Here is a 56,257-nt window from a genome sequence, read left to right as displayed (position 1 = left end):
GTCCGCGTCGATCTGCGCAGTCCGGACATCGCGCAGGTCATCGCGGCGGCGGACGTCGACGTCGTCGTGCACATGAGCCTGATCGGCGGCCCCTCGCGGAGCCGGTCGGCCGTGAAAGAGCACAACGTCATCGGCACGATGCACCTGCTCGGCGCGTGCCAGCGCTCGACGTCCGTGCGCAGGGTGGTGGTGCGGTCCACGACCGCCGTCTACGGCTCGGCGCCGAACGACCCCGCCGTCTTCACCGAGGACGGCGAGCCCGCCGAGGCGCCGCATTCGGGGTACGCCAAGGACGCCGGCGACGTCGAGGGCTACGTCCGGGGCTTCGCCAGGCGGCGTCCCGACGTGGTCACCTCGACGCTCCGTTTCGCCAACTTCATGGGACCCGGGGTGGACTCGCCCCTCACCCGGTACTTCACGCGGCCGGTCCCTCCGAGGGTGCTCGGGTTCGACCCGCGGCTGCAGTTCGTCCACGAGGACGACGGGGTCGAGGCGCTGCGGCGGATGGCCCTGGAGGACCATCCCGGCACGTTCAACGTGGCCGGCGACGGCGTGCTCCTGCTGTCCCAGTGCCTGCGGCGGGCGGGCCGGCTCTCGCTGCCCGTCCCGTCGCCGCTCTTCCGCCTGCTGGGAGAGGTGGCGCGGACCGCCGGCGGCGTGGACTTCTCCCCGGAGCAGCTCAAGCTGATGTGCCACGGCAGGGTCGTGGACTGCGGGCGGCTGACCCGGGAGCTCGGGTGGCGGCCCAAGTTCGGGACGGCCGCCGCCTTCGAGGACTTCCTCCGCTCGCGCGGCGTCTCCGGCGGCCTCACCGCGGCCGTGGCCGACCGGCTGTCCGATCTCGCTTCGAGCCGATCCGCCCCGCCGCGGGACGACCTGTGAAGCGACCGAAGGCGTGGGTGACGTGACGCGTACCTCCGATGAGGGCTCGCCCGGCGTTCCCGGGGACGCCCGGGAGCGGTCGGGCGACGAACGGCTCGCCGAGCTGCTCGCGTTCCTGCGCCGCCGCGTCACCGGCGAGTACGAGGTGGACGAGTTCGGCTTCGACCCCGAGTTGAACGACAAGGTCGTGCTCGAACTGCTCCGGCCGGTCTACCGGCACTGGTTCCGGGTCGAGACCTCCGGTCTGGAGCACGTGCCCGCCGATTCGGGGGCGCTCGTCGTGGCGAACCACTCGGGCACGCTGCCGGTCGACGCGCTGATGATGCAGGTCGCGCTGCACGATGAGGCGCACCGTCCGGTCCGGCTGCTCGGCGCGGACCTCGTCTACCAGTTGCCCGTGCTCGGCCACCTGGCCCGCAAGACCGGGCACACGCTCGCCTGCCCCGAGGACGCCGACCGCCTCCTGCGCGGGGGCGAGCTGGTCGGCGTCTTCCCCGAGGGGTTCAAGGGCGTCGGCAAGCCGTTCTCGCAGCGCTACAGGTTGCAGCGGTTCGGCAGGGGCGGCTTCGCCGCCTCGGCGATCCGGGCCGGGGCGCCGATCATCCCCTGCGCGATCGTCGGCGCCGAGGAGATCTACCCCAAGATCGGCGACATGCCCGCGCTGGCCCGGCTGCTCGGCCTGCCCTACCTGCCGATCACCCCGCTCTTCCCGTGGCTCGGGCCGCTCGGGCTGGTGCCGCTGCCGTCCAAGTGGCTGATCGAGTTCGGCGAGCCGATCAGGACGGACGACTACGATCCGATCGACGCCGACGACCCCATGCTGGTCTTCAATCTCACCGACCAGGTGCGCGAGACGATCCAGGGCCTGCTCGACACGCTCCGGCGACGCCGCGGCCCCGCCTTCCCCTGACATGACAGGGGATCACGGGCTGCCCTAATCTGAGGGGTCGCGAAGCGTCCCCGGAGGCCGCTCCGCGAGGCTTCCTTCCTCCACACCGCCATTCGACGGGGGCGTACGGGTGACGGCATCAGTTGCTCTCCAGGCAGGCGATCCCCAGTTCATCGGTCCGTACCGGCTGATCCGCCGCCTCGGGGCCGGTGGGCAGGGCATCGTCTATCTCGGGACCGATCCGTCGGGCGCCGCGGTGGCGGTCAAGATCCTCCGGCCGGAGATCGCGCACGACGACGTCACCCGCGAGCGTTTCGCCCGGGAGGTGGGCGTCGCGCGCCGGGTGGCCTCGTTCTGCACCGCCCAGTTCCTCGCCGCCGACCTCTGGTCGAACCCGCCGTACATCGTCACCGAGTTCGTGGACGGGCCGTCCCTCCAGGACGAGGTGACCCGGCACGGGCCGCGCGGCGGGGCCGCCCTGCACCGGCTCGCCGTCGGGACCGCGACCGCTCTCACCGCGATCCACGAGGCGGGACTGGTCCACCGGGACTTCAAGCCCGGCAACGTGCTGCTCGGGCAGGACGGCCCGAGGGTGATCGACTTCGGGATCGCCCGTGCGCTCGACGCGACGGCGACGGTCGGCGGCCAGGTCATCGGCACCCCGGCGTACATGGCGCCGGAGCAGGTCGTGGGGGCGCCGATCGGTCCTCCGGCCGACGTCTTCGCCTGGGGCGCGGTCGTCGCGTTCGCGGCCACGGGGCGCTCGCCGTTCGCGGCCGACTCCGCTCACGCCGTCCTCTACCGGGTGATCAACGCGGAGCCGGAGATCGACGGTGTGCCGGAGCCCTTGCGCTCCCTGGTGCGCCACTGCCTGGCGAAGGACCCGGGGGCGCGGCCGCCCATGCGGGAGGTGCTGATGCGGCTCCTCGGGTCGGGCGACCCGGCCACCGCATCGACGCCTACACAGACGTCGACGCCGGTGCCGATGTCGCCCGGCGCCCCGGAGACCCCGGCGGGGCGCGGCGCCGACACGGAGCCTCCCGCGAGCCGGGCCGCCGCCGAGGCGACGAGCGCGGGATGGGCGGGGCGAGTGGCCCTCGGCGGCGTGAGCGCGGTGCTGGCCGTACTGGTCGGCGCGGCCTCCTTCTGGCTCTGGCAGGGGTGGGGCGGGGACGGCGAGGCGGCGAACGACGGCGACGGCCGCTCCGCCACGAGCAGTCCCGTCGCCGGACGCCCGACCGAGACCGCCGCCCCGGCGCCGCCACGCTTCTCCCGGGCCTTCCAAGGAGCGTGGAAGGGGGCGCTGGCGCAGAGCGACGGCCGCAGCCACCCCATGATCGTGACCATCCGGGCCGGGGCGCGCTCCGCGACCGTCCGCTACCCGGATTTGGGATGCAGCGGGCGTCTCACCCTGGCCGGCCGCGCCCCGGACGGGCGGTTCCTCCTGCGCGAGACGATCACCGAGGGCACCCGGTGTTCCCAGGTGGGCGCGTTCACGATGAAGGCGAGCCGCTCGGCTCTCACGCTGATGTACATCCCGCAGGGGGCCGACGCCTACAGCGCCACCGTCACGCTGGTCCGCGCCTCACCGGGCGCGTCCGGCTGACCTTCCGGTCGTTCCGGCCCCGCATTTTTTACCCGGGCTTATCGGTCTCGGGGTCTAACAATGGCTGCTACCGGTCGGTATGGTGTACCCCACCAAGAGGAGTACATCATGCACCAAAGCGGGATAAAACGGAAAGTACTGCTCGCCGGTATGGCACTGGGATACGCCGCCGGGGTGGTCCGGCGGCGGGCGGAAGCCGTACCGGCCGTGGTGGGCGACTCCCGGATCGGCTGCCTCGTCGGCAAGCCGATGACCGTGATCACAGATGATGGTGTGCACCTCGCCGCCGACGTCGACGAGCATCCCGATCCCGAGGTGGCCGTGGTGTTCGCGCACGGATGGATGATGAACCGGCACTGCTGGCACATCCAGCGCGAGGCCCTGGCCGGCCGCCGGGCCACGTTCGTCTTCTACGACCAGCGCGGGCACGGCGCCTCCTCCACCGGACCGATCGACGACTGCACGATCGACCGGCTCGGCGACGACCTGGCGGCGGTCATCGAGCAGGCCGTGCCCGACGGCGTGCCGGTGGTGCTGGTCGGCCACTCGATGGGCGGCATGAGCATCATGGCGTTCGCCGCCCGGCATCCGGAGCTGCTCGCCTCCCGGGTGCGCGGCGTCGCCATGCTCAGCACGTCGTCCGGCGGGCTGTCCCGGCACACGTTCGGCCTCCCGTGGCCGGTGGGCCGGATCGCCGGACTGATCACGCCGATCGTGTTCGAGGGCATGCTGGCCCGCGCGGCGTGGATCGACCGCAGCGTCGCCCTGAAGACCCGCACCCACCTGCCGGTGGCCCGCTTCATCGCCTTCGGCGGCGGCGCCCGGCCCGACCACGTGCGCTTCGTCAGCGACGTGGCGGCGGCCACCCCGACCGAGGTGATGGTCGGCTTCTTCCGCGGCCTCTGCGTCCACGACAAGCTGGCCGCGCTCACAGCGCTCAGCGCGGTCGAGACCCTCGTCATGGTCGGGGAGGACGACCGCGTCACCCCTCCCGAGCACAGCCGCAGGATCGCGGAGTCCCTGCCCGGCGCGCGGCTCACCGTCGTCCCCGGCGCCGGTCACATGATCGGCTTCGAGCGGCCGGACGCAGTCAACCAGGCGCTCGGCGACTTCCTCGACCGCGCCACCCGCCTCGCGTCGCGCTGACCGGCCGGAGGGCTCAGGACGAGCGGTAGTGCCTGCGCAGCGCGATGCCCGCCGCGATGCCGCCCGCGACCGCGCCCGCCGTCGCGGCGATCGGCAGGCCGATCAGCGTCGCCTTGCGTCCGGTGCGGAAGTCGCGGATCTGCCAGCCGTTCTCCTTGGCGTGCTCGCGCAGCTCGCTGTCCGGGTTGATCGCGCAGGGCCGGCCGACCAGCGACAACATGGGCAGGTCGTTGGCCGAGTCGCTGTACGCCGAGCAGTGGGACAGGTCGAGCCCCTCCCTGCGGGCCAGCGCCCGGATCGCCTCCGCCTTCGCCGGGCCGTGCAGGAGGTCGCCGACCAGCCGGCCGGTGTAGACGCCGTCCGCGGTCTCGGCCACCGTGCCCAGCGCGCCGGTGAGGCCCAGCCGCTGGGCGATCACCCGGGCCAGCTCGACCGGGGTCGCGGTGACCAGCCACACCCGCTGCCCCGCGTCCAGGTGGGCCTGCGCCAGCGCGCGCGTCCCGGACCAGATGCGGTCGGACATGACCTCGTCGTAGATCTCCTCGCCGAGGCGCACCACGTCGTCGACCTTCAGACCCGCGACGAAGGCCAGCGCCGTCTCCTTGGCCTTGGCGATGTGCTCGGGGTTCTCGTTGCCGCGCACCCGGAACCAGGCCTGGCCGAGGGCGAACCGCACCAGGTCGTTGGTGGTGAACAGGCCCCGCGAGGCCAGGCCGCGGGCGAAGTGGTAGATCGAGGCGCCGCGCATCATCGTGTTGTCCACGTCGAAGAACGCCGCGGCGGCCGGGTCCGGCTCGGCGCTCGGGGTCGGCACCGCCGCCGCGGCCGCCACCTCACCCGCGATCTCCGCCGCTTCCCGCCGTCGCATTAGCCGCCTCATAGGGCATCAGCTTAACCGGACGCCTGCGGATGACGGTGTACGCGGCGTTAGCACCGTGTGACCGTATTCCGTCGGGATTCCGGGCGGCGCGTCATTGGACGGGCGTGGCGAAGGTGTCGATGTAGGTGAGGTACCTGGTCGCCTTGTCGCGGTTCTCCCGGTCGAGCTTCGGGAGCAGCGGCTCCACCATGGTCCGCTGCTCGCGCGCGAACCGCTGTACCTCTTCTCCCTCTGGCCGGTCGGCGCGCCGTCTGACCCGGCTCAGCGCGGCCCGGGTCGTACGCGCCATGTCGTCCAGGGCCTGGGTGATCAGCCGGTCCCGGTCGGGGCCCGCGGCGCCGGCCAGCGTCGCCGCCTCGGCCGCGCGCTGCCGGGCGGCCGTCATCTCGCGCTTCGCCCGCTCCGCGTCGCTCACGGCCAGCCGCAGCACGGTCGCCTCCGCCGCCCGCTTCACCGGGTAGAGAATGTCCCCCGGCACCGAGTCGTACGCGCGGGCGCCGGTCGCGAACATCACGCCGAGGAGCACCGTGAACACCGCGAGAGGGCGGAGCCGTACGAGCGGGGAGGGGCGGCGGACCTCGGGACGCTCGGCGGGGGGCTCGGCGGCGGGTCTCCGCTCGGCGGCGTGCGCCTCCAGCAGGTCCGCACGCAGCCGCGCGCGGAAGTCGGGCCGGGGAGCCGCGCCGATCCGGGAGCCGGCCTCGGCGATCCGCGTGGTGACACGGCCGGCGGCACGCTCCGTCCCCCTGGCCCGTCGCCGGCGCCCCGGCCGCCACCAGCCCATGAACGCTCCCGAGATCCCCCGCTGCCGATCCACGTCTGTGCCCTGCCCAACGAGGTGGCCGGGCCCGGGTTACGGTACGTGAGCTAACCGAGATCTTTGGGCAGCGCGCGGGCCAGGGCCTTGATCGCGCGGAACTGGAGCGCCTTGATCGCGCCGCTCTGCTTGCCCATGATCATGGCCGTCTCCGCGAGCGACATGCCGTGCAGGAAGCGCAGCACGACGCACTCCTGCTGCTCGGGGTTGAGCCGGGTGATCGCCCGGAACACGTGCTCGTTGACCATGCTGGCGACGACGGCGTTCTCGGGGATGTGGTCGCCGTCCAGAGGCGTGTCGAGGATCTCGCCCGTGCACACTTCGAGCCGGCTGCGCCCCGACTTGAAGTGGTCGGTGACCAGGTTCCTGGCGATGGTGACCAGCCAGGCGCCGAAGTCGCGTCCCTGCCAGGTGAAGTCCGCGATGCCGCGCAGGGCCCGCAGGAACGTGTCGCTCGTCAGGTCCTCCGCGAGCGCGTGCGAACCCACGCGGAAGAAGACGTAGCGGTAGACGAGATCGACGTAACGGTCGTAGAGCATGCCGAACGCCTCGGTGTCGCCGGTCTTGGCGCGCAGGACCAGCGTGCGCATCTCGTCGTGTTCGAGCTGCGCCGCCGCGGGGACGGCGGGAGGCGCCTGCCGCACCACTCCAGTGGCTGGAGGGGAGAGCCCGGCGAACGGCCACGATGTCGGCATCCGGTGATCCCATGGGGGAAGGGGAGTCGGCGTGCTCGAACACTCTAGAAATCATCGCGAGATTACACAATCCGCCGTGCATGGTAATCACTTCGCGTAACGGGACGCGGCATCGGCTACCGGTCGGCGCGCGATGTCCGGCAGCATAAGGTCCACCATGGAAGTCGTTGTCGCTGTCATCGCGTTCGCCGGCGCCGTTCTGGCCGCCATCACCACCGGTGTCGTCGTCGGCCGCATCCGCGAGAAGCCGTCGGGATGGCTGGTCGCGTGGAGCATCACCACGGGGGCGATGTGCCTCTCGCTGGGACTGATCGCCCTGGGCCAGTTGATCGGGTTCGGGACGGTGACCTTCCGGCTGTTCCAGCTCACCGGGTCCCTGATCGGGCCGCTCTGGCTCGCCGTCGGCGTGTCCCAGCTCCTGGCCAGGAAGTCGTTCCCGCGCTTCGCCGGATGGCTCATCGGCGGCGCGCTGACCGGCCTCGGCGGCGTGATCATGCTGGTCGACCCGATCACCGCCACCTTCGGCAAGGAGTTCCCGGAGGCCGCCGTCTTCTGGGACATCTGGCCCGAATGGCTCCTGCGCGCCGTCCACGTCGTCGTCATCGCGATGCTGGTGATCTGGCTCGTGATCGCGGTGCTGCGCGGGCGCAGGGGCGACGACTACGACCTCGACAACATGAACGCCACGGTCGCGCTCGCCCCTGGCGGCATCGCCGTGTCCGCCGCGCTGGAGTTCGCGCTCCCCGGGATCGTCGTCGTCGCCGCCATGGCCGCGACCGCCGGAGGCGTCTGGTTCGCCCTCGCCCGGCCGCTCGCGCCGTACGAGGACGAGGATGACGAGGGCGACGAGGAGGCGGCCGGCGACCGGACGGGCGACGAGTGGGCGCGCGGCGGCGGGCGCGGGGGCGAGGTCCGGTCCGAGCCGCCGGCGGCCGCGCCTCCACGGCGTTCGGGCCTCGGCGATCTCGTCGCGGAGTACCGCGCGGGCGAGCAGGGCGAGGTCGACTACGCGGCGCGGATGCAGCCCTCGGACGGCTTCGCCCGGCAGCCCGGGGCCCCTCCGGGCCAGGACGGGTACGGCGGCGGGCGCGGGCGGGAGTACACGATGCCCCCGGCGGCGGCCCCGGCCGCGGACGCCGACTACGCGATGCCCACGGGCGGCCAGGAGTACAACATGCCGCAGGGCCCCTCGGAGTACGACCGGCGGCAGGCGGCCCGGCCCGAGTACGCGATGCCCGCGACGGGCACGGTGTTCGGCGCCGACGTGGCGGCGAACCTCGGCGTCGGGTTCGGCGGCCCCGCCGCGTCCGCCGCCCCCCGGGGCCAGGGCGGATCGGTCCGGCCGTCGCCGAACATCTACGGCCTGCTCACCGTGTTCACGCTGGTGGACGGCGCGGGAGAGGCGTTCGACAAGCTCGCCGAGGAGACGGTCGAGGCCGTGCTGCGCAACGAGCCGGACACGCTGATCTTCGTGTGCCACGGCGTGAAGTCCGCGCCGCTCCAGCGCATCGTGTACGAGCTCTACCGCGACGAGGTGGGGTACGCGGAGCACCAGCGCCAGCCGCACATGGAGCGGTTCGCCACGGAGCGCACGGCGCTGGTGCTGGCGGCCAACGTCATCGAGCTGACCGTGAACGCCGCCAAGGTGGTGCCCCTCCCCACCACCTTCAGGTGAGGGGCGGCGGGGAACCGGCTGAGGAGCGAGCGGGGAGCGAGGCGACTCCGAGCGACGGCGGCGGGAGTCGCCCGAGGAGCGCCCCGAGCGGTCGTGCCGGAGGCGCGGCGACCAGACGCCGCCGCGAGCGTCAGGCGGTCAGCGCGGCACGGAGGCGGGCCTCGTCCACGCGCCAGAAGTCGTGCTGGACGCCGTCGATCAGGGTGACGGGGATCATCTCCCAGTATTTGGCGTGATCTTCCTCGGAGGCGGTGATGTCCCGCTCCTCCCACGGCACGCCCAGATCGGCGGCCACGCGCTCGATGACGGCGCGGGCGTCGTCGCAGAGGTGACAGCCGGGTTTGCCGAGGAGGGTGATCCGATGCTCGCGGGGTGCCATGACGCCAGCCTATTCGGCGCTCTCCTCGGTCCTCCGCCACGCCGTGCCCGTACGGTCGCGTGACGAAGACGTGACAAAGCGGCCGCACGGTCAGGGGCGAGTTGGAGACTGGGCACGCGGTTTGGGACAGTGAACCGGCACCTACTTTGTGCATCGCTTCACAAAGGCACTAACCTGTAGGAACGCGAAATCGGTTACATCCACTCGTACGGTCGGGGACGATCTCCGGCTGTCCGTCCCCCTGGAGCACCGGCAAGTGACCCGCCGTATCCCTCAAGCGCGTGAGCGTGGCATTCCCGATGCGACGGTCGCGAGACTGCCGCTCTATCTGCGTGCCTTGAACGGGCTGGCCGAGCGTGGCACCGCCACGGTGAGCTCGGAGGACCTCGCGGTCGCGGCCGGGGTGAACTCGGCGAAGCTCCGCAAGGACCTCTCCCACCTCGGCTCGTACGGCACGCGGGGGGTGGGGTACGACGTCCAGTACCTGATCTACCAGATCTCCCGTGAGCTAGGTCTCACCCAGGATTGGGCCGTCGCCATCGTGGGGGTGGGTAACCTCGGGCGAGCGCTCGCGAACTACGGAGGGTTCGTCTCCCGCGGCTTCCGGGTCGCGGGCCTCTTCGACGCCGATCCGGCCGTGGTGGGCGAGCGGATCGCCGGGCTCGTGGTGGAACATGCCGACGGGCTCGAGTCAGTGATCAGGAAGCGCGGGGTGTCCATAGTGGTGATCGCGACGCCGGCGACGGCGGCGCAGCAGGTTTGCGACCGCGTCATCGCCGCGGGGGTCACCAGCATCCTGAACTTCGCCCCCGTGGTGCTGACGGTGCCGGACGGTGTCGATGTCCGTAAAGTCGATTTGTCCATTGAACTGCAGATTCTTGCGTTCCACGAGCAGCGTAAGGCGACTGGGGGGCCCATGATGGGCGATGAGTGGCCCGATGGGGTGGTCGTAGTGAGCGAGCGCGGGGCGGCGCTGGGCGAGGCGAGCCAATGAGCATCCTCGTCGTGGGTCTCAGCCACCGCACGGCTCCGGTGGCCCTCCTCGAGCGTGTCTCCGTGACCGGCGACGCGCTCGCCAAGCTGCTCCTCGACGTGCGCCGCGAGCCCACCGTCTCCGAGGCGATGGTCGTCTCCACCTGCAACCGCGTCGAGGTCTACGCGGACGTGGACCGCTTCCACGGCGCGGTGACGGCCGTGACCGACCTGCTCGCGACGCACTGCGGCATCCCCCAGGAGCGGCTCACCCCGCACCTCTACGTGCAGTACGAGGACCGCGCGGTGCACCACCTGTTCTCGGTGGCCTGCGGTCTCGACTCGATGGTCGTCGGCGAGGGGCAGATCCTCGGCCAGATCCGGGTCGCGCTCAAGCTCGCGCAGGACCAGGGCACCGTGGGGTCCGTACTCAACGAGCTCCTCCAGCAGGCCCTGCGGGTCGGCAAGCGCGCGCACGCCGACACCGCCATCGACCGCGCGGGCGCGTCGCTCGTCGGGGTCGGCCTGACCCTCGCCGAGCGCGAGGTCGGCCCGATCGCCGGGAAGCGCGCCCTGGTCGTCGGCGCGGGCTCGATGAGCGCGCTTTCGGCGGCGACCCTCGCCCGCTCCGGCGTGACCGAGATCGTCATCGCCAACCGCACCTACGAGCGCGCCGTACGGCTGGCCGAGTCGGTCGCCGGGCGCGCGGTGCGGCTCGACGAGATCGCCGCCGAGATCGCGGAGGCGGACATCGTCATCTCGTGCACCGGCGCCGGGACATGCCTGATCACGCCCGAGACGGTCGCCGGCGCGACCGGCCGCGGCCGTGACCTCTTCCTGCTCGACCTGGCCCTGCCGCACGACGTCGACCCCGCCGTACGGGCGCTGCCCGGCGTGACGCTGGTCGACCTCGAGTCCATGCAGCAGGCGGGCGTCGCCGACGACATCGGCGACGGCGGCCGGGCCGAGGCCATCGCGGCGGTCCAGGCGATCGTCACCGAGGAGGTGGCCGCCTACCTGGAGGCCGAGCGCGCGGCACGGGTGACGCCCACGGTGGTGGCGCTGCGCAGCAAGGCTGCCGAGGTGGTCGACTCCGAGATGGGCCGGCTGATCTCCCGCGTCCCCGAGCTGGAGGGACGCCTGCGCGACGAGGTGGCGCAGACTGTCAGAAGGGTCGTGGACAAGCTGCTCCACGAGCCCACCGTACGTGTGAAGCGACTGGCCTCCTCGCCCGGCGGCGACCAGTACGCGGAGGCGCTCCGCGAGCTGTTCAACCTGGACCCGCAGAAGCCCGAGGCCGTGTCGCGGATGGAGGTCGAGCCATGACCGCCCCCCTGAGGCTGGGCACCCGCAAGAGCGAGCTGGCCACCACCCAGTCGGGTCTGGTGGCGAGGCGCCTCACCGAGCTGACCGGGCGCGAGGTGGAGCTGGTCGGCGTCACCACGTTCGGCGACGTCAGCCGGGCCAACCTCACCCAGCTCGGCGGCACCGGCGTGTTCGTCAGCGAGCTGCGCAACAAGCTGATCGACGGCGAGATCGACTTCGCCGTCCACTCGCTCAAGGACCTCCCGACGGCCGACGACCCGCGGATCACGCTCGTCGCCACGGCGCTGCGCGACGACCCGCGCGACGCGCTGGTGAGCTCCGCCAAGCTGGCCGACCTGGCGCCCGGCGCCCGGGTGGGCACCGGATCGCCGCGCCGCGTCGCGCAGCTCCGCGCCCTGCGGCCGGATCTCCAATACGTCCCGATCAGGGGAAACGCGCCCACGCGGATCGGCAAGATCGCCGCCGGTGAGCTGGACGCCGTCGTGCTGGCCACCGCCGGCCTGCGCCGCTTGGGCCGCGACGGCGAGATCTCGCAGATCTTCGAGGTCGACGAGCTGCTTCCGGCGCCCGGCCAGGGTGCGCTCGCCGTCGAGTGCCCGGCCGACCGCGCCGACCTGATCGAGTTGCTGGGCGTCCTCGACGACCCGCGAACCCGCACGGCGGTTACCGCCGAACGCGCGGTGCTTTCCGCCCTCGAAGCCGGTTGTGCGGCGCCGGTAGGTGCGTTCGCCTCCGATGACGGGCACATTCTCAACCTGACCGCGACCGTCGTCGCCATCGACGGTGTCCGGTCAGTGCGCAAGTCCACCTCCGGACCCCGTCTGGCGGCCATGGACCTCGGCCGTGATCTCGCGGCCGCCATGATCGCCGAGGGGGCCGGCACGTTGATGGGGGAGCAGGCCCATTGAGCCCCACGAATACCGTTCCAGAGCCCCGATCGGGTTTCGTCGCCTTCGTCGGCGCCGGCCCCGGTGACGAGAACCTGCTCACATTGCGTGGCGCCGACCTGCTGTCCAGGGCCGACGTCGTCGTGCTCGACCAGCAGGCGTACGCCCCGCTGCTGCGGCACTGCCGTAAGGACGTCGAGGTGGTGGACGTCACCGCCGAGGCCGCCGAGAACTCGATCTCGCTGAAGACGCTGCAGGACGCCAAGGCGGGGCGCACCGTCGTACGGGTGTGCCCCGGCGACCCGTCGTTCTTCTCCTCGGTCACCGAGGAGGTCGCGGCCTGCGCCAAGGCCGACGTGGACTTCGAGATCGTGCCCGGGGTCCCGCCGGCGACGGCCGTGCTGACCTACGCCGGCATCCCGCCGGCGGTGGCCGTGCCCGAGTTCCGCATCGTCGACGCCGCCCAGGTGGACGACTGGTCGCGGCACGCCGGGTGCGAGGGCACTCTCGTGATCTACAACGGCGTCGCGGACGCCGTCCCGATCGCCAAGGCGCTGATCGCCGCGGGCAAGCCGGACACCACCCCGGTCGCGGTGACGAGCGAGGGCACCACCACGGAGCAGTTCACCGTCGTGTCGTCGCTCGGCCGCATCGGCCCCGACCTCAAGCACGCGGGCATGACCGAGCCCGCGCTGATCGTCGTCGGCGACGCCGTCGGCATGCGCGACCGCCTCTCGTGGTTCGAGACCAAGCCGCTGTTCGGCTGGCGGGTCCTGGTGCCGCGCACCAAGGAGCAGGCCGAGGGGCTGTCCGAGCAGCTCCGCTCGTACGGCGCGGTGCCCGAGGAGGTGCCGACGATCTCCGTCGAGCCGCCACGTACGCCGCAGCAGATGGACCGCGCCATCAAGGGCCTGGTCACCGGCCGCTACGAGTGGGTCGCGTTCACCAGCGCCAACGCCGTCAAGGCGGTGCGCGAGAAGTTCGAGGAGTACGGCCTGGACGCGCGGGCGTTCGCCGGGCTCAAGGTGGCCGCCGTCGGCGGGGCGACGTCCCGCGCCCTCGTCGAGTTCGGCGTGAAGCCCGACCTGGTCCCGACCGGCGAACAGTCGTCGGAGGGGCTGCTCGCGGAGTGGCCGCCGTACGACTCGATGCTCGACCCGATCAACCGCGTCCTGCTGCCGCGGGCCGACATCGCGACCGAGGCTCTGGTCGCTGGCCTGACCGAGCTGGGCTGGGAGTGCGACGACGTGACGGCGTACCGGACGGTGCGCGCCGCGCCGCCGCCCGCCCCGATCCGCGAGGCGATCAAGGGCGGTGGCTTCGACGCGGTGCTGTTCACCTCGTCGTCCACGGTGCGCAACCTCGTCGGCATCGCCGGCAAGCCGCACAACGTGACGGTGATCGCCGTGATCGGGCCGCAGACGGCCAAGACCGCCGAGGAGTTCGGGCTGCGGGTGGACGTGATGGCCGACAGGCCGTCCGCCTCCGCGCTCGCGTCCGCCCTGGCGGAGTACGGTGCCAAGCAGCGGCACGCGGCCATCTCGGCCGGCGAGATGCCGCGCCGGCCCTCCCAGAACCGCAGGGGGGCGCGCCGGCGCTTCAAGTGACGTCACCGGGCCCCGGCGCGCGGTACGGGCGAAGCGCGCCGGGGCGGTCCGGGGGCCTGTCCAGTCCGAGTGGAGAAGACGATCGTGAACGCTGAATTTCCGGTGGCGCGGCCGCGACGGCTGCGCCGTACCGCGTCGATGCGCCGCCTGGTCGCCGGGACGCGCCTGCACCCGGCCGACCTGATCCTGCCCGTGTTCGTCAAGGAGGGCATCGCCGACCCGCAGCCCGTGGCGTCCATGCCGGGGGTCGTCCAGCACACGCGCGACTCGCTGCGCAAGGCCGTCCACGAGGCGGCGGAGGCCGGGGTCGGCGGCGTCATACTGTTCGGCATCCCCCTCCACAAGGACGCGCGCGGTTCGGGGGCCGACGACCCCCGGGGCATCGTGCAGCTCGCCCTCGCCGACCTCGCCTCCGAGGTCGGCGACGCGCTGGTCCTCATGTCCGACACCTGCCTCGACGAGTACACCGACCACGGCCACTGCGGCCTGCTGACCGACGCGGGCGAGGTGGACAACGACGCCACGCTGGAGCGGTACGCGTCGGCGGCGGTCGCGCAGGCGCGGGCCGGGTCGCGCATGATCGCTCCGAGCGGCATGATGGACGGCCAGGTCGCCGCGATCCGCCGGGCCCTGGACGCCGACGGCTTCGCCGACGTCCCGATCCTCGCCTACTCGGCCAAGTACGCCTCGGCGTTCTACGGGCCGTTCCGCGACGCCGCCGAGTGCGCGCCGCAGTTCGGGGATCGCAGCGCGTACCAGCAGGACCCGGGCGGCCCCGTCGGCGAGGCGCTGCGCGAGGTGCGGCTCGACCTCGCCGAGGGCGCGGACGCGGTGATGGTCAAGCCCGCGCTGCCGTACCTGGACATCCTGCGGCAGGTGCGCGACCTGGTCGAGGTGCCGGTGGCGGCCTACCAGGTCAGCGGCGAGTACGCCATGATCGAGGCGGCGGCGGCGAACGGCTGGATCGACCGCGAGCGGATGATCATGGAGTCGCTGGTCGGCATCCGCAGGGCCGGCGCCGACATGATCCTGACCTACTGGGCCACCGAGGTAGCGCGCCGCCTGCGGGCGTAGCGCGGCTTCGCCGGGGGGTGGCGCGGCACGCGCTGATCCGTAAAGGGCATTATCAGGTACAGCAAAAGAGCATCCGTGGGGGAGGAGCACGATGGTGGGGGCACCGCTGGCCCGCCGGACGAAACGGCGTGCGCATCGAAAGCCACGGAAGATCACGTCTGTACTTGAGTACGCCCAGCTCGGCTGGGCGAGCTGTCTCGGCGCCCACCCGCTCAGCGAGGGTGGGCGCGCGTGTTCCTGCGACCGGGTCGGCTGTCCCGACCCCGGCGCGCACCCGCTTTCCCCGGCGTGGCAGATGGAGGCGACGGTGGACTCCGCCCTCCTCACCCGCCGATGGGAGCTCAACCCCGACGCGAACGTGATCTTGCCCACGGGCCGGGTGTTCGACGTCTTCGACGTACCGTCCACGGCGGGAACGGCGGCGCTGGCCGTCATGGACGCCACCGGACAGGACACGGGCCCGGTCGCCGCGAACGGCGACCGGGTCCTTTTCTATGTCGCCACGAGGGGCGCGCCCGAGGACGAGGACGAGTGGTGGTCCTGCCACCTCGACTGCGACCCGGCGACGATCGAGTCCTCGCCCGGCCTGCGCTGGCACTGCCGCGACAGCTACGTGCTCGCCCCTCCCTCGACCCTGGTGACCGGCGCGGTGGTGAGCTGGCTGCGGCCCCCGGACGGGCGTCCCCTCCCCGACCCGCTCCGCGTCCTGGACGTGCTCGCCGACGCCTGCGAGTGACGCCCGGTGAGTGAGACCCGGTGAGTGAGACCGCCCGAGTGAGGCCCGGCGCGTGACTCGCCCGGGGGAGAGCCGCGCGGGCGGGAGCCCCGCGGGTGAGGGGCCGCCTCGCCCCGCCCGTAGGCTGGGAGGCGTGAGCCGTACGGAGAAGTCAGCGGAACTGTTCGAGCGGGCGCGGCGGATCGTGCCCGGTGGCGTCAACTCCCCGGTGCGCGCGTTCGGCGCGGTCGGAGGAGTGCCGAGATTCATGGCCTCCGGCCAGGGGCCGTACATCACGGACGTGGACGGCAACCGCTACGTCGATCTCGTCTGCTCCTGGGGGCCGATGATCCTCGGCCACCGCCATCCGGCCGTGATGGAGGCCGTCGAGGGCGCGCTGGCCCGCGGCCTGTCGTTCGGGACGGCCACCGAGGGCGAGGTGCTGCTGGCAGAGGAGATCGTCTCCCGGGTCGCGCCGGTGGAGAAGGTCCGGCTGGTCAGCTCGGGCACCGAGGCCACCATGTCGGCCGTGCGGCTCGCGCGCGGCTTCACCGGCCGGGCGAAGGTGGTCAAGTTCGCCGGGTGCTACCACGGCCACGTGGACGCCCTGCTGGCCTCCGCCGGGTCGGGTCTGGTCACGTTCGGCCTCCCGGACACGCCCGGCGTGACCGGCGCGTCGGCCGCCGACACGATCGTCCTGCCGTACAACTCGGTCGAGGCGGTCGAGGAGGCGTTCCGCACGTTCGAGATCGCCTGCGTCATCACCGAGGCGTGCCCGGCCAACATGGGCGTGGTCCCGCCGGCGCCCGGCTTCAACCGGCGCCTGCGCGAGCTCTGCACCCAGTACGGCGCCTTGCTGATCATCGACGAGGTGCTCACCGGCTTCCGGGTCTCCGCCTCCGGCTGGTACGGCCTGGACCCGGTCGACGCGGATCTCATGACGTTCGGCAAGGTCATGGGCGGCGGGATGCCGGCCGCGGCCTTCGGCGGGCGGGCCGACGTGATGGCGCTGCTCGCGCCTGAGGGGCCGGTCTACCAGGCGGGGACACTCGCCGGAAACCCGCTGGCCTCCGCGGCCGGCCTGGCGACGCTGCGGGCCTGCGACGCGAGCGTGTACGAGCGGGTGGACGCGGCCGCCCGGACCGTGAGCGGGGCCGCCTCCGACGCGCTGGCGGCCGAGGGTGTCCCGCACCGGTTGCAGCGTGCGGGCAACCTGTTCTCGATCTTCTTCACCGACAGGCCGGTCACCGACTTCGAGTCGGCGAAGGCGCAGGGCGCCGAGGCGTACCGCGCGTTCTTCCACGGCATGCTCGACCAGGGGGTCTATCTGCCGCCGTCGGCGTTCGAGGCGTGGTTCCTGTCCGCCGCGCACGACGAGGAGGCGCTGACGCGGGTCGTCGAGGCGCTTCCGCTCGCCGCCAAGGCCGCCGCCGCCACGCTGTGAGGCCGTGACGCCGTGACGCTCTGTTCCGGCGCGCGCGACAGTTCAGCGATGGCGCGCTTTTCGCGTGTCCACCGTTTAGACTCACTTACATGTTGGATCTGAACCGGCTGAAGGCGCTGCACGCGGTGGCCGTCTACGGTTCCGTCGCCGCCGCGGCCGACGCGCTGATGGTGACCCCGTCGGCGATCTCGCAGCAGCTCGCCAAGCTCGAACGCGAGACCGGCGCGGTCCTCGTCGAGCGGAACGGGCGCGGCGTGAAGCTCACCGACGCGGCCGGGCTGCTCGCCGACCACGCGGAGCGGATCCTCGCCCTGGTCGAGACGGCGGAGGCCGACTTCGAGGCGCTGCGCGGCACCGTGGTCGGGCGGCTCGTCATGGCCGCGTTCCCGACCGCGGCCCGGGGGATCATGCCCGGGGCGCTGGCGATGATCAAGAAGCAGCACCCCGACCTCGACCTGGTCGTCTACGAGCGCGAGCCGGAGCGGCAGATCCGCGAGGTGACCCGGGGCGAGATCGACCTCGCCGTGGTGCAGGACTGGCTGAACCGCCCGATGGCCATCCCCGAGGGGTTGTCGCGGGCGGCGCTGCTCGACGACATCGCGGACGTGGTCGTGCCGGCCGGCCACCCGCTCGCGGACAAGCGGGAGATCGAGCTGGCCGACCTGCCGGGAGCGGACTGGATCAGCAGCTCGTCCGGCACGGTCTGCCACGACTTCCTGATGTTCCTGCTCAGATCGGCGGAGAAGGAGCCCGAGATCGTCTGCATGGCGGACGAGTACCCCACGCAGCTCGCGTTCGTCGCCGCGGGCCACGGGTGCGCCCTGATCCCCCGCCTGGGCCGCGGCCGGCTGCCCGACGGCGTGCGCGCGATCCCCGTCGTGCCCCGGCTCGAACGGCGCATCTACGCCCTGTGGCGCACCGACGCCGCCCGCCGCCCCGCGATCAGGGCCGCCGTGGACGCGCTGCAGCGCGCGGCGACCGCCGCCTGACCGGCGGGTAGGCTCACCTGCCATGACCAAGACCACCGTCGTCCACCTGCTCCGTCACGGCGAGGTTCACAACCCCGAGGGCGTCCTGTACGGCAGGCTCCCCGGCTACCACCTCTCGGAGAACGGCCGGCTCATGGCCGAGACCGTCGCCAAGGCGGTCGGCGGGCGGGACATCGTCGTCCTGCGCAGCTCCCCGATGGAACGGGCCCAGGAGACGGCGGCGCCCCTGGCGGCCGTCCTCGCCGCGGAGGTGGTCCTCGACGAGCGGCTGATCGAGGCCGCCAACGTCTTCGAGGGGCTGCGGGTGGCCGGAGGCAACGGCGTGTTCCGGGACGTGCGCGCCTACCGCCACTTCGTCAACCCGTTCCGCCCGTCCTGGGGCGAGCCGTACGGCGATGTGGTCCTGCGGATGAAGGCGGCCATCGACGACGCCCGGGAGGCGGCGCGCGGGCACGAGGCGCTGCTGGTCAGCCACCAGCTCCCCATCTGGATCATCCGCCTGGCGGCCGAGCGGCGGCGGTTGTGGCACGACCCGCGGCGCCGCCAGTGCTCCCTCGCCAGCCTCACCAGTTTCACGTTCGAGGGCGACCGGCTGGCGAGCATCGGCTACAGCGAGCCCGCCGGCGGGCTGCTGCGCGGCAACCCCGTACCCGGCGCGTGAACCCGGCGGCGGGAGCACCGGATCCGCTGGGTAGAGTTACAGCTCTACCGGTTGTAGTTATAGGAGATACTCCCGCGTGTCCGCCAAGAGTCTGTCTCTGATCGCTGCGAGCACCGCTCTTGCCGTGACAGCCCTCGCGGGGTGCGCGGGCAACCAGGAGGGGCAGCCGCAGTCCGGTGACACCCGCTTCGTCGCGGGTGACGGCAAGGTCACGGTCTTCGACGCCGCGGGCCGCCGTACGGCGCCGTCCATCGAGGGCACGACCCTCGACGGCGCGACCGAGAAGCTCGGCTCCGGCAAGGTCTACGTGCTGAACTTCTGGGCGTCCTGGTGCGCCCCCTGCCGGGCCGAGGGGCCCGTGCTCAAGGACATCGCGGCCAAGACCAAGGACAAGGGCGTCCAGTTCCTGGGCGTCAACTTCAAGGACCAGAAGGCCGCCGCCCAGGCGTACGACCGCTCGTTGCAGCCCGGATATCCCAGCATCTTCGACCAGGCGGGCCGGGTGCTGCTCTCCTTCCAGGGCACCGTCCCGCCCGCGGCGATCCCGTCCACCCTGATCATCGACGGCCAGGGCCGGATCGCCGCCCGCGCGCTCGGCGCGGTGAAGTACAACGACCTGCTCGCCGCGATCGACAAGGTCGCCGATGAGCGCGGCTGATCTGGCCACCACCGTCGCGTCCGGCTCGCTGCTGGTCGCGGTGCCGATCGCGGTCGCGGCCGGCGTGGTGTCCTTCCTCTCGCCGTGCGTGCTGCCGCTGGTGCCGGGCTACCTGTCGTACGTCACGGGTATGAGCAGCGACGCCAGGCGGGGCCGGATGGTGCTGGGCAGCGTCCTGTTCGTCCTCGGGTTCGCCGCGGTGTTCGTGCTCGGGGGAGCGCTCTTCGGCGGCCTCGGCGGCGTGCTGTTCGGCAACATCGACCTGATCACGCGGGTGCTCGGCGTCGTCACGATCGTCCTCGGGCTGGCCTTCATCGGGCTGGTGCCGGGGCTGCAGCGCGACCTCCGCATCCACAAGGTGCCCGCCGCGGGCCTCGCGGGCGCGCCGCTGCTCGGCGTCGTCTTCGGCCTCGGCTGGACCCCGTGCATCGGGCCCACGCTCGCCGTGGTCCTCGCGCTCTCGGTCGACCAGGGCAGCGCCGCCCGGGGCGCCGCGCTCGCCTTCGCGTACGCGCTGGGGCTGGGGCTGCCGTTCGTGCTCGCCGGGCTGGCCTACCGGCGGGCGCTGCACGCGTTCAAGGCGGTCCGCCGCCACTCCCGGCTGATCACCAGGATCGGGGGCGCGATGCTCGTGGCCGTCGGGATCCTCCTGGTGACCGGCCTCTGGGGAGAACTCATCGCCGGCCTGCAGGTGTGGGTGGGCGGATTCGAGCCGGTGATCTGAGATGACGACGAAGAGCGAGGAAACCGAGGTGACCGAGCGGGAGCCGCGTCCGGCGGGGCTCGGTGTGGTCGGCTGGCTGCGCTGGGGGTGGCGGACGCTCACGTCGATGCGCACCGCCCTGATCCTGCTGTTCCTGTTCGCGCTCGGCTCGGTGCCGGGGTCGATCTATCCGCAGCGGGGCGTCGATCCCGGCCGGGTCGCCCAGTACTTCGAGAACAGCCCGACCGAGGCCGAATGGCTGGACCGGTTCTGGATGTTCGACGTCTTCACGTCGCCCTGGTTCGCCGCCATCTACCTGCTGCTGTTCCTCTCGCTCGCCGGGTGCGTGTTCCCGAGGGTGGTCGTCCACTTCAAGGAGCTGCGCAGGAAGCCGCCGGCCGCGCCGCGCAACCTGAACCGGCTCCCGCAGAGCGCGTCGTTCGAAAGCGACCTGACCGTCGAGGAGGCGGCGGCGAGGCTGCGCCGCGACCGGTTCCGGGTGGTGACCGGCCCCGACTGGGTCGGCGCGGAGAAGGGCTACCTGCGCGAGACCGGCAACCTGCTGTTCCACATCTCGCTGCTCGCGCTGCTGTTCGCGGTCGGAGCGGGCGCCCTGTTCGGCTACCGGGGCAACGTCCTGGTCGTCGAGGGCGAGGGCTTCGCCAACACCGTCGCCGCCTACGACCGTTTCATCCCGGGACAGCAGGTGTCGGCCGAGTCGCTCCAGCCGTTCTCGTTCACGCTGAAGGACTTCCAGGCCACGTACGTCGCGGCGGGGGAGAAGCGGGGCCAGCCCCTCGACTACGCGGCCACGCTGTCGGTGCAGGACACGCCGTCGTCGCGGCCGCGTGACGTCGAGCTCAAGGTCAACGAGCCGCTCGACGTGGACGGCACGCTGACCTATCTGCTCGGCCACGGCTACGCGCCCACGTTCAAGGTCACCGACGGGAAGGGCCACACGGCGTACGAGGGGGCGGTCCCCTGCCTGGCCAACGACCAGGCGACCTACACCTCCGAGTGCGTCATCAAGGTGCCCGACGCCCAGCCCGACCAGCTCGGTTTCCTGGTCCGCTTCCTGCCGACCACCGTGCCGAACGGCGACACCTGGGTGTCGGTTTTCCCTGGCGCGGCCAACCCGACGGTCCAGGTCTTTCCCTTCTCCGGCGACCTCGGGCTGAAGTCCGGCCAGCCCCAGTCGGTGTACCAGCTCGACACCGACAACCTGAAGCCGCTGGGCAAGATGTCCACCCAGCCCAAGCCGCTCAACGTCGGCGACACGCTGGAGCTCGCCGACGGCGCGGGGACGATCCAGTTCACCGGGGTCAAGGAGTGGATCAGCCTGCAGACCGCGTACGACCCGGGCCGGATGCCCGCCCTGATCGCCGCCGCGGCGGCCGTGCTCGGCCTGGTGTTGTCGCTGACCGTGCAGCGCCGCCGGGTGTGGGTGCGGGTGAGGGGCCGACAGGTCACGGTGGGAGGATTGACCCGCACCGAAGGCGGCGGCGCGAGCTTCACGGAGGAGTTCGCCGAGATCGTCACGAAGCTCCGCGGTGCCGCCCCCTCCGAGCCCTCCGAGCGCTCCCAGCCCGAGGACCGGTCCGAGGACGACTCCGTGCCCGACCGCGAGCCCGTTTCGCCGAGCAACCGCTCGGCCGAGGAGTAGAAGATGCCGCCAGCCCAGGTCAACGAGGGCCTCGCCACGCTGAGCGACCAGCTCATCCTGGTGACCGTCCTGCTCTACCTCGTCGCCATGATCGCCTACGCGCTGGAGCTGGCCTTCGGCAGGGCCCGCACGGCCGCGGCCCCGGCGAAGAGCCGCCGGCTTGTCTCCGTCGGCGCCGCCGGATCGGACTCCTCCGCGTCCGCCGAGGCGGAGCCGGACGCCCCGAGCACCGCCACGCCCGCCGCCCCGGCCGGCTGGGCCGTCAAGGCCGGGGCGGTCGCGGTCGTCATCTCCTGGCTCGGCTGGGCGTGCAACCTCGGCGGCATCCTCACCCGCGGCTTCGCGGTGGACCGCTGGCCCTGGGGCAACATGTACGAGTTCGTCGTGGCCCTGTGCTTCGCCGCGGTGAGCGCGTTCCTCGTCCTGCTCACCCGGCAGCCGATCCGGTTCCTCGGCGCGTTCGTGACGGTCGCCGCGGCGCTCGGGCTCGGCTTCGCCGTCCTCTTCCTGCACGTCCAGGCCGGGCCGGTGATGCCCGCGCTCAACTCGTACTGGATCGCCATCCACGTGACCGCCGCGGTCGTCGCGGGCGGTCTGTTCCTGGTCGCCGGGGTGTGCGCCGTCCTCTACCTGGTGCGCAACGACGGCCGGGTGTCGGTGCTGCCGTCGAAGGAGCAGCTCGACCGCATCGCCCACCGCGCGATCGTGATCGCGTTCCCCATCTGGACGTTCGCCGTCATCGCCGGGGCCCTGTGGGCGGACCGGGCCTGGGGCCGCTACTGGGGCTGGGACCCCAAGGAGGTCTGGTCCTTCATCACCTGGATCGCCTACGCGGCCTACCTGCACGCCCGCGCGACCGCCGGATGGCGCGGCAAGGCCGCCATGATCGTGTCGCTGGTGGCGTTCGCCTGCCTGCTGTTCAACCTGGTCGGCGTCAACATCTTCTTCAGCGGCCTGCACTCCTACGCGGACGTGCCCAAGTAACCGTCGGACCCGCGGGCCACGCCTCGGAGTGCGTGGCCCGGAAGGTCACTCCTCGTTCCGCAGCCGGCGCTCCAGCGCGCGCAGGAACTCAGGGTCGTCGTCCGGCCCCCGTGGCGCCTCGGCGTGCGGGGGCCGCTGCCGTGTCTCGTCCCACCCCTCCGGCGGCGCCGCCCCGCCCAGTACGGCGTCGCCGCCGCGGGGACGTCCCAGGACGAGCCAGAACACGCCGCCGACAGCGGCCAGGAACAGCACGATCAGCACCCACAGCAGTTTGGGGAGGTTGCGCGCCGCGCCTTCCGGTGTCGTGATCACGTCGAACAGGCAGTAGAGCCAGAAGGCCAGCAGCGCCAGACCGAGAATCACGCTAGGCATGCCCACACGGTAAGCCATGTCGCGGCTTGATCGGGCCGCCGTTGCCGTAGCCGTAGGGCTTTCCGCGTCCCGGAGGCCGTGACTTGGGGGATGGCGGAGCCCGGACGGGCAACGTACGGTGGACCCGGTACCGCGCCTCCGGATCATGCTCCGGGCCCGGCGCGGCGGTGGGCACCGCCCAGAGCGAGGGACGAGTGAGCACATGGGCACCGTAGGCGGAGCGATCCCGCCGGGGCGCGACCTGGGGAGGGCGCCACACGCGTCCGCTCCCCGCGAGGCGACGGGTGGGGACCATGGCGCAACCGGGTGACAGGGGCCGCCACCGGCGCGGCTCGCGGTGGTGGCAGCGCGGGGCGTACACCCAGCAGGGGCGGGGCGCCGACGTGCCGGAGCGCCCCCCAGAGCGCGTCAGGGAACGTCTCCAGGAGCGCGTGCCGGAGCGGTTCCAGGAACACTTCCAGGACGGGCCGCGGGAGCGCCCCGCGGACCGGGTCCACGCGGTCACCGCCCCGGTCGTGGACCGCCCGCGGTACGCCTGGAGCGACTTCGAGCTGGACGACCTGCCCGCGCGGGCGCGGCCGCACGGGCCGGACGCCCCGGACCTGCGGGACGGCCTGCGGCACTGCGGGCCGCTCGAACGGGTGCTCCACCGCGAGTGGGACTCCGCCGACGGGCCGCCCTCGGCGGACGCCGTACGGGCCGTGGACAGCCTCGCGCGGCTGCCCGAGAACCTCAAGCTGATGCTCGCCACGACCCTGGACGGCATCTACGTCGGCCGGGGCGGCGTCCCCGACCTCGACGACATGGGCTATCTGCGCGGCGCGCCGCTGCCGTCCGGCCGGGCCACCTGGGACGCCTGCGCCGGCGCGTACGGCGATCGCAAGATCGTGGTGGGCGACCGTCCATCCCCGACACCCGACGTGATGATGCACGAAGTCGGTCATGCTCTGGACGACGTGGACGCCCATCCGGGAGAGTGGGTCTCCGACTCACCCGAGTTCGCCGCGCTGTACGAGGAATGCTTCCCGCTGTTCGCCTCGGCGTTCCACCGGCAGCCCGGTGGGCTGGGGCGGAAGGAGTTCTTCGCCGACGCGTTCGCCGCGATCGCATCCCGGCAGCGTCCGGCCCTGGTGGACATGCTGGGCGGTGACACGCGGGCGGCGCTGAACGTGATGCTGTTCTTCAACCGGCGCTACGGAATCTAGGTGATCGTGGATGTACGTGATCCGGCTCACTGACGGGACACTGCGCGTGCCGCAATCACTGACGAGCGACGACGGCCGCCTGATCGGCAACGCGTACGTCGACGTCGTCCCGGGGGAGCCGGACTACGACCGGTGGCTCGCCGAGTCGGTCACCGAGGAGGAGCACGCCGAGCGGCGGCGCCGGTGGCGCGAGGAGAACGACGATCTGGAGCGGGAGTTCCTCGCCTTCAAGGCCGACGCCGAGGCGCGGGACACGCCGTCGGCCCCGGGGGAGACGGCGGCGTCACCGGACGAGGGGTCGGGCCACGCGGACGAGCAGGACGCGCGCTGACGAGCGCAGGACGCCGCGTGGCGTGCGGCGGCGGAAGACGGCGCCGGAGGACGTCCGGCACCCCGGTGGACGGCGCCGGGAGTGCGGGCCCGGGGGAAGCGGCCCGGGAGAGCGGCGCCATCTGACGCGGGTGACCCTGCGGCATCCGGGTGGCACGCAGGATCACCTGGTCGGTGTATCAGACCCGAGGTGAGTCGCCGTTAGGCCGGTCGGCCGTCAGGACGTCCTCTCCACGGAGGAGGGCGTGCACTTCCGACTCTCGGAACCGCCGGTGCCCCCCGGGGGTACGGATGCTGCTGATTCGTCCCGCCGCGGCCCAACGTGTCACGGTCTTCGGGTCGACCCGGAAGAGGGCGGCAACCTCTCCAGGGGTCAGCAGTCGCTCGCTGCTACTCTCCACAATCTCTCCCCCTCGCATCCCGCGTCCTGCAGCGGGCGGACAGGTAACCAGTGTGCCGAGCGAAGCCTGATTTATCCGTGGTTTTCGTAGAAGATCACGGGTTGTTATCGGCTCAGTGCCCGATTGTTATATGATAGAGCCTCTTTGGGGTGCTCATGGGTGTTTCTTTACAAAAGCGCCCTCTTGGGCACACTAGCAGTGCTCGTGCGGGATGCGAAGAGAGTCACTCGTCCCCGTGACGTAACCTCGACGGTGTGCGTCCCGTTGTCGTTTACACGCTCTCTCGTCTCGGCCTGTTCGCCGTGGCCCTCGCGGTGCTCTATCTGCTCGGGCTGCGCACGTACCTGCTGCTGATCGCCGCCTTCCTGGTCAGCGGCCTGGCCAGCTACGTGCTCCTGTCCAAGCAGCGTGACGCGGTCAGCGCCCAGGTGGCGCAGAAACGCGAGAGGCCAGCCGGAAACTAGGGCAACGGGAACATACCGATCCGGGCATGGTACTCATGCCCGAGCTTCGTCGTGTCGCTTCCCACCAAAAGCCCGCTCTTTGTCGTCAGGAACGCCTTTACTCCGATTCCCCGGGTGCGTGTGGGGTTCCAGGCGAGGGCCTTGCCCGTGGCCGGGTGGATCGCCCCGATGCCCGGCCGTTGGACCGATCCAGGCCCGGCGTTGTCGGAGCCCTTGGGGTTGTCCAGCCAGCGCTGGTGGCCGCCCACGTAGACCGCCGCGTTGGTGACAGCGACGGAGTAGAGCGAGTCGCCGCCGGTCAGGTTGACCCAGGTCGGACGGATGTCATTGCCCCGGGAGTACGTCTCGAACCTGGCGGCGGAGTCGCACAGCTTGCTGGTGCGCGGAGCCGGGCCGCCGGTCGTCACCACGACGAAGAACTTGCCGTCGGGTGAGAAGTCGAGGCCGCGCACGTACCAGGGGAACACCGCCATGCAGGACGGCGCGTACGCCTCGGTGCGCCAGTCGGCCACGCGGTTCCCGACCAGGTCGATCAGCGCGACCTGCGGACGGCGCAGCCCGTCCACCGTGGTGAACGAGCCGTCGATGGCGAGCCGGTCCCGGGTGGCGGCCATGGCGTAGACCTTGACGGTCGTCCCGCGCGGATCGCCCGGCGTGATCGTGAAGTCCGGGTCCACGGCCCCCGTCGCCGCGTCGAGCCGGGCCAGGGCCGTTCGGGGGGTGCCTCCGATCTGGATGAAGTCGCCGCCCACGTACAGCCGGTCGCCCTGGAGGACGAGAGCGGAGACGTCACCCCCGTAGGCGGGCGCGTCGAAGGAGTCCACCGTCGAGCCGTCGGCCAGGCTGAGCCGCACCAGCGCGCGGCCGGGGAAGTCGAAGGAGCCGCCGACGTAGACCGTGCCGTCCGTCCCGGAGGCCAGGGCGTAGACCGGCGCGCTGACCTCGGGGGCGAAGTCGCGCAGCACCCGTCCGGTGCGCAGGTCGTAGGCGAAGAGGTTCTGCCGGGGCAGCTGCTCGTCGCTCCCGGCGTCGCTGACGGCGGTGAAGTCCCCGCCGACGACCACCGTGCCGCCGACCAGCGTGATCGCGTTCACGATGCCGTCCAGCACGTGGGGGGTGTTGGCGACCGGTTTCTGCGAGACGACGGCGGGCTGCCTGACACCGGCCTGTGCTGTGCCGGCGGGGAGTACGGCGAGCGCCGCGATAAGCAGTGCGGTGGAGTGTCTGGCAAGCATTCCCGAAGTACTAGCACACCCTTCGTAATCAATGTGCTACGTTCCGCGCATTCGGTGCGGGTGGGGAGATGGCGTCCCCGGCGCGGCCTAGGCTTGCCTCCATGACGCGCGCTTCCCTGGACAAGCAGCCGCACGAGGTCGCCGCGATGTTCGATCGCACGGCCCGGCGCTACGACCTCGTCAACGACGTCCTCTCCCTCGGGCAGGACCGGCTCTGGCGCAAGGCCACGGCCGCCGCGATCGACGCGGGGCCGGGCGAGCTGGTGCTGGACCTCGCGGCCGGCACCGGGACCTCGACCGACGCCTTCACCCTGCTCGGAGCGCGCGCGATCGCCTGTGATTTCTCTCTCGGGATGCTCCGCACCGGAGTGGAGCGGCGCGGCGGCTCCGGCCTGTCGGGCGGCGGGGTGCGCGGCGTCAGCTTCGTCGCGGGGGACGCGCTGCGGCTGCCCTTCGCCGACGACGCCTTCGACGCGGTCACCATCTCGTTCGGGCTGCGCAACATGGCCGACACCCACGAGGCGCTCCGCGAGCTGCTGCGGGTCACCCGGCCGGGCGGCCGCCTCGTGATCTGCGAGTTCTCCCGGCCGCCGATCAAGTCCTTCGACCTGGTCTACTCGCAGTACCTCATGAAGCTGCTCCCTCAGGTGGCGCGGGCGGTGAGCTCCAACCCCGACTCGTACGAGTACCTCGCCGAGTCGATCCAGGAGTGGCCGGACCAGGCGGCGCTCGCGCGCGTCATCCAGGAGTCGGGCTGGGGGAAGGTGGCCTGGCGTAACCTCTCGCTGGGGATCGTGGCGCTCCATCGGGCGGTAAAACCCAAAGTTACCCAGAGGTAGGCGCACCCCTCTGACATGGAACGCGCAAGAGGGGTTAGACTTCGGCCGACAGTTTGTGAAGTGGTTCACAAAGGCACGAAGGTCCCGTACCAGTGGAGATCTTCGTCAGAGGACAGGAATCAGGTCCCCCGTGAGCGAGTCAGCCCCTGCGTGGCCGAGATCGGCGGCGTCCCACCGGACGCCGGCCTCTGAAGGCGGACGGGACGCCGACGTCATCGTCGTCGGCGCCGGCCCCGCGGGATCGACGGCCGCCTTCTACCTCGCCCAGGCCGGCCTCACCGTCCTCCTCCTGGAGAAGACCCGCTTCCCGCGCGAGAAGGTGTGCGGCGACGGGCTCACGCCGAGGGCGGTCAAGGAGCTCATCGCGATGGGCGTCGACATCGACGCCCCCGGCTGGACCAGGAACAAGGGCCTGCGCGTCGTCGGCGGCGGCCTGCGCTTCGAGCTCGACTGGCCCGAGCTGGCCAGTTTCCCCGACTTCGGCCTGGTCCGCACCCGCAAGGACTTCGACCAGATCCTGGCCGACAACGCCGTGCGCGCCGGCGTCACGCTGCTGCAGGGCGTCAACGTCACCGGCCCGGTCCTCGACGAGCGCAGCGGCCACGTCGTCGGCGTCACCGCCAGGCAGGACGGCGAGGAGGTCGCCTTCCGCGCGCGCCTGGTCGTCGCCGCCGACGGCAACTCCACCCGGCTCTCCCTGGCCATGGGCCTGCACAAGCGGGAGGACCGCCCGATGGGCGTCGCCGTGCGGACCTACTTCACCAGCCCCCGGCACGACGACGACTACCTGGAGACGTGGCTGGAGCTGTGGGACGGCGACCGGCTCCTCCCCGGGTACGGCTGGATCTTCGGCGTCGGCGACGGCACCTCGAACGTCGGTCTCGGGCTGCTGAACACCAGCGAAGCGTTCAAGAACATCGACTACCGCGACCTGCTCAGGCGCTGGGTGAAGAACATGCCCGCCGAGTGGGGGTACAGCGAGGAGAACATGACCGGCCCCGTCCGGGGGGCGGCGCTGCCGATGGGCTTCAACCGGCAGCCGCACTACACCCGGGGGCTGGTTCTCGTCGGCGACGCGGGCGGCATGATCAACCCGTTCAACGGCGAGGGCATCGCGTACGCCATGGAGACCGGCCGGACCGCGGCCGACGCCGTGGTCACCGCGCTCTCCCAGCCCACCCCCGCCCGCCGGGAACGGGTGCTGCGGGCCTACCCGCAGATCCTCAAGGACGCCTATGGTGGCTATTTCACGCTGGGCCGATACTTCGTCGAGGCCATCGGCAGGCCCGGCGTGATGAACTTCGCCACGCGGCACGCCATGCCGCATCCGCGGCTGATGAGATTCGCGCTGAAACTCCTGGGCAATCTCACCGACCCGCGGGGCGACGCCTCCGACCGGATCATCAACGCCCTCTCCAAGGTGGCTCCGTCCGCATGAGATTGATCACCCTTTTCCACCGAGCAAACGAGGACATGTAGCCATGGAGCTGTATGTGCCCATCCTGGTGCTCGCGGTCCTCGCGGCGGGGTTCGCCGTGTTCTCCGTGAGTATCGCCCCCTTCACGGGGCCGAAGCGCTGGAACCGCGCCAAGCTGGACGCCTACGAATGCGGCATCGAGCCGACTCCGCAGCCCGTCGGCGGTGGGCGCTTCCCGCTCAAGTACATGATCACAGCGATGCTGTTCATCGTGTTCGACATCGAGATCATCTTCCTCTATCCGTGGGCGGTCGCGTTCGACAGTCTCGGCCTGTTCGGGCTGGTCGAGATGGTGCTGTTCATCGTCACCGTCCTCGTGGCGTACGCCTACGTGTGGCGGCGCCGCGGTCTTGATTGGGATTAGCCATGGGTCTTGAAGAGAAACTGCCGAGCGGCTTCGTCCTGACGACGGTCGAGCAGGTGGCCGGCTGGGCGCGGAAGAACTCGGTCTGGCCCGCGACGTTCGGCCTCGCGTGCTGCGCGATCGAGCTGATGGCGACCGGCGCCTCCAAGCACGACCTCGCGCGGTTCGGCATGGAGCGCGCCTCCGCCTCGCCGCGCCAGGCCGACCTGATGATCGTGGCCGGCCGCCTGTCGCAGAAGATGGCGCCCGTGCTGCGCCAGATCTACGACCAGATGGCCGAGCCCAAGTGGGTCATCGCGATGGGCGTCTGCGCGTCCAGCGGCGGCATGTTCAACAACTACGCCATCGTGCAGGGCGTGGACCACGTCGTGCCGGTCGACATCTACCTGCCGGGCTGCCCGCCCCGGCCCGAGATGCTGATCGACGCCATCGTGAAGCTGCACGACAAGATCCAGAACATGAAGTTCGGCGCCCACCGCGCCAAGCAGATCGACGAGCTCGAACTCCAGGCGCTGCGGACGCTGCCGTTGATCGACCAGGGGGCGGACAGATGAGCGCGAACGCCAGAGACGACCGCCTCGTGCGGGATTCGTGGAGCGGAGCCAGCAGATGAGCAGCGAGAACCTCCCCGGCGTGCCGCAGGGTGAGGCGCCGGACCAGACCCCCGAGCCCGTCGTCCGCAGGGGCATGTTCGGCGCCGGCGACACCGGCGACACCTCCGGGTACGGCCGGCTGGTCGTGCGGCGCCCGGCCCGGCTCGCCAGCGCCCGGCCGTACGGGTCCTACTTCGACGACGTGGCCGACGCGCTGGAACCCGTCGCCGGCGACGCGATCGAGCGTGTGGTCGTGGACCGCGACGAGGTCACCTTCCACATCGCGCGCGAGCGTCTGGTCGACGTGATGCGGCACCTGCGCGACGACCCGGCGCTGCGCTTCGAGCTGTCGCTCGGCGTCTCCGGCGTCCACTACCCGGACGAGACCGGAGGCGAGCTGCGCGCCATCTACCACCTGTGCTCGATCACGCACAACCGGCGGATCCGCGTCGAGGTCGCCTGCCCCGACTCCGACCGCCACATCCCGTCCACCGTTTCTGTCTACCCGACGCACGACTGGCACGAGCGGGAGACGTACGACTTTTTCGGGATCGTCTTCGACGGGCACCCGGCGCTGACCCGCATCGAGATGCCCGACGACTGGGAGGGCCACCCCCAGCGCAAGGACTACCCCCTCGGCGGCATCCCGGTGGAGTACCGCGGCGCCGAGACCCCCGCGCCGGACCAGAGGAGGTCGTACGCATGAGTACAACGACGACCGAGGGCAAGGTCTACGACGTCGCCGGTCAGGACTGGGACGAACTGGTCGAGACCGTCACGGAGTCGGCCGAGGAGCGCCTGGTCATCAACATGGGCCCGCAGCACCCGTCCACGCACGGCGTGCTCCGGCTGGTCCTGACGCTCGACGGCGAGACGGTGACCGAGGCCCGCACGGTGATCGGGTACCTCCACACCGGCATCGAGAAGAACATGGAGTTCCGGACGTGGACCCAGGGGGTCACGTTCGTCACCCGCATGGACTACCTCGCGCCGATCTTCAACGAGACGGCGTACTGCCTGGGCGTCGAGAAGCTCCTCGGCATCGCCGACCGGGTCCCCGAGCGGGCCCAGGCGATCCGCGTGATGATGATGGAGCTCAACCGGATCTCCTCGCACCTGGTGGCGCTCGCCACCTTCGGCATGGAGCTGGGCGCCACCACGCCGATGATCTACGGCTTCCGCGAGCGGGAGATGGTGCTCGACATCTTCGAGTACGTCACCGGCCTGCGGATGAACATGGCGTACGTGCGTCCGGGCGGCGTGAGCGTGGACCTCCCCGCGGGGGCCGTCGACAAGATCGGCGAGTTCCTCAAGGTCATGCCCGAGCGGATCAAGGACATCCGCAAGCTGCTGGACGAGAACCCGGTCTACACCCGCAGGACGAAGGACGTCGCCTACCTCGACCTCACCGGATGCATGGCGCTCGGCATCACCGGGCCCATGCTGCGGGCGGCCGGGCTCCCCTGGGACCTGCGCAAGTCGCAGCCGTACTGCGGTTACGAGACGTACGAGTTCGACGTCCCGACCGAGAAGACCTGCGACGTGTACGGCCGCTACCTCGTCCGCATGGCCGAGATGGAGGAGTCCCTCAAGATCGTCGAGCAGGCGCTGGACCGCCTGACCGGCCCGCTGAAGGGCGGCCCGGTGATGATCGACGACAAGAAGATCGGCTGGCCGTCGCAGCTCGCGCTCGGCCCCGACGGCCTCGGCAACTCGCCCGACCACATCGCGCACATCATGGGCAGCTCGATGGAGGCCCTGATCCACCACTTCAAGCTGGTGACCGAGGGCTTCCGGGTGCCGGCCGGCCAGGTGTACTCGGCGGTGGAGTCGCCGCGCGGCGAGCTGGGCGCGCACGTCGTCAGCGACGGCGGCACGCGGCCCTACCGCGTGCACTTCCGCGACCCGTCCTTCACGAACCTGCAGGCCGTGCCGGCGACCTGCGAGGGCGGCATGATCGCCGACGTCATCTCCGCGGTCGCCTCGATCGACCCGGTCATGGGAGGTGTGGACCGTTGAACGAGGAGGAGAGCGCGACCATGAGCACGGGCTACCCGCCCGAGGTCCGCGAGCGTCTGGAGACGGACGCCAAGGAGATCATCGGCCGCTACCCCAAGGCCCGCTCGGCCCTGCTGCCGCTGCTGCACCTGGTGCAGTCGGAGGACGGCTACGTCTCCGACGCCGGGTACGAGTTCTGCGCCGAGATGCTGGGCCTGAGCAAGGCCGAGGTCGTGGGCGTGGCGACCTTCTACACCATGTACAAGCGCAAGCCCGCGGGCGACTACAACGTGGGCGTCTGCATCAACGCGCTGTGCGCGGTCATGGGCGGCGACCAGATCTGGGACGAGCTGTCCGAGCACGTCGGCGTCGGCCACGACGAGACCACGTCCGACGGCAAGGTCACGCTTGAGCGGCTGGAATGCAACGCCGCCTGCGACTTCGCGCCCGTGATGATGGTCAACTGGGAGTTCTTCGACAACCAGACGCCGGAGTCGGCCAAGCAGCTCGTGGACGACCTGCGCGCCGGCAAGGAGGTCGTGCCGACGCGCGGCCCCGGGAAGCTGTGCACGTTCAAGGAGGCCGCGCGGGTCCTCGCCGGCCTGCCGGACGGGCTCGCGGGCGAGGGTCCCTCGGCCGCCGGACCGTCCCTGGAAGGTTTGAAGGTCGCCAAGGCCCACGGCTGGGAGGCGCCCGGAGGAGCGGTGAGCGACCGATGACCACCCTTACCCCCGTCCTCACCCGGAACTGGGACCAGCCCGGCTCCTTCACCCTGGAGGGGTACGGCGAGTACGCCGCGGCGCGGAAGGCGCTGAGCCAGGACCCGGACGCCATCATCCAGATGGTCAAGGACTCCGGGCTGCGCGGCCGCGGCGGCGCCGGCTTCCCGACCGGCATGAAGTGGGGCTTCATCCCGCAGAACGACGGCAAGGCGCACTACCTCGTGGTGAACGCCGACGAGTCGGAGCCGGGGACCTGCAAGGACATCCCGCTGATGATGGCGAACCCGCACGCCCTGGTCGAGGGCGTCATCATCACCTCGTACGCCATCAGGGCCAACCACGCCTTCATCTACGTCCGCGGCGAGGTGCTCCACGTCATCCGCCGGGTCCAGGCCGCGGTCCGCGAGGCGTACGAGAAGGGGTACCTCGGCAAGGACATCTTCGGCTCCGGGTACGACCTCGAACTGGTCGTCCACAGCGGCGCCGGGGCGTACATCTGCGGCGAGGAGACCGCGCTGCTCGACTCGCTGGAGGGCCACCGGGGCCAGCCCCGGCTCAAGCCGCCGTTCCCCGCGGTCGCCGGCCTGTACGCCTGCCCGACGGTCATCAACAACGTCGAGTCGGTGGCGAGCGTGCCGAGCATCGTGGCCAACGGCGCCGACTGGTTCGCCTCCATGGGCACCGAGAAGTCCAAGGGCTTCGGCATCTTCTCGCTGAGCGGCCACGTCACCCGGCCCGGCCAGTACGAGGCCCCGCTGGGGATCACCCTGCGCGAGCTGCTCGACATGGCGGGCGGGATCCGGGCCGGTCACGAGCTGAAGTTCTGGACGCCGGGCGGCTCCTCGACGCCGATCTTCACCGCCGAGCACCTGGACGTGCCGCTCGACTTCGAGTCGGTCGGCGCCAAGGGCTCGATGCTCGGCACCCGGGCGCTGCAGATCTTCGACGAGACGACCTGCGTGGTCCGGACCGTGCTGCGGTGGACCGAGTTCTACGCGCACGAGTCCTGCGGCAAGTGCACCCCCTGCCGCGAGGGCACCTACTGGCTCAAGCAGGTGCTCAAGCGGCTGGAGAAGGGCCAGGGGTCCGAGGAGGACCTGGCCACGATCACCGACATCGCCGACAACATCCTGGGCCGCTCGTTCTGCGCCCTCGGAGACGGCGCGACGAGCTGCATCCACTCGTCGGTGAAGCTCTTCCGCGACGAATATCTCAAGCACTTCGAGATCGGCGGCTGCCCGTTCGATCCCGCTGCTTCCACGGTGTGGGGGTCCAAGTGACGGTTCAGACAACTCAGCCGGAACAGTCCGTCGTGCCCATGGTGACCCTGACCATCGACGGGTTCCAGATCAGCGTGCCGAAGGGCACCCTGATCATCCGGGCCGCTGAGCTGCTCGGGATCCAGATCCCCCGGTTCTGCGACCACCCGCTGCTCGACCCGGCGGCGAACTGCCGCCAGTGCCTGGTGGACATCACCGACGCGGGCAACGGCCGCGGCTTCCCCAAGCCGCAGCCGTCGTGCGCCATCGAGGTGGCCGAGGGCATGGTGGTCAAGACGCAGCTCACCTCGCCGGTGGCCGAGAAGGCCCAGCGCGGTGTGATGGAGATGCTGCTCCTGAACCACCCGCTCGACTGCCCGGTCTGCGACAAGGGCGGCGAGTGCCCCCTGCAGAACCAGGCCATGTCGAACGGCCAGGGCGAGAGCCGGTTCGTCGAGCAGAAGCGGACGTTCGAGAAGCCGATCGCGCTGTCCACGGAGGTGCTGCTCGACCGCGAGCGGTGCATCCAGTGCGCGCGGTGCATCCGCTTCTCCGACCAGATCGCCGGTGACCCGCTCATCGACTTCTTCGAGCGCGGGGCCAAGGAGCAGGTGGGCGTCGCCGACGGCGAGCCGTTCGAGTCCTACTTCTCGGGCAACACCGTCCAGATCTGCCCGGTGGGCGCGCTGACCGGCGCCGCCTACCGGTTCCGCTCCCGCCCGTTCGACCTGGTGTCCACGCCGAGCGCCTGCGAGCACTGCGCCTCCGGCTGCGCCCTGCGTACGGACCACCGCCGCGGCCGGGTCACCCGCCGCCTGGCCGGGGACGACCCGCAGGTCAACGAGGAGTGGAACTGCGACAAGGGCCGCTGGGCCTTCCAGTACGCCACCCAGCCCGACCGGCTCAAGACGCCGCTGATCCGCGACGAGGACGGCCGGCTGGTCCCCACCTCCTGGCCCGAGGCGCTCGAGGTCGCGGCCAAGGGGCTCGCGGCGGCGCGCGGCAAGGCGGGCGTGCTGGTCGGCGGCCGGGTCACCGTCGAGGACGCCTACGCGTACGGCAAGTTCGCCCGGGTCGCGCTCGGCGTCAACGACGTCGACTTCCGCGCCCGGCCGCTGTCGGACGAGGAGGCGCGCTTCCTCGCCCACGCGGTCGCGGGCAAGGGCATCGAGGTCTCCTACACCGACCTGGAGCAGGCCCCGGCCGTGCTCCTCGCCGGGTTCGAGCCCGAGGAGGAGTCCCCGATCGTCTTCCTGCGGCTGCGCAAGGCCGCGCGGAAGAAGGGCCTCAAGGTCTACTCACTGGCGCCGTTCGCCACTCCCGGCCTGACCAAGATGGGCGGCACGCTTCTGCGGACCGTGCCCGGCGGCGAGGCCGAGGCGATCGGCGACCTGATCAACTCGGGGAGCGACCTGCTGCCCGCCGGGTCGATCATCCTGGCCGGCGAGCGGCTCGCCACCGCCCAGGGCGCGCTCTCCGCCGTCCTGCGGCTCGCGCAGACCGCCGGCGCGAAGCTCGCCTGGGTGCCGCGCCGGGCCGGTGAGCGCGGCGCGATCGAGGCCGGCGCGCTGCCCAACCTGCTGCCGATCGGCCGCCCGGTGGCGGACGAGACGGCCCGGGCCGAGGTGGCCAGGACGTGGAACGTCTCGGCCCTCCCCGAGGCCGAGGGCCGCGACACCGACGGCATCCTCACCGCCGCTCTCGACGGTGAGCTGGACGCGCTCGTCGTCGCCGGCGTCGACCCGTACGACCTGGCCGACCCGGGCCGGGCGCTCGCCGCGCTGGAGAACACGCCGTTCATCGTCAGCCTGGAGATCCGCGCCAGCGCGGTGACCGACCGGGCCGACGTGGTGCTCCCGGTCGCCGCGGTGGCCGAGAAGTCCGGCACGTTCGTCGACTGGGAGGGCCGCGGCCGCTCGTTCGACGTCGCGACGGCCGTCCCCGGAGTGATGAGCGACCTCGCGGTCGTCTCCGCGATCGCCGACCACATGGACGTCCACCTGGCGCTGCCGGATGCCGCCGCCGCGCGGCGCGAGCTCGGCTCCCTGGGCTCCTGGCGCGGCGCACGCGCGGCCGCGCCGAGCGTGACCGGCGGACGGCAGGCCCGCGAGCCGGGGGCGGGGGAGGCCGTGCTGGCCACCTGGCACCTGCTCCTCGACGACGGCAGGCTGCAGGACGGCGAGCCGTACCTGGCGGGCACCGCCCGCGCGGCGGTCGCGCTGCTGTCGGAGGCCACGGCCGCGGAAGCCGGTGTGGCCGACGGCGACAAGCTGACCGTCGGCGGCTCGGTGACCCTGCCCGTGCGGATCGCCGACCTGCCCGACCGCGTGGTCTGGATGCCGGCCAACTCCGCGGGCGTGTCGGTCACCCGTGACCTGCGCGCCGTCGCCGGCGACGTGGTGACGATCTCCGGCGGCCAGGACGTCCTCGAGACGGTGAACGAGGAAGTGGAGACCGAGCGATGAACCCGAACACTGGTCCCACGCTGCAGGACTTCGGCCACGACCCGTTGTGGCTGTCCATCATCAAGGCCCTGTTCATCTTCGTGGTCCTGATGCTTGGCGTGCTGTTCGGCGTGTGGACCGAGCGCAAGCTCATCTCGCGCATGCAGCACCGGTACGGCCCCAACCGGGCGGGCAAGTTCGGCCTGCTCCAGTCGGTGGCCGACGGTCTGAAGATGGGGCTCAAGGAAGACATCACGCCCCGGACGGTCGACAAGGTCGTCTACTTCCTCGCCCCGGTCATCATCGCGGTGCCGGCGTTCCTGGCCTTCTCGGTCATGCCGTTCGGCCCGATGGTGTCGATCTTCGGCGTGAAGACGCCGCTGCAGCTCACCGACCTCCCGGTCGCGGTGCTGCTGGTCCTCGCGACGGCCTCGATCGGCGTGTACGGCATCGTGCTCGCCGGGTGGGGCTCCCGCTCGCCGTACGCGATCCTGGGCGGTCTGCGCTCCAGCGCCCAGGTGGTCTCGTACGAGATCGCGATGGGCCTGTCGTTCGTGGCGGTCTTCCTGGCGGCGGGCACGCTGTCCACCTCGGAGATCGTGGCCAAGCAGGCCGGCGGCGGCACCTGGGACGTCTTCGGGTTGTCGATCCCGCAGCCGTCCTGGTACGCGATCTCGCTGCTGCCCTCGTTCCTGATCTACGTGATCACGATGCTGGGCGAGACCAACCGCGTGCCGTTCGACCTCCCCGAGGGCGAGGGCGAATTGGTGGGTGGCTTCCACACCGAGTACTCCTCGTCGCTCAAGTTCGCGATGTTCATGCTCGGCGAGTACATCAACGTGTTCACGGTCTCCGGCGTCGCGATCACGCTGTTCCTCGGAGGCTGGCGGGCTCCCTGGCCGATCTCGATCTGGGAGGGGGCGAACACCGGCTGGTGGCCGATGCTGTGGTTCTTCATCAAGCTCGTCCTGGTGTTCGCGTTCTTCGTCTGGGTCCGCGCCTCGCTGCCGCGCGTGCGGTACGACCAGCTCATGGCCTTCGGGTGGAAGGTGCTCATCCCCCTCAACCTGGCCTGGATCCTGCTCTACGCGACCCTCAAGGCGCTGCGTCTGCCCGAGGTCGACAGGGCGTTCGTCCTCACCATCGGCGCGTTCGTCGTCGTGGGCGGGCTCGCGATCTGGTTCCGGTTCGACACGCTGCTCCAGCGGCGCAGGGAGGCCAAGGCCGCCCAGATCGAGGAGGAGTTCGAGCAGCTTCGCGAGGAGCCGGAGGCGGGCGGGTTCCCGGTGCCGCCGCTGGACCTCCCGCACTACCACGGCGTCCTGCCGGCGGCCCAAGCAAGCACCGCGGTCAAGGAGGTGACCAGTGGGAGCAACTGATTGGCTGAATCCGATCAAGGGATTCGGCGTCACCTTCCACCACATGTTCAAGAAGCCGGTGACGGTCAACTATCCGGAGGAGAAGCGGCCGACGGCGCCGCGCTTCCACGGACGGCACCAGCTCAACCGGTGGCCCGACGGCCTGGAGAAGTGCGTCGGCTGCGAGCTGTGCGCCTGGGCCTGCCCGGCGGACGCGATCTTCGTGGAGGGCGCGGACAACACCGAGACCGAGCGCTTCTCCCCGGGAGAGCGGTACGGACGCACCTACCAGATCAACTATCTGCGGTGCATCCTGTGCGGTCTGTGCATCGAGGCGTGCCCGACCCGGGCGCTCACGATGACCAACGAGTACGAGCTCGCCGACTCCAGCCGCGAATCCTTGATCTACACCAAGGAGATGCTCCTCGCGCCGCTGGCCCCGGGCATGGAGCAGCCGCCCCACCCGATGCGTCTCGGCGAGACCGAAGAGGACTACTACCGGTTGGGTCGTAGCAATGGGTGAGACCATCACGTTCTGGGTGCTGGCGGTCGTGTCCGTGACCGCCGCGCTCGGGCTCGTATTCAGCCGCAAGGCGGTCTACTCGGCATTGATGCTGGGCACCGTCATGCTGTCGCTCGCGGTGCTGTACGCCGTGCAGGACGCACCGTTCCTCGCGGCCGTGCAGATCATCGTGTACACCGGCGCGGTCATGATGCTGTTCCTGTTCGTGCTCATGCTCGTGGGCGTGGACTCCGCGGACTCGCTCGTGGAGACGATCAGGGGGCAGCGGTTCTGGGCGATCGTGGCGGGGCTCGCCTTCGCCGCGCTGCTCGGGCTCGGCGTCGGCAACGCCGTACTGGCGGCCCCGAAGGGGCTGGAGGCGGTGACCGCGAAGGGCAACGTGCCCTCGCTGGCCGAGCTGATCTTCACGCGCTACGTCTTCGCGTTCGAGGTCACCTCGGCGCTGCTGATCACGGCCGCGCTCGGCGCGATGGTGCTGGCGCACCGCGAGCGCACCGCGCCGAAGCCGACGCAGAAGGACCTGTCCCGGGCCCGCTTCGTCGAGTACGCCGAGCACGGCCGCAACCCCGCGCCGCTGCCCGGCCCCGGCACCTACGCCCGGCACAACGCCATCGACATGCCGGCGCTGCTGCCGGACGGCTCGGTCTCGTCGTTGTCGGTCAACCGGGTCCTCGCCCGGCGCGAGGCCGCTGAGGGCACCCTGGCCCCCGAGATCCTCGCGGCCCTGGAGGCCGAGGACCGGGAGACCGAGGAGCGGCGGCGCGAGAAGTCCGAGGAGCCGGCCCGCCACCACGCGAACGGCGCCAACGGGTCGGGCCCCAACGGCTCCTCATCCGACGGGGCCGCTTCCAACGGGGCCGCCGGAGTCGGGCACGCCGCTCCGGACGACGCGGCCGCACCGGTCGAGGAGTCGCGGGCGACGGCCCCGGAGAAGGGCGAGGAGGCGGAATGACAACGCACTACCTGGTGCTCTCCGCGCTGCTGTTCGTGATCGGCGGCGTCGGGGTGCTGGTACGGCGCAACGCCATCGTGGTCTTCATGTGCGTCGAGCTCATGCTCAACGCCTGCAACCTGGCGTTCGTCACCTTCGCCCGGCAGAACGGCAACCTCGACGGCCAGATCATCGCCTTCTTCGTGATGATCGTGGCCGCCGCCGAGGTCGTCATCGGCCTGGCCATCATCGTGACGATCTTCCGAACCCGCAGGTCCGCGTCCGTCGACGACGTGAACCTGCTGAAGTACTAAGAGGTGGCCGTGGAACCCGCAAAGATCATCGAGCACGCCGGGGGAGTGATCGGCGTCTCCTGGCTGCTGATCGCTCTGCCACTGCTCGGCGCCGCCGTCCTGTTGCTGGGCGGGCGCAGGACCGACAGGTTCGGTCACCTGCTTGGGGTCGCCACCGCCGTCGCCTCCTTCGTGGTGGGCGTGCTGGTCTTCCTCCAGCTGCTCGGATTCGACCCGGCGGAGCGCCGCCGGGTCGTCCCGCTGTACGACTTCATCCCCGGCCTCGTCGACCCGATGGGGCTCCTGATCGACCCGCTGTCGATCTCGTTCGTGCTGCTGATCACCGGTGTGGGCTCGCTGATCCACATCTACTCGATCGGCTACATGGCGCATGACCCGAACCGGCGGCGGTTCTTCGCCTACCTGAACCTGTTCGTCGCGGCGATGCTGCTGCTGGTGCTCGCCGACAACTACATCGGCCTGTACGTCGGCTGGGAGGGCGTGGGTCTCGCGTCGTACCTGCTGATCGGGTTCTGGCAGCACAAGCCGTCGGCCGCCACCGCGGCGAAGAAGGCGTTCATCGTCAACCGGGTCGGCGACTTCGGCCTGGCGATCGCCATCTTCATCATCTTCACGACGTTCAACACGGTGTCGTTCGCCGGGGTCATGACGTCCGGGGCGGACGCGAGCCAGGGGTCGCTCACCGCGATCGGCCTGCTGCTCCTGCTCGGCGCCTGCGGCAAGTCGGCGCAGCTCCCGCTGCAGTCCTGGCTCCTGGACGCGATGGAGGGCCCGACCCCGGTCTCGGCCCTCATCCACGCCGCGACCATGGTCACCGCGGGCGTCTACCTCGTGACCCGTTCGGGCGCGATGTTCTTCCCGGAGGGCTCGACCGCGGCGATCGCGGTCACGATCGTCGGCGTCGCCACGCTGCTCGCCGGTGCGATCATCGGTACCGCCAAGGACGACATCAAGAAGGCGCTCGCCGGCTCGACGATGTCCCAGATCGGCTACATGATGCTGGCCGCCGGCATCGGCCCGGCCGGGTACGCCTTCGCGATCGCGCACCTGATCACCCACGGCTTCTTCAAGGCCGACATGTTCCTCGGCGCCGGTTCGGTCATGCACGCCATGAACGACGAGGTCGACATGCGCAAGTACGGCGGCCTGCGCAAGGTCATGCCGATCACGTTCGCCACGTTCATGATCGGATACCTGGCGATCATCGGGTTCCCGCTGCTGTCCGGTTACTTCACCAAGGACGGCATCATCGAGAGCGCGATGGAGCACAACGCCACCCTCGGCTGGCTCGCGGTGCTCGGCGCCGGCATCACCGGTTTCTACATGTCGCGCCTGGTGTTCATGACGTTCTTCGGCAAGAAGCGCTGGGAGGCGGACGCCCACCCGCACGAGTCGCCCGCCGTCATGACGTGGCCGCTGATCATCCTGTCCGCCGGCTCGATCGTCCTGGGCGGTTACCTGATCCTGGGCAACCGGTTCATGACGTTCCTCGCCCCCGCGGTCGGCCTGCCGGAGCACCTGCCCTCGTTCCACCCGTTCAGCGTGGCCGGACTGGTCACCCTGGCGCTCGTGGCGGCCGGCGCGGCCCTCGCCTGGTTCAAGTACGGCGCGGGCGAGGTGCCGGTCACGGCCCCGCGCGGCTCGTTCCTCACCACGTTCGCCCGGCGTGACCTCTACGGCGACGCGATCAACGAGGCGCTGTTCATGCGGCCCGGCCAGTGGCTGACCCGGCTCGCGGTGTTCTTCGACAACCGCGGGATCGACGGGCTCGTCAACGGGCTGGCCGCGGGCATCGGCGGCACGTCGGGCAGGCTGCGGCGGGTCCAGACCGGGTTCGTCCGCTCGTACGCGCTGTCGATATTCGTCGGCGCCGCCATCCTGGTCGGTGCCTGGTTCGTCGTAGGGAACCTGTGATGCACTACTGGCTCTCAACCCTGATAGGTGTGCCCGTGGTGGGCGCGCTTGGCGTCGCGGCCGTGAAGAACGAGCTGCGTGCCAAGCAGGCGACCCTCGGGGTCTCCCTGCTCGTGCTGGTGCTGGCCGCCATCATGGCGGTCCAGTTCAGCCCCAACGGCGACAAGTTCCAGTTCACCGAGACGTACGACTGGGTGCCGTCGTTCGGCATCCACTTCGGTCTCGGCGTGGACGGCATCGCGCTGGTCCTCATCCTGCTGTCCGTCGTGCTCGTGCCGATCGTGGTGCTGGCCTCCTGGCACGAGGCGGACAAGGGCAAGCGGTCGGTCCGTACGTACTTCGCGCTGCTCCTGGTGCTGGAAGCGATGATGATCGGCGTCTTCGCGGCGACCGACGTCTTCCTCTTCTACGTCTTCTTCGAAGCCATGCTGATCCCGATGTACTTCATGATCGGGTCGTACGGCGGGGCGCAGCGGTCGTACGCGGCGGTCAAGTTCCTGCTCTACTCGCTCTTCGGCGGCCTGCTGATGCTCGTCGCGGTGATCGCGCTCTACTCGATCGCCGACAAGGGCTCGTTCATGTTCTCCGACCTCGTCGGGAGCGTCCAGGACGTCGGCACCCAGAAGTGGCTGTTCCTCGGCTTCTTCATCGCCTTCGCGATCAAGGCGCCGCTGTGGCCGTTCCACACCTGGCTGCCCGACGCGGCGGCGCAGGCCCCCGCGGGCGCCGCGGTGCTGCTCGTCGGTGTGCTCGACAAGGTCGGCACGTACGGCATGCTGCGCTTCTGCCTGGAGCTGTTCCCGGCGGCGGCGGACTACTTCACCCCGCTGGTGCTGGTGCTCTCGGTCGTCGGCATCGTCTACGGCGCGATCGTCGCCATCGGGCAGACCGACATGAAGCGCCTCATCGCGTACACGTCGATCTCGCACTTCGGCTTCATCACGATGGGCGTGTTCGCGATCACCGTGAACGGGGCCTCCGGGGCCACGCTGTACATGGTCAACCACGGGTTCTCGACCGGCGCGCTGTTCCTGATCGCCGGCTTCCTGATCCACCGCCGCGGCTCGCAGTACATCAAGGACTACGGCGGCGTGCAGAAGGTGGCCCCGATCCTGGCCGGGACGTTCCTGGTCGCCGGTCTGTCCGGGCTCGCGCTGCCGGGGCTCAACTCGTTCGTGAGCGAGTTCATGGTCCTGATCGGCAGCTTCGAGACGCAGCCCGTTTACGCGATCATCGCCACCAGCGGCGTGGTGCTGGCCGCCATCTACATCCTGTGGATGTACCAGCGCACCATGAACGGTCCGACCGCGGACTCGGTCCGCGAGATGAAGGACCTGAACGTCCGTGAGAAGTGGGTCCTCGCCCCGCTGATCGCGCTGATCGTCGCGCTCGGCTTCTTCCCGAAGCCGCTGCTCGACGTCATCAACCCCGCCGTGACGGACTCGATCTCCCAGGTCCAGCACGTCCAGAAGGCGTCTGTTGCACAGGAGGGCCAGTGACCGGCACCATCCAAGCGCCGACAATCGAATACGCGCTGCTGGCGCCGATGCTGGTCGTCTTCGGCGCGGCGATCATCGGCGTCCTCGTGGAGGCGTTCGCCCCGCGCTACCTGCGCTCGGCGATCCACAAGCCGCTGACGCTGCTGGCGCTGGCCGGCGCGTTCGTGATCACGATCTGGCAGGCGCGTACCGGCATCCCGACCACACCCTCGGCGATGGGCGCGGTGGCGGTGGACGGCCCGGCGCTGTTCATCTGGGGCACGATCCTCGTGCTCGCGTTCGTGAGCGTGCTGCTCATCAACGACGAGGGCCACTTCGTGGCGTCGGCCTCGGCCGTACCCGGCTCGCCGGAGGAGGAGCGGGCGCTCACCGAGGGCGCCACGCACACCGAGGTCTACCCGCTGGTCCTGTTCGCGGTCGGCGGCATGCTGCTGTTCCCGGCGGCGAACGACCTGCTCGCGATGTTCGTGGCCCTCGAGGTCATGTCGCTGCCGCTCTACCTGCTGTGCGGGCTGGCGCGCCGCCGCCGCCTGCTCTCGCAGGAGGCCGCGGTCAAGTACTTCCTGCTCGGCGCCTTCTCCTCCGCGTTCTTCCTCTACGGCACGGCCCTGCTGTACGGCTACGCCGGCTCGGTGGACCTGGCGAAGATCGGGACCGCGCTCGGCAACGTCGGCGGGCAGGACACCCTGCTCTACATCGGCGTGGCGATGCTCGGCGTCGGCCTGCTCTTCAAGGTCGGCGCGGCGCCGTTCCAGGCGTGGAAGCCGGACGTCTACCAGGGCTCGCCGACCCCGATCACCGCGCTGATGGCCTCGGGCACGCTCGTCGCCGCGTTCGGCGCGCTGCTGCGGGTGTTCTGGGTGGCGCTCGGCGGCCTGGAGTGGAGCTGGACCCCGATCATGTGGGGTGTGGCGATTCTCACGATGGTCGTCGGCGCGATCCTCGCGATCACCCAGACGGACATCAAGCGCATGCTCGCCTACTCCTCGATCGCGCACGGAGGCTTCCTGCTCATCGGCGTGGTCGCTCTCGGCGACAACCAGCAGCACAACGCCTCCGCGCTGTCCGCGCTGCTGTTCTACCTGGTCGCCTACGGGTTCACCACGGTGGGCGCGTTCGCCGTCGTCACCACGGTCCGCGACGCGGGCGGCGAGGCGTGGCACCTGTCCCGGTGGGCCGGGCTCGGCAAGCGCCGTCCGCTGGTCGCCACGGTGTTCGCCCTCTTCCTGCTCGCCTTCGCCGGCATCCCGCTGACCAGCGGTTTCTTCGGGAAGTACGCGGTGTTCCAGGCGGCGGTGGACGCCGGCGCGACGCCGCTCGTGGTGGTCGGCGTGGTGTCCTCGGCGATCGCCGCGTTCTTCTACGTCCGGGTCATCGTGCTGATGTTCTTCAGCGATCCGGCGGCCGACGGACCCGCCGTGGTGATTCCTGGAGGCACCTGGGCGGTCGGAGCCGTGGCGGTATTGGCTACCGTAGTCCTCGGGGTATTCCCGCAGCCCGTGCTCGACCTGGCGCACACGGCTGCCCAGTCGTTGTTCGTCCGATAGGAGCTTCCCTCTATGGCCGCGCCGCCCGTTGTTGACCTGCCTCTCGTCGACGAGCGGCTGGCCGCGGATCTGGCGACCGGGCTCGCGGCCGTGGAGAAGCTGCTCCGCTCCTCGGTGGAGAGCGAGGACTCCTTCGTCACGGAGGCGTCCCGGCACCTCATCGAGGCCGGTGGCAAGCGTTTCCGGGCCATGCTCGTCCTGCTCGCCGCCCAGTTCGGCAACCCCGACGCCCCGGGCGTGGTGCCCGGGGCCGTCGTGATCGAGCTGACCCACCTCGCCACGCTGTACCACGACGACGTGATGGACGAGGCGCCCGTACGGCGCGGCTCGCCGTCGGCGAACGCCCGCTGGGACAACACCGTGGCCATCCTCACCGGCGACTACCTGTTCGCCCAGGCGTCCGAGATCCTGTCCGATCTCGGACCGGACCCCATCCGCATCCAGGCGCAGACGTTCTCCCGCCTGGTCCGGGGGCAGATCCGCGAGACGATCGGTCCGTCCGAGGGCGTCGACCCGATCAGCCACTACATCCAGGTGCTCGCCGACAAGACCGGCTCCCTCATCGCCACCTCGGGCCGTTTCGGCGCCATGCTCTCGGGCGCGCCGGCCGAGGTGACCGCCCGGCTGACCGAGGCGTGCGAGGCGATCGGCGTCGCCTGGCAGCTCGGCGACGACCTCATCGACGTGGCGGCGCCGACGGCCGACTCGGGCAAGACCCCCGGCACCGACCTCCGCGAGGGCGTCCAGACCCTGCCCGTGCTGTACGCGCTGGCGTCCGACCGCGAAGAGGACGCGCGGCTGCGGGCCCTGCTGTCCGGGCCGGTCGCCGAAGATGACGTCGACGAGGTGCTGGAGCTGCTGCGGGCCAACCAGGCGATGGCCGACGCCCGCGACGAGCTGCTGCGGTGGGCGGACAGAGCCAAGGCGGCGCTCGCCGACCTGCCCGCGATCCCGGCCCGCGAGGCCCTCATCGGGCTCTGCGACTACGTCGTCGAGCGCTCGGGCTGATCCCCCGGCCCCGGGACGGCTCGCGGCTCTGCGGCCCGCTGAGGCCGTCCGGGGCGTTCTTCCGCGTCATGAGAGGACGCCGCGCCCTTACCCGTACGGGGGGCGCGGCGTTCTTGGCGTTATCGGGTGTACGGATAGCGCCGCGATCTCCGGGGTGGCGAGAGAGGGCCTGCGCTCTTGCCCGTACCGGAGGGGCGCGGCGTTCTTGTGCGTAACGGAGGTCGCGGCGTTCTTCCGGTTCTTCCGGGGGGTTCTTTCGGAGCCGGGAGGGTGTGGCTTTCTGACCTGGCGTGGCGTCAGACCGTTTCGAGCGCGGGCTCCGCGCCGGCCCTGCGACGTGTGGCGCGGGCGGCGCGCAGGCTGTCCCACGTGAAGACGCTGAGCGCGAGCCAGACTATGGCGAACCCGATCCACCTGCTGCCGGGCATGGTCTCGTGCGCGACCAGGATGCCGCACAGGAACTGCAGCACCGGGGCGATGTACTGGAGCAGGCCGACGACGGTCAGCGGCACCCGGATCGCGGCCGCGGAGAAGAACAGCAGGGGAACCGCCGTGATCAGCCCGGCGCCGACGAGCAGCGCGATGTGGCCGGCCCCGTGGTCGACGAAGGTGCCGGTGCCGTTCGCCTGGAGGAAGACGAGATAACCGAGCGCGGGCACCAGCAGCACCAGCGTCTCGATCGTGAGGCTCTCCGCCGCGCCGACCTGCGCGGCCTTCTTGACCAGTCCGTACGTGCCGAAGGACGCGGCCAGGACCAGCGCGATCCAGGGCAGCCGGCCGTAGTCGAACGCCAGGACGAGCACCGCGACGGCGCCGAGGCCGACGGCCGCCCACTGCCAGGGACGCAGCCTCTCGCGGAAGACGAGGACGCCGAACAGGACGCTGACCAGAGGGTTGATGAAGTACCCGAGCGCACTCTCCACGACGTGCCCGGTGTTGACGGCGTAGATGTACATGCCCCAGTTGGTGGAGATGACGAGGGCGGCGAGGGTGAGCAGGAGCACCTGGCGGCGCGTCATCGAGCGGAACCACGACCAGTGGCGGCGGACGGCCAGGATCGCCAGGACCGCGACGAGGGACCAGACCATGCGATGCGCGAGGATCTCGACGGCTCCGGCGGGCTTCAGCAGCGGCCAGTAGAGGGGGAACAACCCCCACATCGCATAGGCGGCGATGCCGTACAGGACTCCTCGGCGTGATTCAGGCATGACACCCAGTGTGACTCCTTACGGGATTTAATACAAATAAGCAATGGTTTGTCTGGTATTTAGAGATGCTTATGGGAGGGAACAAACGCGGCGGCGTCCCGGTTCGACGCCATGGAGGTGCGACATGGGCTGGCTGTTCGGACACGACAAGACATCGATGGTGGCCCCCTCGGAGGCGCTGCCGGGACGATCCGAGACGATGCCGGTGGCGTCCCGGCACCTGGTGCTCGACGCCCCGCTGGCTCCGCCGTACGGGGACGGCACGGAGATCGCCGACTTCGGGCTGGGATGCTTCTGGGGCGCCGAACGCAAGTTCTGGCAGACGCCCGGCGTGGTCTCCACGGCCGTCGGCTACGCGGGCGGATACACGCCCAATCCGACGTACGAGGAGGTCTGCACCGGCAGGACCGGTCACACCGAGGTCGTCCGCGTGGTCTTCGACCCCCGGCGGGTGTCGTACGAGGAGCTGCTGAAGGTCTTCTGGGAGGCCCACGACCCCACCCAGGGCATGCGTCAGGGCAACGACGTCGGCACGCAGTACCGCTCGGCCGTCTACACCCACGGCGCCGAGCAGGAGAAGGAGGCCCTCGCCTCTCGTGACGCGTACCAGCGGGTGCTGGACGAGGCCGGATACGGCCACATCACCACGGAGATCGCCCCCGCCGGTCCCTTCTACTTCGCCGAGGACTACCACCAGCAGTACCTTTGGCGCAATAAAAACGGCTACTGCGGGATAGGGGGAACCGGGGTCGCCTGCCCGGTGGGCATCGCTCCCGCTGGCGAGTGAACAAGGCGGTCTTCGACGAGGTCTCGGTCCTGTGGGCCGAGCACAGAGGGCAGTTCTGTCCGGACGATCTCCGTGATTTCGAGATCAACGGACAGCCGGTCATGCTGTTCGATCTCTACATGGCAGGATGCTTGACCAGCTACGTCGGGAGTCGGCGCGGAGTGTTACCGGCTGACCAACTCGGAATCGTAGGAAAGTGCGCCCGCGATCTGCGGGCGCTTCTTCCACGCATCCGCCGACGTGAGAACCGGACCTACGTCGCACGTTTGCTCCGCATCGCCAACCTGATCCTCAGTGATGCGCCCCAGGCGACCCACCACGCAGAGTGATAACGGCGAGAATTTTCTCTACAGGGTCAAGGCGACCCGCCTGCGGCGGCTCGCGGCGCGCCGAGCGGCCAGCGGGCCGGGCATGCGGCTCTCCGGCCGGTCCCGGCCCGCGCCGCCCGCGCGCTCTCTGACGCTGAGGTAGAGGCCTCCAGGCGCGAAAGATGCCCGAGTCAGCGATGTGCCCTGCAGGGACTCCTCGCCGTGAAACGATCAGCACGCGGAAGCCGGTCCAGCGTCGCTGGGAAGCTTAATCGAAAGGCAATTCCACTTCTTCCGAGACCTTGCCGCCACCGTTCCCCGTTTTGCCCTTTGCCGAAGCCTCAGTCCATTTGGGCTCATAGACCCATTCGGCGCGCCTTAGCTCGTCAGACTTGCCAGCCTTCCAGAACTCCACTGGAGCTTTGCGCATACGCTTCTGTACGAGGGCAGCGAAGTCCACCATAAAGACCACCGTCTCGACGCCGCGCCACGTCGCCGTGTTCGGCCTCGTGGTCATGATCCGGTGCACGAATCGCAGGTCTTCGAGTTCGACAATCTCCCGTCCCCAGCCAGTATCCATGTGCTCGCGACGCACAAGGAAAAAGAAAGTATCGCGATCACGGACGAACTTCACCAGATCGTCGAATCGAGATTCAAGAGTCGGGGCATCCCGTCCAGCGTCATTGCGCAGGTCGGTCTGCTTGCGTTGAAGGCGCAGACCCGCTGCTGCCTGGACGTTCTCAGCGCCAATGGCGAACGGTTCGCTGCTACCTTCGCCTCTCTGGGAGGATTCCCAACCGGCATCAGCCGCCGCGATAAGGAGGTCAAAATAGTCGCGAGCAACGGCACCGCCAGCAATCAACACGGCCCGCTCACGCGCCGTTGGCGTAAGAACGTCTTTGACCTTGAATCCGGCAGGGGTAAGTACCCCGTTTGTAACTTCTTCAAGAAAGGTCTGCGCTGTTGCGAAGTCCGCCAGGCCAACATCAAGAGAGAGGTGCTGAAGGTCGTGTGGCGGCTGCATGCCAAGTGGCGGGTCGCCGTCGGCGAATGACTGCGTCCTTGAGTGAACACTGCCAATCTTCAACCAGACGTTGCTCCGCTTCGTAATGCCGTGAAGGTGATCCAGGACGAGCGGTTGCTTATCTTTGGCAATGAAGTAGAAGTCGTCGAGTACGACAAGGAGAGATTTTCGCCCGTCGAGATTAGCAGCGCCCTCCAGAACCTGTGCGATCGCAGGAGCCAGGTCGCGAAGGAAATCCTCCTTTCGACGCGTTTGTGTGGAGGTTTCCGATGTCTTCGTTCGTCTAGACCGTGAGCCTCCAGCCGATGCGCTCAACTTCGCGTACTGGTTGGCTACGCTGCCTCGTAGGCTGACTTTTAGGTCACTTGTCCGCGCCTCGTCGCTCTCTATACTTTGCGTGACCTCGGCGCCAGCCTTACGGAGTGCATCAAGGACGGCGAGCAGCTCCTTAACCTTTCGACGAAGCTGCCGCTGCGGCTTTTTCCACCCTTTGGGCTCGATTGCCTGAAGGATATCGATGATGATCTCGATGAGGACATCAGGGTAGGAGCGAGACTTGTGCGTCTCCACGTCTACGAAGATGACCCGGGCACCCCGTTCCTCTGCCCGCCGCTGGAGAACAGCGAGCGTTGTGGACTTGCCGACGCCTCGACGGCCAGTGACGAGGTGGTTGACAGCTGACTCAAGCGTGGCGACCGTACCGGGGCGAAGCTCCACGAAGCGATCACTTAAGGCCTCATCGGCCTGGTTGGTCGTCCGCAGGGCGGCCGACAGGGCCGCCTTGAACGACTGAAGGTTGTCACGGTCCAGCAAGGTCGCCCTCCAGCGCCACAATCAATGCGGACTAGGCTAGGTGACGTGTGCAGAGTTTGCCCTGGCTTCACCAAAAGTGCCGCGATGCTCCCTCTCTGGTGAAGTTGCTGGCGCAACACGCCGCCAGACGGCGGAAGATCGGGCTGCCGCGCCGCTTCCGGTGCTCGGGCCTGGCGGCCCTGCGCTCCGGGTCGGCTTGCCACCGGATAAGCGGGTTGCTGTGGTCTGCTGTACAGCAGGGAAGTACAGCAACGCCGCCTCACGCAGCCTGATCGTCCCGTTTGGCGTCTCACGGTTGAGCAGCAGCGCCGGCGAACTCAGTCACTGACATGAGGACATGGGTCCGCACACCTGCACGATCTTGGAAGCTCCCTATTGGCTGGTGACAGCAGTGCTGACAGCAACATCCCCGCACACGGGCTCACTGCACACATTCCTGACCACGGCCTCGCTCAGCCGAGCAGGGTGATCGGTCCGCCTGATAGGCGGAAGGTCGTGCGGGATATCCGCCAATGGATGATGCTGGCCCCCTGGTTCCCGCTTCTCGTTGTTCGTGGCTGCTACGGCTGGTTGGAGAGCGCGGCGGCGCGGACTCCGGATCTCTCTTCCCCAGGGATGGGAGTCATCAGCGCCGCCGCGCTCGTCAGTGACGCGACGATACGGGGCCTGAACGGGGGCGTCAGGACGGCCCATACCGTCGCGCCGGTCTGGAAACTCAGGACACTGGCCGCAACCGAGGGCGTCGCGAATCCTTCTCTTCGCCCCGTTTCTCCTCGGCCAGGTGTCGGGCCAGCTCCTCAAGATCCACGCCACAGCGGACATTGGACAGCCCGCGTGCCACCTTCTGGGGTGGAAGGTTCGTGCGACGGACGGCGCACCAGCCGCCCCCGGCCGCGTCGGTGATGGTCCACTGCTTGCCGTACTCGGCTTCCAGGCCGCGTAGGGTCACGGTCATACCGGCAGCCCTATCCACCTTGAGGGAATCTCCGAAAGCACCTCGCGGATCAGCTCCGACAGCGGGTGCTCGTCTCGCAGTTCGGCGTACCGGTTGGCGATACGGCGAGCGGCCGTCACCGGGTCGTCGGCCGGACAGTAGGCGTGCTCCCGTAGTCCGGTCCGCTGGGAGATCCGCCCCGACCACCAGGAGAAGGACGCGCCGTCGGTCCAGACCACAAGGTCCACCCAGACCGATACCAGCGCGATCCCGTAGCCCTCGTGAACGTCAGCCGCGATGCCGAGATCTTCCAGCGCTGTCAGTAATCGGTTGGCTGCCCGGAGTGGTAAGCGATGCATGCCGCGATCATCACGAAGGGCGGCACACGCGCTGAACAGCCCAGCACTGTCGGTAGCGGCTCTATTCGTGTCACGAATACGGCCGCGCTGAGGTGATCTGGCTTAACCTAGCGTCATGGATCGAGCGAGCGGCAGCTTGCCGCCCCAGTTCTGGTCTTCCCCTCGTGCGGCGTCCGCGCTCGCGGAGTGCGACATCCCCACCATCCTTGCCGAAGCCATGCGAACGCACGGATGGACGCAGGGACAGCTCGCCGAGGCGGTGGGCTACTCCCAGAGCTGGGTCTCCAAGGTGCTCCGGCACCGACAGCCGCTCACCATTGATCAAGTCCGGGAGATATCAGGCCGACTCGGAGTCCCGCTCCATCTGCTCCGGTTCGGTCATCGGGGAGATGACGATCCGACGAAACGGCGAGATTTCGGCAAGGCGGTGGCTCTCGCGGCGCTCACCGTCGCCCCGACTCCGAAACGCGCCGAGGCCGACGAGACCACGGCGCCCACTCTCACCGCGATCACTGGCGCGCAACGACGTCTTGAGGCCACCACTCCGGCGCGTGAGTTGGCACGCGGTGCGGTCGCCCATGTGGAGATGGCCAACCGGACCCTTGGCCGCGCCGCACTGTCCGCGCACGCCGCAGAGATCTGCGCCGCAGTCAGCGAGGCCGCCGGATTCGCCGCCTGGCTGCATGCCGACATGCACGACACCGGCACGGCGCGCACCTACTACCGCCTTTCCATCGACACAGCCCGGCGGGCGCAGCACAACCTCCTCAGCAGCTACATGATCGGCAGCCTGGCCTCATTCGAGATCGACGCGGATGATCCTGCTCTCGGCCTGGGGCTGCTCGCGGAAGCGCGACGCCAGCTCGGTGATCGGCCACCCGCGACCGCGCACGCATGGTTGTCGAGCATCGAGGCGCTCGGATACGCCACCGCCCACAACGCCACGGCAGCCCTGACCGCATTGCAGACCGCGGAGAAGGCCGTCACCGCGAGCGAACACGCCGCCGCCCCACCGTGGCCGTGGGTCTTCCCGTTCGACCACGCCAAGCTCGCGGGCTACCGCGCTCTGGTCATGGTGCGTCTGGAACGGCCCGAGGAGGCCGTGAGCGCGTTCGCGGAGTCCCTTTCCTCGACGCAACCAGCGGTCAAGCAACGGGGCGTACTGATGACCGAGGTCGCCGCCGCCAAGAGCATGACCGGTGAGATCGACGAGGCGTTCCATCTGGCGGGGGAGGCCCTCCGGATCGGGATGAGCCACGGATCCGACCGGGTCATCCACCGCGTGCGGCGCTTCCGCAGGAACTACACCGGACCGATCACCAGCGGCGTTCGTGCCTTCGACGACAGGCTTCGCGCCACCCTCTTGTAGAGATGAGGATCATGCCTCGTATCGCCATCTCCGGCCACCGGGGACTGCCCCAGGCCACCGCTGCTCTCATCGAAGCCGAGCTGAAGAGAGCCTTTGACGACGCAACGGACGTGATCGGCCTGTCTTGCCTGGCGGATGGTGCTGATCAGATCTTCGCCCGAGCGGTTGTGGAAGTGGGGGGCAGGTTGGAGGTCGTCGTTCCCGCGCAGAAGTACCGGGAGGGACTGCCCCCGGAGGCGTGGCGCGAGTATGACGCGCTGATCAGCCGGGCGGACAGGGTTCACCAACTCGATTTCGTCGAGTCCACCTCTGAGGCGCACATGGCCGCCAGCGTGTTCATGCTCGACCAGGCGGACCATCTCTTCGCCGTATGGGACGGCAAGCCCGCCCGAGGGTTCGGCGGAACCGCCGACGTCGTCGCTGAGGCTCGTAGCCGAGGCATGGCCGTACGGGTGGTCTGGCCGGAAGGGGCGGAGCGCGACTGAAGCGGAGCAGTGGCCCGGCTACCGTGGTGCCGCCGGCCGAACTCGCTTTGCTCACCCTTCGGGTGCCTACGGCATTCCGCCGGCCGCACCACTCGCGTACGTGACCAGGCAGCCGTTATGCCGGGTCCCGCCGTTCCCGCTCACGGGCGATCCGGCGAGCGGTGGCGATGCGTTGCCGGGCGTGCTCGGCCCAGAAGTGCTCCCCGTGCCGATGGCCGCTCCCGGCGTAACGCCACTCCTGATGTGTCACGGTCTCCCGCTCCACGACGGCCGGGAGGCCGATCAGCTCGCGTGCTTCCTTGGCGCGATGATTGGCCCGCGCTTGACGCAGGTCCCCGAGCGTGACCGAGTAGAGGCGGCTCTTCGTCGAGAAGTGGCCCCGGTAGCCGAGCATGTGAGCCCACTGCCGCAACGGCAGGTGCCGATATTGGGGAAGGTCACCGAGGCTGAAGCAGGTGTAGATCATGCGTCGGGCGTGCTCGGTCACCTCCAGCCGGGAGATCTCCCAGGCGTGGCGGATCGGGCGGTCTACGGTTCCCGCTGACTCGGCTCCCTTGGTGGCGTACTTGGCCACGTAGGACGCCACCCGCTGATCACTCATCCCCTCCAGATCGGCCGCGACGTATACCGGCCGCACGTCGATCTGCTCACCCCAGCCCAGGACGGCATCGGAGACGGGCACGGCGACCTGTCCGGCCGCTTCATGTAGCGCGCGGTCCAGCAGCGGGACGGTCGCCCAGTGCGGAGGAGCATCACCGGGACCGTCCGGCCCGTCGAGGCGGATCACCGCGTGAAAGTGGACCAGGCCGCGCGCCTGATACTCGGCGACCTTGGCATAGGACAGCCGCAGGTGCCGCCGCAGCTCCGTACGGCTGACGCCTACCAGCCGAGCGAAGACCGCCGGAAGGCCCTGCGTGAGTCTGCGCCACAGCTCGCCCGCGTGAGCGTTCCACAGCACCGCGCCCCGGTAGTCGTAGCAGTCCACGCACAACGGTTGCCCGACCTGGGGATCGTCACGGTCGTGCCGAGCCCCGCAACCTTCCCGCCGTCCGTGCTCGCACAGGGGGTTGTCTCGACGAGCGCGGCACGGCAGCGCCTTACCGTCCCTCTCTCGGTGCGCGTGGACTGCGCCGAAGGATGGAGCGGTGAAGGTGGCGAACACGCGGGGGTGAGCGTTCACGTCCTCGGGGACGCCCTTGCCACCGCGCAGGCCGGAGAGGATCAGGTGATAGGTGTCGTCCCGATAGACCTCCGAGCAGGCCGGACAGCGGGACGCGCGCCGGTTGCCGCACGCCGTCAGTAGGTAGCCCGTTGGTTCGTCGGCCGTCCGGTAGACGTCCAGGACCTCACCTGTACCGGCGTCGAGGGTGACCCTTTCCCCGTGCAGCCGGATCGGTTGAGCACAGCCGCCCGTGGCCCGCACCATCTGTTGCCAGCGCGGGAAGTCCGGCATCTCCGCGCGTTGCGCAGCGGCCACGATCCCAGCGGAGAAGGAGGGACGCTCACTCACGCGGCATCCTTCCCGCCCTGCTCGGACGGAGAGTCTGCGCGGGCAGGCTCGTCGACCACTTCGACGCCCAAGATGGTGGCGACCCGGTGCCATTTGTCGGCGGACCAACGAGGAGATTCGGCGGCTTTGCGTCTGCCCCACTCCTGGGCAGATGTGAGGGTCGGTGTGGTCAGGTCGGCTCCTTTCCTCGTGGGTGGAGCCACCGCCGCGCATGCGGAACAGACGCCGGGCACCGTGAGCCAGCAGCCGAACGGCCGAACACGGGCACGTCAGCGAGAGAACCTGGGAGTGTGCGACCAGAAATGAAAGGGCGTGACGCCTGCCGCTGGGCCGGGTCCCTCCAGCGGTACGGCGTTAGCCTCGGGCTTTCGCGGTGAATTTCTCCGAGGTTGATCGTTTACATGAGAAAAGCGCCTCTGAACTGGGAGGATCGGGCTTGTCGAGAGTCCTGTCCGCGCCAATTCAGAAGGCACTTTTCACGTGCAGACTATCGGTTCCCAACGCAAGATCGTGGTCTCCGCCGATGGAGCGGGACTCGTCTCCCAAGCCGGTGGGCTTCTCCTGCTGGAGACACTGCGGGTCACCGGCCTGAACAAGGCCCTATCAGCCCAGTTGGAGCGATGGCGGCCACCACGGGCCGTCCACGATCCCGGCAAGGTCATCACCGACCTGGCCATCAGCCTGGCTCTCGGCGGGGACTGCCTGGCCGACATCGCGATACTGCGCTCTCAGCCGGAACTGTTCGGCCATGTAGCCTCCGACCCGACCGTCTCCCGCCTGATCGACCGGCTCGCTGCCGACCCCGCCCGGGCGCTGAAAGCCATCCGCGCCGCACGTGCCGTCGCCCGCCGGCAAGCCTGGACCCTCGCCGGACAGCACGCGCCCGGCACAGACGGCGAGCTGATCCCCATCGACATCGACGCCACCATCGTCATCGCCCACTCCGACAAGGACCAGGCCACGCCGACCTGGAAGAAGACCTTCGGCTTCCACCCGATGACCGTCTTCGCCGACCACGGCGCCGACGGGGCCGGTGAGCCCCTCGCCATCGTGCTACGGCCAGGCAACGCCGGTTCCAACACCGCACTCGATCACATCGACGCCACCCGGCTGGCACTCGCGCAGCTCCCCAAACAGCGCCGCCGCCAGGTGCTGATCCGCACAGACTCCGGCGGCGGCACCCACGAGTTCCTCACCTGGCTCACTCGCCCAGGACGGCGGCTCGCCTACTCCATCGGGTTCACCCTCACCGACGACATCCAGCAGGCGATCCTCACCTTGCCGCCCGATGCGTGGACACCCGCCTACGACGCAGACGGCAAGGTCCGGGCTGGTGCCTGGGTCGCCGAGCTGACCGGCCTGCTCGACCTTTCCTCCTGGCCGAAGGGGATGCGGGTCGTCGTGCGCAAGGAGCGGCCCCATCCGGGCGCGCAGTTGCGCTTCACCGACATCGACGGGCACCGCTTCACGTGTTTCATCACCAACACCCGGCACGGTCAGCTCGCTGACCTGGAGTTACGCCACCGTCGCCGCGCCCGCTGCGAGGACCGCATCCGCGCCGCCAAGGACACCGGCCTACGCAACCTGCCCTTGCGTGACTTCACTCAAAACCAGATCTGGGTGGAGATTGTCGCGCTGGCCTGTGAACTCCTCGCCTGGACGCAGATGCTCGCCCTACACGGCACTTCCGCTCGCCGGTATGAGCCCAAACGCCTGAGGCTGCGCCTGTTCGCCGTTGCCGCCCGGCTGGTCCGTGGTGGTCGGCGCCTGCGCCTGCGCATCGCCGCGTCCTGGCCCTGGGCCAGCCAACTGGTCGCAGCCATTACCCGGCTCCAGGCACTCCCGGCCCCGACCTGACCAGCACAAAGCCACCCCGACGATCAGGGAAGGACACCTTGAGGGCCCGTGGAACCCCGCTCACCCGGCGCGATAGCCGGGCCGCCAGGTTGACCACGGCCCCGATTTCAAACTCCAGCCGAACCGCTCAGCCAGCCACCGGATAGACGTGAAA

General features: G+C 70.1%; 55 protein-coding genes (1 of these 55 cut by a window edge). 43 read left to right on the top strand and 12 right to left on the bottom strand.

Features of this window, described 5'->3' with window-relative positions; all coding sequences use genetic code 11:
- The 4 genes from AWQ70_RS04740 to AWQ70_RS04725 all read left to right on the top strand — a co-directional run.
- A protein-coding gene (locus AWQ70_RS04740; RefSeq protein WP_067170899.1) for an NAD-dependent epimerase/dehydratase family protein crosses the window boundary here: on the top strand, positions 1–882 show its 3' portion. 165 nt of this gene lie to the left of the window's left edge; the window shows 882 of its 1,047 coding nt (coding positions 166–1,047); the start codon falls outside the window, past its left edge; it ends in the stop codon at positions 880–882.
- A gap of 22 nt (positions 883–904) precedes the next feature.
- On the top strand, positions 905–1,792 hold the full coding sequence (locus AWQ70_RS04735) for a lysophospholipid acyltransferase family protein (RefSeq protein WP_067171420.1): 888 nt from the start codon (positions 905–907) through the stop codon (positions 1,790–1,792).
- 109 nt (positions 1,793–1,901) lie between these two features.
- Positions 1,902–3,377 carry a serine/threonine-protein kinase gene (locus AWQ70_RS40400; protein ID WP_067170896.1) on the top strand — a complete coding sequence of 492 codons (1,476 nt, stop codon included), beginning with the start codon at positions 1,902–1,904 and terminating at the stop codon, positions 3,375–3,377.
- A gap of 150 nt (positions 3,378–3,527) precedes the next feature.
- Positions 3,528–4,523 carry an alpha/beta fold hydrolase gene (locus tag AWQ70_RS04725; protein ID WP_245646742.1) on the top strand — a complete coding sequence of 332 codons (996 nt, stop codon included), beginning with the start codon at positions 3,528–3,530 and terminating at the stop codon, positions 4,521–4,523.
- Positions 4,524–4,536: 13 nt separating this feature from the next.
- Here the strand turns inward: AWQ70_RS04725 and AWQ70_RS04720 are convergent, their stop codons facing one another.
- The 3 genes from AWQ70_RS04720 to AWQ70_RS04710 all read right to left on the bottom strand — a co-directional run bounded on the left by AWQ70_RS04720 (position 4,537) and on the right by AWQ70_RS04710 (position 6,915).
- Positions 4,537–5,403 (bottom strand): HAD family hydrolase, encoded by an 867-nt coding sequence (locus tag AWQ70_RS04720; protein WP_067170891.1) that lies wholly within the window; start codon positions 5,401–5,403, stop codon positions 4,537–4,539.
- Between the two features lie 91 nt (positions 5,404–5,494).
- A complete protein-coding gene (locus AWQ70_RS04715) occupies positions 5,495–6,220 on the bottom strand; it encodes a DUF5667 domain-containing protein (protein ID WP_157529886.1) in 726 nt (241 codons plus the stop codon).
- 50 nt (positions 6,221–6,270) lie between these two features.
- Entirely contained in the window at positions 6,271–6,915 is a 645-nt protein-coding gene (locus AWQ70_RS04710; protein ID WP_067170884.1) for a sigma-70 family RNA polymerase sigma factor, read from the bottom strand.
- 157 nt (positions 6,916–7,072) lie between these two features.
- On the opposite strand from AWQ70_RS04710, the gene AWQ70_RS04705 reads away from it, so the two are divergent.
- The gene (locus AWQ70_RS04705; RefSeq protein WP_067170881.1) at positions 7,073–8,590 is read left to right on the top strand and encodes a hypothetical protein; all 1,518 of its coding nucleotides are present in this window, start codon (positions 7,073–7,075) and stop codon (positions 8,588–8,590) included.
- A gap of 130 nt (positions 8,591–8,720) precedes the next feature.
- Here the strand turns inward: AWQ70_RS04705 and AWQ70_RS04700 are convergent, their stop codons facing one another.
- A complete protein-coding gene (locus AWQ70_RS04700; RefSeq protein WP_067170877.1) occupies positions 8,721–8,969 on the bottom strand; it encodes a glutaredoxin family protein in 249 nt (82 codons plus the stop codon).
- Between the two features lie 256 nt (positions 8,970–9,225).
- Here AWQ70_RS04700 and AWQ70_RS04695 point away from each other — a divergent pair, with 256 nt between their 5' ends.
- From AWQ70_RS04695 to ccsB, 13 genes are all read left to right on the top strand, one after another.
- Complete coding sequence (locus AWQ70_RS04695; protein ID WP_067170874.1) at positions 9,226–9,963, top strand: redox-sensing transcriptional repressor Rex; 738 nt, start codon at positions 9,226–9,228, stop codon at positions 9,961–9,963.
- Complete coding sequence (locus AWQ70_RS04690; protein WP_067170871.1) at positions 9,960–11,267, top strand: glutamyl-tRNA reductase; 1,308 nt, start codon at positions 9,960–9,962, stop codon at positions 11,265–11,267. The genes AWQ70_RS04695 and AWQ70_RS04690 overlap by 4 nt, the downstream gene beginning before the upstream one ends.
- A complete protein-coding gene (hemC, locus tag AWQ70_RS04685) occupies positions 11,264–12,175 on the top strand; it encodes a hydroxymethylbilane synthase (protein ID WP_067170868.1) in 912 nt (303 codons plus the stop codon). The genes AWQ70_RS04690 and hemC overlap by 4 nt, the downstream gene beginning before the upstream one ends.
- A complete protein-coding gene (locus AWQ70_RS04680) occupies positions 12,172–13,761 on the top strand; it encodes a bifunctional uroporphyrinogen-III C-methyltransferase/uroporphyrinogen-III synthase (protein ID WP_067170865.1) in 1,590 nt (529 codons plus the stop codon). The genes hemC and AWQ70_RS04680 overlap by 4 nt, the downstream gene beginning before the upstream one ends.
- An 84-nt stretch (positions 13,762–13,845) precedes the next feature.
- A complete protein-coding gene (gene hemB, locus AWQ70_RS04675) occupies positions 13,846–14,835 on the top strand; it encodes a porphobilinogen synthase (protein WP_067170862.1) in 990 nt (329 codons plus the stop codon).
- 91 nt (positions 14,836–14,926) lie between these two features.
- The gene (locus tag AWQ70_RS04670; RefSeq protein ID WP_067170859.1) at positions 14,927–15,571 is read left to right on the top strand and encodes a bifunctional DNA primase/polymerase; all 645 of its coding nucleotides are present in this window, start codon (positions 14,927–14,929) and stop codon (positions 15,569–15,571) included.
- A gap of 133 nt (positions 15,572–15,704) precedes the next feature.
- The gene (gene hemL / locus AWQ70_RS04665) at positions 15,705–16,994 is read left to right on the top strand and encodes a glutamate-1-semialdehyde 2,1-aminomutase (RefSeq protein ID WP_067170856.1); all 1,290 of its coding nucleotides are present in this window, start codon (positions 15,705–15,707) and stop codon (positions 16,992–16,994) included.
- Positions 16,995–17,083: 89 nt separating this feature from the next.
- The gene (locus tag AWQ70_RS04660) at positions 17,084–17,983 is read left to right on the top strand and encodes a LysR family transcriptional regulator (protein ID WP_067170852.1); all 900 of its coding nucleotides are present in this window, start codon (positions 17,084–17,086) and stop codon (positions 17,981–17,983) included.
- Between the two features lie 22 nt (positions 17,984–18,005).
- On the top strand, positions 18,006–18,644 hold the full coding sequence (locus tag AWQ70_RS04655; RefSeq protein WP_067170849.1) for a histidine phosphatase family protein: 639 nt from the start codon (positions 18,006–18,008) through the stop codon (positions 18,642–18,644).
- Positions 18,645–18,768: 124 nt separating this feature from the next.
- The gene (locus AWQ70_RS04650; RefSeq protein ID WP_245646741.1) at positions 18,769–19,302 is read left to right on the top strand and encodes a TlpA family protein disulfide reductase; all 534 of its coding nucleotides are present in this window, start codon (positions 18,769–18,771) and stop codon (positions 19,300–19,302) included.
- Positions 19,289–20,026 carry a cytochrome c biogenesis CcdA family protein gene (locus tag AWQ70_RS04645; protein ID WP_067170846.1) on the top strand — a complete coding sequence of 246 codons (738 nt, stop codon included), beginning with the start codon at positions 19,289–19,291 and terminating at the stop codon, positions 20,024–20,026. Before AWQ70_RS04650 ends, AWQ70_RS04645 begins: the two co-directional genes overlap by 14 nt.
- 1 nt (position 20,027) lies before the next feature.
- On the top strand, positions 20,028–21,668 hold the full coding sequence (gene resB, locus AWQ70_RS04640; protein ID WP_067170843.1) for a cytochrome c biogenesis protein ResB: 1,641 nt from the start codon (positions 20,028–20,030) through the stop codon (positions 21,666–21,668).
- A gap of 3 nt (positions 21,669–21,671) precedes the next feature.
- Positions 21,672–22,652: a c-type cytochrome biogenesis protein CcsB gene (gene ccsB / locus AWQ70_RS04635; protein WP_067170840.1), complete on the top strand. Its 981-nt coding sequence runs from the start codon at positions 21,672–21,674 to the stop codon at positions 22,650–22,652.
- 45 nt (positions 22,653–22,697) lie between these two features.
- Here the strand turns inward: ccsB and AWQ70_RS04630 are convergent, their stop codons facing one another.
- Positions 22,698–23,024 (bottom strand): PLD nuclease N-terminal domain-containing protein, encoded by a 327-nt coding sequence (locus AWQ70_RS04630; RefSeq protein ID WP_067171416.1) that lies wholly within the window; start codon positions 23,022–23,024, stop codon positions 22,698–22,700.
- A 293-nt stretch (positions 23,025–23,317) separates the two neighbouring features.
- Between AWQ70_RS04630 and AWQ70_RS04625 the strand changes: the two genes are divergently transcribed.
- Together AWQ70_RS04625 and AWQ70_RS04620 are read left to right on the top strand one after the other, a co-directional pair.
- Positions 23,318–24,229, top strand: a complete 912-nt coding sequence (locus tag AWQ70_RS04625) for a hypothetical protein (RefSeq protein WP_067170836.1) — start codon at positions 23,318–23,320, stop codon at positions 24,227–24,229.
- A gap of 16 nt (positions 24,230–24,245) precedes the next feature.
- Positions 24,246–24,560 carry a hypothetical protein gene (locus tag AWQ70_RS04620; protein ID WP_245646740.1) on the top strand — a complete coding sequence of 105 codons (315 nt, stop codon included), beginning with the start codon at positions 24,246–24,248 and terminating at the stop codon, positions 24,558–24,560.
- A gap of 178 nt (positions 24,561–24,738) precedes the next feature.
- Here the strand turns inward: AWQ70_RS04620 and AWQ70_RS37325 are convergent, their stop codons facing one another.
- Entirely contained in the window at positions 24,739–24,978 is a 240-nt protein-coding gene (locus AWQ70_RS37325; RefSeq protein ID WP_082776639.1) for a BldC family transcriptional regulator, read from the bottom strand.
- A gap of 236 nt (positions 24,979–25,214) precedes the next feature.
- Between AWQ70_RS37325 and AWQ70_RS04615 the strand changes: the two genes are divergently transcribed.
- On the top strand, positions 25,215–25,424 hold the full coding sequence (locus AWQ70_RS04615; protein ID WP_067170833.1) for a DUF4229 domain-containing protein: 210 nt from the start codon (positions 25,215–25,217) through the stop codon (positions 25,422–25,424).
- On the opposite strand, the gene AWQ70_RS04610 is transcribed toward AWQ70_RS04615, so the two are convergent.
- Positions 25,421–26,659: an NHL repeat-containing protein gene (locus AWQ70_RS04610; RefSeq protein ID WP_067170830.1), complete on the bottom strand. Its 1,239-nt coding sequence runs from the start codon at positions 26,657–26,659 to the stop codon at positions 25,421–25,423. The two genes, AWQ70_RS04615 and AWQ70_RS04610, sit on opposite strands and share 4 nt — an antisense overlap.
- Before the next feature lie 101 nt (positions 26,660–26,760).
- Between AWQ70_RS04610 and AWQ70_RS04605 the strand changes: the two genes are divergently transcribed.
- The 17 genes from AWQ70_RS04605 (at position 26,761) to AWQ70_RS04525 (ending at position 45,449) form a co-directional block, all read left to right on the top strand.
- Positions 26,761–27,498: a demethylmenaquinone methyltransferase gene (locus AWQ70_RS04605; RefSeq protein ID WP_067170827.1), complete on the top strand. Its 738-nt coding sequence runs from the start codon at positions 26,761–26,763 to the stop codon at positions 27,496–27,498.
- Between the two features lie 214 nt (positions 27,499–27,712).
- Positions 27,713–28,936, top strand: a complete 1,224-nt coding sequence (locus AWQ70_RS04600) for a geranylgeranyl reductase family protein (protein WP_067171414.1) — start codon at positions 27,713–27,715, stop codon at positions 28,934–28,936.
- Positions 28,937–28,979: 43 nt separating this feature from the next.
- Entirely contained in the window at positions 28,980–29,339 is a 360-nt protein-coding gene (locus tag AWQ70_RS04595) for an NADH-quinone oxidoreductase subunit A (protein WP_066942238.1), read from the top strand.
- 2 nt (positions 29,340–29,341) lie between these two features.
- Positions 29,342–29,893, top strand: coding sequence for a NuoB/complex I 20 kDa subunit family protein (locus tag AWQ70_RS04590; protein ID WP_067170822.1), 552 nt, complete (start codon positions 29,342–29,344; stop codon positions 29,891–29,893).
- A 55-nt stretch (positions 29,894–29,948) separates the two neighbouring features.
- On the top strand, positions 29,949–30,638 hold the full coding sequence (locus AWQ70_RS04585; RefSeq protein ID WP_067170819.1) for an NADH-quinone oxidoreductase subunit C: 690 nt from the start codon (positions 29,949–29,951) through the stop codon (positions 30,636–30,638).
- Positions 30,635–31,951, top strand: coding sequence for an NADH-quinone oxidoreductase subunit D (locus AWQ70_RS04580; protein WP_067170815.1), 1,317 nt, complete (start codon positions 30,635–30,637; stop codon positions 31,949–31,951). The genes AWQ70_RS04585 and AWQ70_RS04580 overlap by 4 nt, the downstream gene beginning before the upstream one ends.
- A complete protein-coding gene (gene nuoE, locus AWQ70_RS04575) occupies positions 31,948–32,649 on the top strand; it encodes an NADH-quinone oxidoreductase subunit NuoE (protein WP_281196836.1) in 702 nt (233 codons plus the stop codon). The genes AWQ70_RS04580 and nuoE overlap by 4 nt, the downstream gene beginning before the upstream one ends.
- The gene (nuoF, locus tag AWQ70_RS04570; RefSeq protein ID WP_067170811.1) at positions 32,646–33,932 is read left to right on the top strand and encodes an NADH-quinone oxidoreductase subunit NuoF; all 1,287 of its coding nucleotides are present in this window, start codon (positions 32,646–32,648) and stop codon (positions 33,930–33,932) included. Before nuoE ends, nuoF begins: the two co-directional genes overlap by 4 nt.
- The gene (locus tag AWQ70_RS04565) at positions 33,929–36,376 is read left to right on the top strand and encodes an NADH-quinone oxidoreductase subunit G (RefSeq protein ID WP_084516525.1); all 2,448 of its coding nucleotides are present in this window, start codon (positions 33,929–33,931) and stop codon (positions 36,374–36,376) included. Before nuoF ends, AWQ70_RS04565 begins: the two co-directional genes overlap by 4 nt.
- Positions 36,373–37,734, top strand: a complete 1,362-nt coding sequence (gene nuoH / locus AWQ70_RS04560; RefSeq protein WP_067170807.1) for an NADH-quinone oxidoreductase subunit NuoH — start codon at positions 36,373–36,375, stop codon at positions 37,732–37,734. The genes AWQ70_RS04565 and nuoH overlap by 4 nt, the downstream gene beginning before the upstream one ends.
- Positions 37,721–38,236, top strand: a complete 516-nt coding sequence (gene nuoI / locus AWQ70_RS04555) for an NADH-quinone oxidoreductase subunit NuoI (protein WP_082776637.1) — start codon at positions 37,721–37,723, stop codon at positions 38,234–38,236. The genes nuoH and nuoI overlap by 14 nt, the downstream gene beginning before the upstream one ends.
- Positions 38,229–39,188 carry an NADH-quinone oxidoreductase subunit J gene (locus AWQ70_RS04550; RefSeq protein ID WP_084516524.1) on the top strand — a complete coding sequence of 320 codons (960 nt, stop codon included), beginning with the start codon at positions 38,229–38,231 and terminating at the stop codon, positions 39,186–39,188. Before nuoI ends, AWQ70_RS04550 begins: the two co-directional genes overlap by 8 nt.
- On the top strand, positions 39,185–39,481 hold the full coding sequence (gene nuoK / locus AWQ70_RS04545) for an NADH-quinone oxidoreductase subunit NuoK (protein WP_061253845.1): 297 nt from the start codon (positions 39,185–39,187) through the stop codon (positions 39,479–39,481). Before AWQ70_RS04550 ends, nuoK begins: the two co-directional genes overlap by 4 nt.
- 9 nt (positions 39,482–39,490) lie before the next feature.
- A complete protein-coding gene (gene nuoL, locus AWQ70_RS04540) occupies positions 39,491–41,395 on the top strand; it encodes an NADH-quinone oxidoreductase subunit L (RefSeq protein WP_373282305.1) in 1,905 nt (634 codons plus the stop codon).
- Positions 41,395–42,894, top strand: coding sequence for an NADH-quinone oxidoreductase subunit M (locus tag AWQ70_RS04535; protein ID WP_067170804.1), 1,500 nt, complete (start codon positions 41,395–41,397; stop codon positions 42,892–42,894). Before nuoL ends, AWQ70_RS04535 begins: the two co-directional genes overlap by 1 nt.
- The gene (gene nuoN, locus AWQ70_RS04530; protein ID WP_067170801.1) at positions 42,891–44,441 is read left to right on the top strand and encodes an NADH-quinone oxidoreductase subunit NuoN; all 1,551 of its coding nucleotides are present in this window, start codon (positions 42,891–42,893) and stop codon (positions 44,439–44,441) included. The genes AWQ70_RS04535 and nuoN overlap by 4 nt, the downstream gene beginning before the upstream one ends.
- A 12-nt stretch (positions 44,442–44,453) precedes the next feature.
- Positions 44,454–45,449 carry a polyprenyl synthetase family protein gene (locus AWQ70_RS04525; protein WP_067170797.1) on the top strand — a complete coding sequence of 332 codons (996 nt, stop codon included), beginning with the start codon at positions 44,454–44,456 and terminating at the stop codon, positions 45,447–45,449.
- A 296-nt stretch (positions 45,450–45,745) separates the two neighbouring features.
- Here AWQ70_RS04525 and rarD read toward each other — a convergent pair whose 3' ends face one another.
- Positions 45,746–46,657, bottom strand: coding sequence for an EamA family transporter RarD (rarD, locus tag AWQ70_RS04520; RefSeq protein WP_067170794.1), 912 nt, complete (start codon positions 46,655–46,657; stop codon positions 45,746–45,748).
- A 124-nt stretch (positions 46,658–46,781) separates the two neighbouring features.
- Here rarD and msrA point away from each other — a divergent pair, with 124 nt between their 5' ends.
- Together msrA and AWQ70_RS04510 are read left to right on the top strand one after the other, a co-directional pair.
- Positions 46,782–47,444, top strand: a complete 663-nt coding sequence (msrA, locus tag AWQ70_RS04515; RefSeq protein WP_067170791.1) for a peptide-methionine (S)-S-oxide reductase MsrA — start codon at positions 46,782–46,784, stop codon at positions 47,442–47,444.
- Entirely contained in the window at positions 47,441–47,773 is a 333-nt protein-coding gene (locus AWQ70_RS04510) for a hypothetical protein (RefSeq protein WP_067170787.1), read from the top strand. Before msrA ends, AWQ70_RS04510 begins: the two co-directional genes overlap by 4 nt.
- A gap of 247 nt (positions 47,774–48,020) precedes the next feature.
- Here AWQ70_RS04510 and AWQ70_RS38580 read toward each other — a convergent pair whose 3' ends face one another.
- The 3 genes from AWQ70_RS38580 to AWQ70_RS04490 all read right to left on the bottom strand — a co-directional run bounded on the left by AWQ70_RS38580 (position 48,021) and on the right by AWQ70_RS04490 (position 50,882).
- On the bottom strand, positions 48,021–49,589 hold the full coding sequence (locus AWQ70_RS38580) for a P-loop NTPase family protein (RefSeq protein ID WP_157529883.1): 1,569 nt from the start codon (positions 49,587–49,589) through the stop codon (positions 48,021–48,023).
- A gap of 715 nt (positions 49,590–50,304) precedes the next feature.
- Positions 50,305–50,544, bottom strand: a complete 240-nt coding sequence (locus tag AWQ70_RS38575; protein ID WP_157529882.1) for a hypothetical protein — start codon at positions 50,542–50,544, stop codon at positions 50,305–50,307.
- Positions 50,541–50,882, bottom strand: coding sequence for a hypothetical protein (locus AWQ70_RS04490; RefSeq protein ID WP_067170773.1), 342 nt, complete (start codon positions 50,880–50,882; stop codon positions 50,541–50,543). The genes AWQ70_RS38575 and AWQ70_RS04490 overlap by 4 nt, the downstream gene beginning before the upstream one ends.
- A 115-nt stretch (positions 50,883–50,997) precedes the next feature.
- Between AWQ70_RS04490 and AWQ70_RS04485 the strand changes: the two genes are divergently transcribed.
- The gene (locus AWQ70_RS04485) at positions 50,998–52,251 is read left to right on the top strand and encodes a helix-turn-helix domain-containing protein (protein ID WP_067170770.1); all 1,254 of its coding nucleotides are present in this window, start codon (positions 50,998–51,000) and stop codon (positions 52,249–52,251) included.
- 11 nt (positions 52,252–52,262) lie between these two features.
- A complete protein-coding gene (locus AWQ70_RS04480) occupies positions 52,263–52,736 on the top strand; it encodes a hypothetical protein (protein WP_067171408.1) in 474 nt (157 codons plus the stop codon).
- 115 nt (positions 52,737–52,851) lie between these two features.
- Here AWQ70_RS04480 and AWQ70_RS04475 read toward each other — a convergent pair whose 3' ends face one another.
- Positions 52,852–54,246 carry a replication initiator gene (locus AWQ70_RS04475; protein WP_067170767.1) on the bottom strand — a complete coding sequence of 465 codons (1,395 nt, stop codon included), beginning with the start codon at positions 54,244–54,246 and terminating at the stop codon, positions 52,852–52,854.
- Positions 54,247–54,726: 480 nt separating this feature from the next.
- On the opposite strand from AWQ70_RS04475, the gene AWQ70_RS04470 reads away from it, so the two are divergent.
- Complete coding sequence (locus tag AWQ70_RS04470) at positions 54,727–56,103, top strand: IS1380 family transposase (RefSeq protein ID WP_084516523.1); 1,377 nt, start codon at positions 54,727–54,729, stop codon at positions 56,101–56,103.
- The last annotated feature ends 154 nt before the right edge of the window (positions 56,104–56,257 follow it).

The organism is Microtetraspora niveoalba (assembly GCF_001570405.1).
Lineage (GTDB): Bacteria > Actinomycetota > Actinomycetes > Streptosporangiales > Streptosporangiaceae > Microtetraspora > Microtetraspora niveoalba.
This window is presented reverse-complemented; position numbering and strand designations above follow the sequence as displayed.

Bases quoted from the DNA above. Each gene is read 5' to 3' on its own strand.
- AWQ70_RS04725 (WP_245646742.1), top strand. From the start codon at position 3,528: ATGGCACTGGGATACGCCGCCGGGGTGGTCCGGCGGCGGGCGGAAGCC.
- AWQ70_RS04720 (WP_067170891.1), bottom strand. From the start codon at position 5,403: ATGAGGCGGCTAATGCGACGGCGGGAAGCGGCGGAGATCGCGGGTGAG.
- AWQ70_RS04710 (WP_067170884.1), bottom strand. From the start codon at position 6,915: ATGCCGACATCGTGGCCGTTCGCCGGGCTCTCCCCTCCAGCCACTGGA.
- AWQ70_RS04705 (WP_067170881.1), top strand. From the start codon at position 7,073: ATGGAAGTCGTTGTCGCTGTCATCGCGTTCGCCGGCGCCGTTCTGGCC.
- AWQ70_RS04700 (WP_067170877.1), bottom strand. From the start codon at position 8,969: ATGGCACCCCGCGAGCATCGGATCACCCTCCTCGGCAAACCCGGCTGT.
- AWQ70_RS04690 (WP_067170871.1), top strand. From the start codon at position 9,960: ATGAGCATCCTCGTCGTGGGTCTCAGCCACCGCACGGCTCCGGTGGCC.
- hemC (WP_067170868.1), top strand. From the start codon at position 11,264: ATGACCGCCCCCCTGAGGCTGGGCACCCGCAAGAGCGAGCTGGCCACC.
- AWQ70_RS04670 (WP_067170859.1), top strand. From the start codon at position 14,927: ATGGTGGGGGCACCGCTGGCCCGCCGGACGAAACGGCGTGCGCATCGA.
- AWQ70_RS04660 (WP_067170852.1), top strand. From the start codon at position 17,084: ATGTTGGATCTGAACCGGCTGAAGGCGCTGCACGCGGTGGCCGTCTAC.
- AWQ70_RS04655 (WP_067170849.1), top strand. From the start codon at position 18,006: ATGACCAAGACCACCGTCGTCCACCTGCTCCGTCACGGCGAGGTTCAC.
- AWQ70_RS04645 (WP_067170846.1), top strand. From the start codon at position 19,289: ATGAGCGCGGCTGATCTGGCCACCACCGTCGCGTCCGGCTCGCTGCTG.
- resB (WP_067170843.1), top strand. From the start codon at position 20,028: ATGACGACGAAGAGCGAGGAAACCGAGGTGACCGAGCGGGAGCCGCGT.
- ccsB (WP_067170840.1), top strand. From the start codon at position 21,672: ATGCCGCCAGCCCAGGTCAACGAGGGCCTCGCCACGCTGAGCGACCAG.
- AWQ70_RS04630 (WP_067171416.1), bottom strand. From the start codon at position 23,024: ATGCCTAGCGTGATTCTCGGTCTGGCGCTGCTGGCCTTCTGGCTCTAC.
- AWQ70_RS04625 (WP_067170836.1), top strand. From the start codon at position 23,318: ATGGCGCAACCGGGTGACAGGGGCCGCCACCGGCGCGGCTCGCGGTGG.
- AWQ70_RS37325 (WP_082776639.1), bottom strand. From the start codon at position 24,978: ATGCGAGGGGGAGAGATTGTGGAGAGTAGCAGCGAGCGACTGCTGACC.
- AWQ70_RS04610 (WP_067170830.1), bottom strand. From the start codon at position 26,659: ATGCTTGCCAGACACTCCACCGCACTGCTTATCGCGGCGCTCGCCGTA.
- AWQ70_RS04605 (WP_067170827.1), top strand. From the start codon at position 26,761: ATGACGCGCGCTTCCCTGGACAAGCAGCCGCACGAGGTCGCCGCGATG.
- AWQ70_RS04595 (WP_066942238.1), top strand. From the start codon at position 28,980: ATGGAGCTGTATGTGCCCATCCTGGTGCTCGCGGTCCTCGCGGCGGGG.
- AWQ70_RS04590 (WP_067170822.1), top strand. From the start codon at position 29,342: ATGGGTCTTGAAGAGAAACTGCCGAGCGGCTTCGTCCTGACGACGGTC.
- AWQ70_RS04585 (WP_067170819.1), top strand. From the start codon at position 29,949: ATGAGCAGCGAGAACCTCCCCGGCGTGCCGCAGGGTGAGGCGCCGGAC.
- AWQ70_RS04580 (WP_067170815.1), top strand. From the start codon at position 30,635: ATGAGTACAACGACGACCGAGGGCAAGGTCTACGACGTCGCCGGTCAG.
- nuoF (WP_067170811.1), top strand. From the start codon at position 32,646: ATGACCACCCTTACCCCCGTCCTCACCCGGAACTGGGACCAGCCCGGC.
- nuoH (WP_067170807.1), top strand. From the start codon at position 36,373: ATGAACCCGAACACTGGTCCCACGCTGCAGGACTTCGGCCACGACCCG.
- AWQ70_RS04550 (WP_084516524.1), top strand. From the start codon at position 38,229: ATGGGTGAGACCATCACGTTCTGGGTGCTGGCGGTCGTGTCCGTGACC.
- nuoK (WP_061253845.1), top strand. From the start codon at position 39,185: ATGACAACGCACTACCTGGTGCTCTCCGCGCTGCTGTTCGTGATCGGC.
- AWQ70_RS04535 (WP_067170804.1), top strand. From the start codon at position 41,395: ATGCACTACTGGCTCTCAACCCTGATAGGTGTGCCCGTGGTGGGCGCG.
- AWQ70_RS04525 (WP_067170797.1), top strand. From the start codon at position 44,454: ATGGCCGCGCCGCCCGTTGTTGACCTGCCTCTCGTCGACGAGCGGCTG.
- rarD (WP_067170794.1), bottom strand. From the start codon at position 46,657: ATGCCTGAATCACGCCGAGGAGTCCTGTACGGCATCGCCGCCTATGCG.
- msrA (WP_067170791.1), top strand. From the start codon at position 46,782: ATGGGCTGGCTGTTCGGACACGACAAGACATCGATGGTGGCCCCCTCG.
- AWQ70_RS38575 (WP_157529882.1), bottom strand. From the start codon at position 50,544: ATGACCGTGACCCTACGCGGCCTGGAAGCCGAGTACGGCAAGCAGTGG.
- AWQ70_RS04490 (WP_067170773.1), bottom strand. From the start codon at position 50,882: ATGCATCGCTTACCACTCCGGGCAGCCAACCGATTACTGACAGCGCTG.
- AWQ70_RS04485 (WP_067170770.1), top strand. From the start codon at position 50,998: ATGGATCGAGCGAGCGGCAGCTTGCCGCCCCAGTTCTGGTCTTCCCCT.
- AWQ70_RS04480 (WP_067171408.1), top strand. From the start codon at position 52,263: ATGCCTCGTATCGCCATCTCCGGCCACCGGGGACTGCCCCAGGCCACC.